The sequence below is a fragment of the Brevundimonas sp. VNH65 genome (genome assembly GCF_049445955.1).
In the GTDB taxonomy this organism is placed as follows: Bacteria; Pseudomonadota; Alphaproteobacteria; order Caulobacterales; family Caulobacteraceae; genus Brevundimonas.
Genome location: NZ_JBMSDX010000006.1, coordinates 1 through 54080 on the forward strand (window position 1 = coordinate 1; position 54080 = coordinate 54080).

Consider the following 54080-nt stretch of genomic DNA (forward strand, 5'->3'; position numbering starts at 1 on the left):
CTCTTGGGGAAGAAGGGTTCCAGCCGAGCCATCTGCTCGTCCGTCAGCCAATACAGGTCACTCATATCCAGACTCCTCAGGAGCCTGAATCAGATCGAGCCTCTTGGATCAATGGGTCCTGAGCCTAGAGCGTAATCAGCGGTGGTCATCACCCCACCTTCACCCGCGTCGCCGCCTCGGGGAGATCCTCCCCGAACGCGCGCTGGTAGAACTCCGCGATCGTAGGCCGTTCCAATTCGTCGCACTTGTTCAGGAAGGTCAGGCGGAAGGCCAACCCAAGGTCGCCGTTGAAGATCTGGGCGTTCTGGGCCCAGGTGATGACGGTGCGGGGCGACATGACGGTGGAGATGTCGCCGTTCATGAAGGCGTTACGGGTCATGTCGGCGACGCGGACCATGGCGGCGATCTTGCGGCGGCCCTCGGCGTCCTGCCACTCGGGAACCTTGGCGGCGACGATCTCGGCCTCCACGTCGTGGTCGAGGTAGTTCAGGGTGGTGACGATCGACCAGCGGTCCATCTGGCCCTGATTGATCTGCTGGGTGCCGTGATACAGGCCCGAGGTGTCGCCCAGGCCGATGGTGTTGGTCGTGGCGAACAGACGGAAATGCTTGTTCGGGCGAATGACGCGGTTCTGGTCCAGCAGGGTCAGGCGGCCTTGGGCCTCCAGCACGCGCTGGATGACGAACATGACGTCAGGACGGCCCGCGTCGTATTCGTCGAACACCAGGGCGATGGGGCGTTGCAGGGCCCAGGGCAGCATGCCCTCGCGGAACTCGGTGATCTGTTTGCCGTCCTTCAGGACGATGGCGTCCTTGCCGACCAGGTCGATGCGGCTGACGTGGCTGTCCAGGTTCACGCGCACCAGCGGCCAGTTCAGGCGAGCGGCGACCTGTTCGATATGGGTCGACTTGCCGGTGCCGTGATAGCCCTGGACCATGACGCGGCGGTCGTGGGCGAAGCCGGCGCAGATGGCCAGGGTCGTCTGGGGATCGAAGCGGTAGGCCGGGTCGATCTCGGGCACATGGCTGTCGCCCGGCTCGAAGACCGGAACCTGCATGTCGCTGTCGACGCCGAAAAGCTCTCGGACCGAGGCCTTGCGGTGCGGTTCGAACGTCAGCAGCGGATCGGGGGAGGCGTCGAGCGGGGAGGTCATGGGTGTGCGATTAGCCGACGTGAACCGGATGGTCGAGACCTACTCCGTGCATCCCGGCGAAGGCCGGGATCCAGATGCAGTGAAGGCGGTCGGCGCGTGGCGCAAAGTCGGTGCGCAGCCGCCGCGGAGGCGAGTTCTGGACCCCGGCCTTCGCCGGGGTGCACGGTCAAGGAGCGCGCGCTATTCCGCCTTCAGGGCCACGTCCACATTGCCGCGGGTGGCGTTGGAGTAGGGGCAGACCTGGTGGGCCTTCTGGATCAGGTCGTCGATGGTCGCCTGGTCCAGCCCGTGGTCGGTGATGGTCAGGGAGACGTCGAGGTTGAAGCCCTCGCCGCGGGTGTTCTTGCCGAAACCGACGCCGGCGGTGACCTTGGTGTCCGGCCCGACCGGCTTGCCCTCGTTGCGCGACACCAGCCGCAGGGCGCCGAGGTAGCAGGCGGCGTAGCCGGTGGCGAACAACTGTTCCGGATTGGTGCCGGGGCCGTCGTCGCCGCCCATGGCCTTGGGCACGGACAGGCTGACGTCGATCTTGCCGTCATCGGTGGCCGAGCGGCCGTCGCGGCCGCCGCCCGAGGCGGTGGCGTGGGCGGTGTAGAGGACTTCCATGGTCTGGCTCCTTGGAGAGATGGAGAGCCATAGATAGGCGCTCCTTCTCCCGACGCGAGAGGGAGGTCAGGCCGCCAGTCCGGCCTTCTTCAGCGTCTTGTAGGCCTTGATGACGCGCTGGAGCTTGGCCTCGGCGCCGCGATCGCCCTGATTGTGGTCGGGGTGAAACCGCTTCAGCAGCTCATGATAGCGGGCCTTGACCGCCTGGGGCTCGGTGCGGGCGTCCAGGTCGAGATCGGCCAGGGCGCCGCGTTCGATCTTGCCCAGCCGCGGCTCGTCCGGAGCTCCGGCTGCGGCGTTCTCGCGCACCCGACGTCCGAACAGGCCGAAACTGTCGCGCCAGGAACCGGCGCCGGTGTTGTTGGCCGTGCCGAACTTGGCCGCGAAGGCGGCCGCCTCCCGCGTGTTCTTGCCGGCCTTCATCTCCCAGGTCGGACGACCGCCGGTCATGGCCTCGTTTTCCTGGGCGGCGCGAATCTCGCCCTCGCTCATCCCGGCGTAGAAGTTCCAGCCCTTGTTGTATTCCCCGGCATGCCGCTGGCAGAACTCGTAGAAATCGTTCAGCCGCTCGCGCGACTTGGGCGCACGCGCCGTCGCGGCCTGACGGCAGTCGGGCCATTGGCAGGGCTTTTCGCCGGGCTTCAGGCGCAGGACGTCCTCGGCGGCGGCGTGCTCCTCGGACGGCGGCCGAATCCGCATATCGCGAAAGCGCGGCTTGTACTGGAATTCAGTGGGCATCGCCCCAAGTGTAAGGCCGATTTCGACCGCTTCAAGGAACCTGAGATGGCTGACGGCCCCGTGGCGAAGAGAATTCGGGAAAAACTGACGGCGGCCCTGTCTCCCAGCCGCATCGAACTGGAGGACGACAGCTGGCGACACGCCGGTCACCATCATGAGGGCGGCATGGACGCCCGGCCCGGCGGTGAAAGCCATTTCAACGTGCTGATCGTCGCCGACGCCTTCGCCGGACTAGGGCGGGTTCAGCGACAGCGAATGATCAACGCCGCCCTCGCGGAGGAGCTGGCGGGGCCGGTCCACGCCCTTTCCATCCGCGCCCTGACGGAATCAGAAGCCGCTGCGAGCCGGTGAGGTAGCGGCGTTCTGCCATTTTTTGGGACGTTCATTTCGTCTTAGAACCTTCAACCTACCGTCGCCCCGGGGCCAATAGAGACCGGAACAGCGGATGGTGGGATCCGACGGGTTGGGCAAGGGGTTGGACGGACTCGCCGCAAGCGAGGCCGCGCAAGCCTTGGCCACCATGCTGCAGACCCAGTATCTGCGCTATCTGATCATCGCCAGCTGGGCCGTGGGCCTGCTCGGCGCGATCGGCTGGCGGACGGCCCTGGTGTGGTTTGTCGCCACCCTGGCCGCCGGCGCGCTGCGCGGCCGCTTCGAAAAGAGCATGGCGGGCAAGGTCGGCGGCGGATGGGGCCTGGTCTTTCCGCTGGTGGCCACGGGCACCACGGCGGCCTGGGCGGCGGCGCCGCTGCTGGCCTGGTTCTGGGGCAACGGCTTCGGCCAGACGCTCGCCGTCGCCCTGCTGATCGCCGGCTATGTGCTGGTGTTCGCCCAACTGCGCGGATCGCCGCGCCAGGCCCTTGTGATTTCCTCTCCCTATGGCGTCGTCGCGGCGATCGTGGCCGGCAGCCTGTGGGGGACGCCAGAGTTCTGGGCCTTTCTCGCCGTCCTGCCGTTCACAGCGGCCGGCCTGTTCGTCATGGTGACGATGAACATGCTGCGCGAGCAGCGCATCCGCGCCTTCCAGGAGGATCAGGCGCGCCTCATCGCCGAGCTTGAAACGGCGCGCGACCGGGCCAACGCGGCCAGCGAGGCCAAGTCCAACTTCCTGGGCGTGGTGTCGCACGAACTGCGAACCCCGATGAACGGCGTGCTCGGCGCGGCCCAGCTTCTGGGCTCGACGCGTCTGGACAACACCCAGCGGGAGTATCTGTCGGTCATCCGCAACTCCGGCGACAGCCTGCTGTCGCTGCTGAACGACATTCTGGACATGACCAAGATCGAGGCGGGTCGCATGACCTTCGAGGTCATGGACGTTTCGATCCCTGACCTGCACCAGCGCGTCACCGGTCCGTTCCAGGCAATGGCCGAGGCCAAGGGCGTGAAGCTGAACTGCGCCTTCACCGGCGAGATTCCGTCCGTGGTGCGCGGCGACCCCCTGCGCGTCGGCCAGGTGCTTCAGAACCTGTTGTCCAACGCCGTGAAATTCACCGACGCCGGCCAGATCGACTATGAGATCAACGCCGTCCGCCTGTCGGAGCGACGCGTCCGTTTCCGCTTCATCGTCACCGACAGCGGGCCGGGGATTTCGGACGAGGACATGGCGCGACTGTTCCAGCCCTTCACCCAGCTGGACGCCTCCTCGACCCGGCGATTCGGCGGGACCGGTCTGGGCCTGACGATCGCGCGCCGCATGGCCAACATCATGCACGGCGACATCGACGTGCAGTCGACGCCGGGCAAGGGGTCGACCTTCAACTTCACCGTCGAGGCCGAAGTCGTCGAATGGACCAGTCTGGCCACGCCGGTCGAGGCGGAGACGCAGGACGTCTATTCCCGATCCCTCAACGTACTGATCGTCGAGGATCACCCGGTCAACCGCATGATCCTGGACGCCTGGCTGACGTCGGGCGGGCACACGACCGCCTCGGCGGAGAATGGCCAGATCGCCGTGGAGATGAGCGCGGACCGGGCCTTCGACCTGATCGTGATGGACGTCAACATGCCGGTGATGGACGGGCTGACGGCCACGCGGCTGATCCGCCAGGGCGGGGCCAATCGCGAGACGCCGATCACCGTGCTGTCGGCCTCCGCCCGCGCCGAGGACTGCCGCGCGGGGCTGGAGGCGGGCGCTGACGCCTATCTGACCAAGCCGATCAACTTCGCCGATCTGGCGGAGCTGATCGCCCTCGCTCCGGGCGGCCGGTCCGCCATGCGCACGGTGCTCGAGCCGGGCGAGGCAGCCGCCGCGGCCTGACGCCCCGAAGGCTTGTCCTCAAGCCGCAGACGGCGGAAACCTGAGGCGTCTCGACCGTTGAGCCTGCGCGGGTGCGTCGGCGCCCGGCTCTCGGGACCCGGACCTCTGGATGCGCGCCTTCGCCGAACTGATCGATCGTCTGGCCCTGACCCGGTCGCGCAACGCCAAGCTGGCGATCCTGCGCGACTATCTGCGCGTGACGCCGGATCCGGACCGGGGCTGGGCCCTGGCCGCCCTGACCGGCGACCTGACCTTCTCCGTCGCCAAGCCGGCGGTGATCCGGCGAGTGATCGAGGCGCGACTGGATCCGGTGTTGTTCCGCTGGTCCTATGACTATGTCGGCGACCTGGCGGAAACCGCCGCCCTGGCCTGGCCGGTAGATCCCGCCCGGCGCCCGAACCGCGAGCCGAGCCTGGGCGAGGTGGTGGACGCCCTGTCGGCGGCCAGGCGGGGCGAGGTGGAGCGGCTGATTGAGGGCTGGATGGACGCCCTGGATCCGCGCGGCCGCTGGGCGATGTTGAAGCTGGTGACGGGCGCCCTGCGCATCGGGCTGTCGGCCCGACTGGCGCGCGCCGCGACCGCCATGCTCCGTCCCGCCGAACATCCGGGACCGCCCGCACCGGAGGGAGAGGCCCCTCCGACGGCCTTGCCGCCGATCGATGTCGCGGACATCGAGGAGCTTTGGCATGGGCTGACGCCGCCCTATGTCGACCTGTTCGCCTGGCTTGAGGGCGCCGCTGAACGCCCGGACGCCCAGGGCGCAGGCCGGTTCCGCCCGGTCATGCTGGCCACCGCCCTGGACGAGGCCGAGCTCGACAGATTGAGCCCTGCCGACTTCCTCGCTGAATGGAAATGGGACGGGGTCAGGGTCCAGGCCGTGATCGAAGGCGACGTGCGGCGCCTCTACTCGCGGTCCGGGGACGACATATCGTCAGCCTTCCCCGATGTTCTGTCCGGCCTGGATTTCGAGGGCGTCGTGGACGGCGAACTGGTCATTCGCAGGGAGGACGTCGTGGCGCCTTTCGGCGACCTCCAGCAGCGCCTCAACCGAAAGACGGCCGACCCTCGTCTCCAGGCGTCACATCCGGCGGCGATCATCGCCTACGACCTGATGGCGCTCGGCGACATGGACTTGCGGCCGCGCCCTCTGACGGAGCGTCGGGCGGCGCTGGAGGCGATGCTGGCCGAACGGCCCCAGTCCCGGATGATCATCTCGCCGGTGCTGGAGTTCGACGGCTGGGAGAACCTGGCCGCCTTGCGCGCTGATCCGCCGATCGGGGCGGCGGCGGAGGGCGTCATGCTCAAACGCCGGGATTCCGCCTATGTGGCCGGCCGTCCCAAGGGGCCATGGTTCAAATGGAAGCGCGACCCGCACCTGATCGACGCGGTCCTGATGTATGCGCAACGCGGTCATGGGAAACGATCCAGCTTCTATTCCGACTTCACCTTCGGCGTCTGGGATGAGGTCGGCGCCCTGAGCCCGGTCGGGAAGGCCTATTTCGGCTTCACGGATGAGGAGCTGAAACAGCTGGACAAGTTCGTGCGCGACCACACCACCGAGCGGTTCGGCCCCGTGCGCGCAGTCACGGCCACGCGGGAGTTCGGCCTCGTGCTGGAGATCGCCTTCGAGGGGTTGAACCGCTCGACCCGGCACAAGTCAGGGGTGGCCATGCGCTTCCCCCGCATCGCGCGCATTCGCTGGGACAAGCCGGCGCGAGAGGCGGATACCTTGGCCACGGTGCAGGGGCTCCTGCAGACGCTGGAAGGCGAGGGCGGGCGGCTGGCGAGTCGATGACGCGGATTTCAGCGGTCACGGGGTTCCAAATCGGAAGCCAGGCGTTAGACCCGGCCCAATGACCGACTTGTCTCCGAACCAGATTTCAAAGGCCGTCGAAGCCGGACGGCAGGCCATCGCCGTCGATCAGGCGATGCTGGCCAAGCTGATCGACGTCGCCGGCGCTTTCGCGGTGAACCTCACGATCGCCCTGGCGATCCTGATCGCCACCCTGTTCGCGGCCAGATGGGGGGCGGGGGCCGCCCGTCGCGCCCTGGGACGGACGCGCGCCTTCCGCCATGACGCCACGGTGGTCGGGTTCGCCGCCCAGATCGTGCGCGTGGTCATCATCGTCATCGGCCTGATCGCCGTGCTGCAACGACTGGGCGTGCAGACGACCTCGATCATCGCGGTGCTGGGCGCGGCCTCGCTGGCGGTGGGCCTGGCGCTGCAGGGGACGCTGTCGAACGTCGCGGCGGGCGTGATGCTGTTGATCCTGCGGCCGTACCGCGTGGGCGACGTGGTCGACATCGGCGGCGCGACCGGCTCGGTCCAGAAGCTCGACCTGTTCACCACCCAGATGTCCAACGCCAACAACCACAAGATCGTCGTGCCGAATTCCAAGGTGCTGGGCGACGTCATCATTAATCTGTCCGGACAAAAGACCCGGCGGATCGAGATTCATTTCACCGTGGGCTACGGCGAAAACCTGCACGAGGTGCGGCGCATTCTGCTGGCCGTGGCGACGCTGCACGACAAGGTGCTGGAAGACCCGGCGCCCTGGTCCGGCGTGACCGGCCTGCTGGACAGCGCCGTGCAGGTCACGCTGCACGCCTGGGTGGTTCCGGCGGACTGGTGGCAGACCCAGGCCGACCTGATCCAGGCCGGCAAGGAGGCCCTGGACGAGGCCGATATCGAGATTCCGTTCCCGCACCAGGTCGCGGTGCCCTTTGGCGACGACGCCGTCCCGACCGTCGTGGCGGTGCAGACGCCGGCGCCGGAGCCGGAGCCGGGCGGCGCCGCCGATCAACCGTCGCGCGCCCGCAAGCCGAAGAAGAGCTGAGACGTGCGCTACGATTTCGCCTCCGACAACACCGCCGGCATGGCGCCGTCCGCCCTCGCGGCCCTGAACGACGCCAACGCCGACTTCGCCAGGGCCTATGGCGCCGACGACGTGACGGCGCGCGCGGCCGACCAGATCCGGGCCCGACTGGACGCGGACGCCGAGATACGTTTCGTGTTCTCCGGCACGGCCGCCAACGCGATCGCCCTGTCCATGCTGGCCTACCCGCACGAGGCTGTGATGGCGCATCAGGCGGCGCACATCTGCACCGACGAGACCGGCGCGCCGGGATTTTTCGGGCAGGGGGTCGGCCTGATCGGCCTGCCGGGCGAATCCGGCAAGATCGACCCGCGCGCCCTGAAGGCCATCCTGGCCGAGCCCGAGGTCGGTCACCGGCAGCCTCCGGCGGCCCTGTCCCTGACCCAGTCGACCGAATACGGCGCGGTCTATTCGTCCGAGGAACTGCGCCACCTGATCGAGCCGGTGAAGGCGTCGGGCTATGGCGTCCATATGGACGGCGCGCGTCTGGCCAATGCGGCGGCGGCGGGCTTCGACCTGAAGGACATTCCGCGCCTGGGCGTCGACGTCCTGGTGTTCGGGGGCGCCAAGGCGGGCCTGCCTTCGACCGAGGCCCTGGTCCTGTTCGACCGGTCGTTGGCGCGTCGCCTGGACAACCGCCTGAAACAGGCCGGGCAGACCGCGTCAAAGGGGCGTTTTCTGGCGGCTCCGTTCCTGGGACTGCTCGAGAGCGGCGACTGGGAGGCGGGGGCGGCGCACGCCAATCTGATGGCGCAGCGCCTGGCGGCGGGCATATCGCTGGGGTCGCGCTTCGTCCTGGCGCATCCTGTCGAGGCCAACGCCGTCTTCGTTCGCATGCCCGAACGCGCCCATCGTCGTCTGAACGAGCTCGGTTGGGCCTGCTACCGGTTCGATGACGGCTCGGTGCGGTTCGTCTGTTCCTGGGCGACGCGGATCGAGGCGGTCGATGAACTGGTCGCCGCCATCGCCGGGCTGGACTGAAGGCCGCTCGTCAGGTCACGTCACTGTGCCGGTGACGCTGCGGCAGGCACCTTTGCTGGATGATGCTGTCGTTCCTGATATCCGTGGTGATCGCGGCGACCTCGTCGGACCCGACGGCCGCCTTCATCGGTCGCTGGGCCGTCGGCCCGGCAGAGATTGAGGGCTACGACACGATCATTCCTGACCCTCCGCGCTGTGAAGGCCGATCCCTGGTCGTCATCGAGGCGGCGGGGCCAGGCAGGATCCGCCGCATCAGCCGGGGCCGGGAAGTCGAGATGTACGTCCGCGCCGACGGCCAGGATGCGATTTTCAGCCTGACGCCGAACACGGACGGCTATCGGGTCCGTCACATTCGGGATGGCGGCTTCCAGATGGCTTCTGCGGTCGGGGACGCGCCGGACTGGGGGCGGTCGCTGCAACATAATCCCTGTCCGGCCATCTGAGGCCTTCCCCCCACTTCGGCCAGCCTCCATATCGGGCGAATGGCGAGAGGCGAGCGCGGCGGCGGACGCAGGGGCGGATCGATGGAGACCCGCGCACAAGGCGGCCCGGAGGTCACGCCCGATTCGCCGGGCACGCTGACCGCCCTCGCCGAGCTGGCGCGTCTGGTGGGGCGGTCGCGGGCGCCTCAGCTGCGAATGAGGCTGATCACCGCTGTTCTCCTGACCCTCGCCGGGAAGGGGCTCGGCGTTCTGGCGCCCCTGGTGCTGGGGGCCGCCGTCAACCATCTGGCGCGGGATCAACCGACCGGCGTGGCGGTCGGGCTGGGGTTCGCGGGCTTCGCCGTCGGCTGGGCCCTGGTGCGCTTCCTGTCGTCGGCGGCGCCGCAGCTGTCGGATGTGGTCTTCGCCCCGGTGCGCGCCGCCGCGCAGCGCACGACGGCGGCGGAGACGTTCGCCCACGCCCTGAACCTCTCGCTCGACTTTCACCAGACCAAACGCTCCGGCGCCCTGTCGCGCACGGTGGATCGCGGCTCGCGCGCGGTGGACTTCCTGCTTCGGGTTCTGGCGTTCAACCTGGTGCCGACGGGACTGGAACTGGTTCTGGCCGCCGGGGTCCTGGGCGGTCGCTACGACTGGCGGTTCGCGGCCGTGGCCGTGGCGGTTGTGGCGATCTACACCCTCCTGACCTTCTCGATCTCCAACTGGCGGATCGAGCAGAGGCGGGCGATGAACGCGGCCGACACCGAGGCGGCGGGCCTGGCCGTCGACGCCCTGCTGAACTACGAAACGGTCAAGTCGTTCGGGGCCGAGACCCGTGCGGCGGCCGGCTATGATCAGGCCCTGGGCGTCTATAACGCCGCAGCATTGAAGGCGAACGGATCCCTGGCTCTGCTGAACGTCGTTCAGGCGGCCGTGATGAACCTCGGCCTCGGCGTCATGGCGGTGATGGCGGGATACGAGGCGGCGGCGGGCCGCATGGGGCCAGGCGATGTGACGGCGGCCGTCCTGATCCTGATCTCTCTCTATGGGCCCCTCAACATCCTCGGCTTCGCCTACCGCGAGATCCGCCAGTCCTTCATCGACATGGAGGAGATGCTGAAGGTCACGCGCACGTCGCCGCTGGTCGCCGATCGACCCGGCGCCGTCGACCTGACCCCGGCGGCGGACCGGCGCGGCGGCGAGATCGTCTTCGATCGCGTGGGCTTCCGTCACGACGCCCGCGCCATCGGTCTCGAGGACGTCAGCTTCGTCGCCGCACCCGGCCAGACCACGGCCATCGTTGGCCCGTCAGGGTCCGGCAAGTCGACCATCGTCAAGCTGGCCCTGCGGCTGCTGGACCCGGCGGCGGGCGAGGTGCGGATCGACGGCAAGGACATGCGGGACGTCACCCAGGCCTCGATCCGCCGTGCGGTCGCCCTGGTGCCTCAGGACGTGGCCCTGTTCAACGACACCCTGGCCACCAACATCGCCTTCGCACGGCCCGAGGCGGACGAAGCCGCGATCTGGGCCGCTGCGGACGCGGCTGAACTGGGCGATTTCATCCGGGGTCTGCCGGAAGGCCTGAATACGCGCGTGGGCGAGCGTGGCCTGAAGTTGTCGGGCGGCGAACGGCAGAGAGTCGGCCTGGCTCGGGCGCTGCTGGCCGATCCTTCGGTGCTGATCCTGGACGAGGCCACCAGCGCCCTCGACAGCCGGACCGAGGCGGCGATCCAGAAGACCCTGAGGCGGGCGCGGTCCGGCCGCACCACCCTGGTGGTGGCTCACCGGCTGTCGACCGTGGCCGACGCCGACCAGATCCTGGTGCTCAAGAACGGACGTGTGGTCGAGCGCGGCGCCCACCATGAGCTGGTGGCGCGGGTCGGCGGGGAATACGCGGCCCTGTGGCGCAAACAGACCCGGACGACCGGTCAGGCCGCCGGCTGAAGCTTCACCCGCAGCATCTCATCCAGGCCGTCCAGCACCTTGGCGCGGGCGGCCTCGCCCTCTTCGCCTTCCGGCAGGGCCAGCATCAACTGCAGGGCCTGGACGTGGACAGTGACGATGCGCCAGTCGAAGGTCTCGCCTTCCGGCGCGGCGTCCAGCAGATCGCAAAGCCCGGAAGCTGCCCGGCACAGGTCGTTCATCTCGAAGGGCCCGGCGGCATCGACGATCCCGGCGGAAAGACCATAGGCGCGCGACACCGCTCGATCATCGGGGCCGGACGGCGCCGGCATGGCGGCCAGTTCGGTGATCTGGGCCTTGATGATCTCGAGGCCGCGCGGGCGAATGACGTTCAGGTTCGCCAGCGCCTGAGCCTTGGCGACCGAAACGCTCAGACCGCCTGCGGCGTCGATCATGGTCGAAAGACGCGACTTCCTCTGCTGTCGGATGACGACCATGTTCAGCTCCCCCTCTTGCCGGCCACCTCGGCCTCCAGTTCCGCGACGGCGGCCTCCAGATCGGCCTCGTCCTCACTCAACCCCATCGCCGCCTCGTGCTGGGCGCGGGCGATCATGTCGGCGCGCCGCTCGCCTTCCTTCAGCGGTTTGGACTTGTTGCGGCGGCGATCCGGTCCCTTGTAGTCGCCCGCCTCGATGAAGGGGCGGTTGTCGCGCGCGACCCAGACCAGCCGTTCCAGCAGACTGGCCGCGCTGAACGGCTTGGTGATCAGATAGTTGGCGCCGCAGTCGCGCACGGCCCCCAGCTTGGAGCGACGAACGTGGCCGGCGGTCATGATGACCGGAACGTAGGCGTTGGGATCATGCCCCGAATGCCGAACCCAGCGCACCAGTTCACATCCATCCAGCCCCGGCATCTCGCAATCGACCAGCAGCAGGTCGATCGGATGATCGCGCAGGATCTGGATGGCGTCTTCGGCGCTGGAGCAGGCGTAGCGGATCTGAACCCCGAAACCTCGCAGCGCCTCGACCGTGAGCTCCCGGCTGAACGCCGAATCGTCGACGACCATCGTGATCGCGCCGGCGAAATTCACCACGGCGCTGTCGCGGAGCTTTTCTCCTGTTCCGTTCATGCGCCCATCATCACACCACCCACGGGCGGCAAGCTGTCACGCCGCCGTGGACAAGGCGTTAACGCTATGACCGGGCCGAGGCTCAGCCTGCGCGGCCGATGGCGTAAAAGCGATCCGCCCGCTGCTTGCGCAGGGTGTCCGCCGACAGCGGACGCAGGCTCGCCAACTCCTCTGCGATCGCGTCGCCGACCGACGTCACCGCGGCCGTCCGGTCCGCATGGGCGCCGCCAAGCGGTTCCTCGATCACGCGATCGACGATCTTCAGACCCAGAAGGTCCGGAGCGGTGATCTTCATGGCCAGGGCGGCGTCCTTCGCCCGCGCGCCGTCGCGCCACAGGATGCCGGCCGCGCCTTCCGGTGAGATGACCGAATAGATCGAATGCTCCAGCATCAGCACCCGATTGGCCGCCGCCAGGGCGATGGCGCCGCCGGACCCGCCTTCGCCGGTGATGGTGGTGATGAAGGGCGTGCCCAGCATCAGTCCGCGCTCGGTCGATCGGGCGATGGCTTCGGCCTGGCCTCGCTCCTCGGCGCCGAGCCCCGGATAGGCGCCGGCGGTGTCGACGAAGCTGAGCACCGGCAGGTTGAACCGCTCGGCCAGATCCATCAGGCGCACGGCCTTGCGGTAGCCTTCGGGCAGGGCCATGCCGAAATTGTGCGTCAGGCGGCTGGCGGTGTCATTGCCCTTCTCGTGGCCCATGACGACCACGGATTGCCCCCGGAACCGGGCCAGACCGCCCATGATGGCCTGGTCATCCCCGAACTGACGGTCGCCCTTCAGCTCGACGAAATCGGTGAACAGCCCGTCGACATAGTCGATGAAATGAGGCCGTTCGGGATGGCGCGCCACCTGGGTGCGCATCCAGGGATCGAGATTGGCGTAGGTCTTCTTGCGCAGCTGCGACGCCTTCTTGCGCAGGGCGGCGATCTCGGTCTCGAACGAACCCGAGGTCGCGGACAGACCGTTCAGCTCGTCGATCTTCTGTTCGAGCTCGGCGATCGGCTTTTCGAATTCGAGATAGTGCGTGGCCATCGGGCGTCCGGAATGACAGGCGAGGGGAGCCGCCCGGCGAGGCGGCGGAAACTAGAGCCGCATGGGCAGAGGAGCAAGCGGCCTTGGCGACGGGGAGATTCAATCCTCCGTGCGCGACGGCGGCGCGGCCAAGGGATGATGTCGCTGCACCACCTGGCTCAGCCGGTCCGTGGCGACGTGGGTGTAGATCTGGGTGGTGGCGATGTCGGCGTGGCCGAGCAGGGTCTGCACGACCCGCAGATCGGCGCCGCCTTCCAGCAGATGGGTGGCGAAGGCGTGCCGCAGGACATGGGGGCTGACGCGCGCGGGATCGATGCCGGCGTCGATCGCCGCCTGATCGAGAATCTGGGCGAACCGTCGCGGCGTCAGCCGGCCGCCGGCGCCACGCGAGGGAAACAGCCATGGACTGTCCGGAGCCGGACCGCCGGAGGGCAGGGCTTTGCGCGCCGCATCCCGGACGTCCAGCCAGGCGCGGACCGCCGCCCGCGCGGGGTCATTCAGGGGCGCCAGCCGTTCCTTTCCGCCCTTGCCCCGGATCGTCAGCCAGGCGGGGTCGCGTCGCACGGCCTCGACCCGGAGATTCAGCAGCTCGGAGACCCGCAGACCCGAGGCATAGGCCAGTTCGATCAGCGCCAGAGCGCGAACGGCCGCCGCTGCGTCGCGTTTCGCCACCGCCGCCAGAAGCGCGTCGATGTCCTCGCGGCTCAGGATCTTCGGCAGGTTGCGTCCCTGCTTCGGCGCATCCAGCCTCCGGGACGGGTCGTCCGGGCGCCACCCCTCGCCGAGGACGAAGCGGTAGAACTGCCGCACGGATGACCGTCGCCGCGCCGCCGTGGCCGCGGAAAGCCCGCGTTGCGCCAGATCCGCATACCAAGCCTCGACACCCGCTTCGTCGGCGGCCATCAGGCCGCCCGGCCCGACCCCCTGCTCGGCGTCGGCAAGGTCCCGGGCGTAGGCTGAAAGGGTGTGGGGCGAGGCGTCGCGCTCCACCGCCATCATCTCCAGGAAGGCTTCGATCTGTGGCGATGCGGCGTCGACGCTCATTCAGGGCCGCCTTCGCCGTGGCCCCGGCGCGTCGATGGTGTAGAGGACGGTTTGATCATGACTGTCTTCCCCTCCTGCGCCCAATGACCCGTTCAGCCGCCAGACGCGAATCGTCGGCCCTGACGGGTCGCACCATAGCCCTGGTGGGGTTGATGGGGGCCGGCAAATCGACTGTCGGCCGCCGCCTGGCCGCACGGCTCGGCCTCGCTTTCGCCGACGGAGACGACGAAATCGAAAAGGCGGCCGGCATGACCGTCTCGGACATCTTCGCCAGCCTCGGCGAGGCCGCGTTTCGCGAAGGCGAGGCGCGGGTGATGCGCCGGCTGCTGGAGGGGCCGCCGATCGTTCTGGCCACCGGCGGCGGCGCGATGATGAACGCCGACACGCGCGCTCTGCTCAAGGAACGGGCGCACACAGTCTGGCTGCGGGCGGATATCCGCGTCATCGCCCAGCGGGTGGCGCGGCGGGACACGCGGCCGCTGCTGCGCGGCAAAGATCCCTTCCAGACATTGAGCGCCATGGCCGAGGTCCGCTATCCCCACTACGCCCAGGCGGATGTCGCGGTCGACGTGGGCGGCGGCGCCCATTCCCAGGCGGTGGAGGCGGTCATCACGGCGCTGAAGTCGCATCTGGATTCGCGTTCGGAGACCCGGCCATGACCGTCATTTCCGTGTCCGGCGGGGCCTTCGCCGCCTATGACGTCGTCGTGGGGCGGGATCTGCTGGCCCAGGCCGGACAGCGCATCGACGCCCTGGCGCGCGGCCGTACGGTGATCGTCAGCGACGAGACGGTGGCCCGCCTGCATGCTCCGACCCTGGTCGCGTCCCTGACGGCGGCCGGCGTCACGACCCAGGTGGTGACGATCCCGCCCGGCGAGGCGTCCAAGTCTTTCTCAGAGCTGGAGCGGGTGCTGGATCGACTGCTGGAGATCGGCCTGGACCGCAAGGATGTGGTGGTGGCCCTGGGCGGCGGCGTCGTCGGCGACCTCGTCGGCCTGGCGGCGGCCCTCTATATGCGCGGCATCGACTTCGTGCAGATCCCCACGACCCTTCTGGCCCAGGTGGACTCTTCGGTCGGCGGCAAGACGGCGATCGACACGCGGCGCGGCAAGAACCTGATCGGGGCCTTCCACCAGCCGCGTCTGGTCCTGGCCGACATCGACGTCCTGGCGACCCTGCCGCCGGTGCAGCTTCGCTCGGGCTGGGCCGAGGTGCTGAAGCACGGTCTGATCTGCGACGCCCCGTTCTTCGGCTGGCTGGCGGGCGAGGGGGCGGCCGGCGCGACCGGCGATCCGGCGGCGCTGGAGCGGGCGGTGATCCGCTCGGTCGAGATCAAGAGCGCCATCGTCGGCGAAGATGAGAAGGAGGCCGGCCGCCGCGCCCTGCTCAACCTCGGTCACACCTTCGGCCATGCGGTCGAGGCCGAACTGGGCTTTGAGGAGGCCGCCCTGGCCCATGGCGAAGCCGTGGCCCTGGGCTGCGTCCTGGCCTTCCGCTACTCGCAACACCTGGGCCTGTGCGCCGCTGCCGAAGCCGACCGGGTCGAAGCCGTCATCGCCGCGGCTGGACTGCTCACGCGGCTTGAACAGGCCGGGACGTTCTCCGCCGACGCCCTGATGGCGCGCATGGCCGGGGACAAGAAGGCCGAGGGCGGTCGCCTGACCCTGATCCTGGCCCACGCCATCGGCCGCGCCTTCGTCGAAAAATCCGTCGATGCGGCCGACCTGCGGGCCTTCCTGGTGGATCAGGGGGCGGCCGGTTGAAGACCTGAGCGCTGGCGGCGGGATCGGACTTTGGTGACGTCGGCGACACAGCGCCCTCTGTGGGTGACCCGACCCTTGCGAAGCTGAAAATCACGGTTGGACCCCGGGCCGAAGATCGTGTTACGAATTCCGTGTCTTAACCACGATGGGGACGTGGGAAATGGAACGGTTGACGCCCATGCAGCTGGAATGCCTCCGGCGTGCGGCCAGCCGCGACAAGGTGATCGCGGCGGAACTGGGCATCGCTCCGTCGACGGTCAGCCTTCACATCCGCGCCGCCATGCAGAAGTTGGGCGCCGTCGATCGCTATGACGCGATGGGGCGTCTAGCGGTTCATCCGCTATATGAAGACATCGCTATTGTCGGGGTGCGGATCGAGCCGCCCCATTCGCCTGCGCCGACCGGTTCTCCGATGGGCGCGTCGCAGGAGAGGCCGGTGTTGTTCGGGCTTTCCCTGCCGCCTCTGCCGGGCGTCGTCGGACGTCTGGCCTGGGTGGTCGGCGCGTTCGTCGGTCTCGCGGCGGCCCTGCTGATGGGGATGTCGCTGGTGAACGCCATCATCGACCTCGCCGGACGGCAGGCGCCGGGATCGATCTGAGCGCGACCCCTTCGCTGAGGAGCGCACGACATGCCCAACAAACACCAGGCCGGCGTCCAGGTCGCCCGCCAACTCCGCACCGTTGAACACGCCGTCGATGAGGCGATGGCCGAGACCCTCAGGCTGGGGGCCATCATGCTGGACGCCCGCCGCGCTGCCGGCTTCGGCGCCGCCCTAGGGCAGGACGCGCTGGACCATGTGCTGGGCGGGGTCAGCGCCATGAACGCGGCCCGCGCCTCGGTGGTCACCGCGCATGACCGCCTTGCCGAAATCGCCGACGAACAGGCGGTTCGTTGGCGGCTGGACGGGCCGACCGAGACCAAGCCGACCGGCGTCGCCCCGTTGCAGATTGTCGCATGACCGCCGGATCCGGCGCCCGGCGATGAGCGCCATCGCCCTGTCTCCGTTCGTGATCTTCTCGGTCGCGGTGACGACTCTGCTGGCCTGGGCCGGCGGCCGGATCGAACGGTGGGCGGCGGTCGCCTTCTTTGCGGTGATGATCGTGACGCCCTTCATCCAGCATCAGGGGCGCTGGGCGGTGCCGTTGTCGTCCCTGATGCTGGCGTCCCTGCTGCTGTGGTGGGCCCTGACCCGGGACCGGTGGTGGCTGATCTTCGCGGCCGGATGCCAATTGCTCGCGCTGGCCACCCATGTGGTGACCCTGATCCGGCTGGAAAACCTGGTCTGGGCCGCCATCACCGTGCGCTGGCTGAGCTGGTTCGCCCTGATGTGCGTGGCCCTGTTCGGAGCCTGGGAGGGCTGGGCGCTGAAGCGAATCCAGCGCGCCGGCCCTCCCGTCCGCGTCACCCGATCTTCAGCCTGACGAAGACCATGCCGCCGTCCGGGTCGCCGCCATAGACGGCGGCGAGGCCCTCCGGCACGCGGTTGACGGCGTACAGGCCGCCCAGCCCGAAGATGGCCGAGGACGACACCCACCAGTCGCGGATCACGCCCACCGCCGCCTTGGAGACCGTGAACAGGTCGCCGTGGCCCCCGTGGGCGCCCGGCAGGAGTTCATCCGTTTCGATACGTTCGGCCCGGGCGAAGACGGTCCAGTCGGCGTTCGGCTTCACGGCGGTTTCCAGCAGCCAGGCGTCCTTCGACTCGTCGTGGTCATTGGTCTTGCGACCGAAGGCGAGGGTCGTCGACCACCAGCCGTCCGCGCCGAACCGCCGGGTGTGGATGGCGCTGGCCGAGAGCTTGGTTTCGTCCTCGTCCGGCTCCAGCTGCTCGGGCGCCTGTGCGTCGGCGTAGGAGGCCTGCAGCGACCATTCGGCCGTAGGGTTCCAGGACGCGCGCACGGACCAGCTGTCCAGCCGGGGCGTGTCGATGTCCCAGCGGTGCTGGTCCGGCTCCTGGCCCTTGAAGGCCGAGGCCTCGATCTTGAACCGGTCGCGGGCCCAGCCGACCGTCGTGACGCCGAACACGATATGGGTCGAATCCAGCCAGTGGTGGGTGATGGGCGCCTCGGGGCTGTCCATCGCGCTCATGCGGTGCATGAAGGCCGGGGGGCCGAAGGCGGGCTCGCCGGGCAGGCCCGCATAGACATAGAGGCTGTCACGATCGCTCAGCCGCCAGGAATAGCTGGCGGACAGCTCCATCAGGAAGTCGTGCGGATGCTGGCGGTCCAACAGGGGGCGCACGCCATCGGCGGTCTCCCCGGCCGCCAGCAGCAGCGGATAGCCGCGTTTGCCCATCAGCGGATCAGGGCTGACCATGGCCCGCAGGTTCAGGGTGGTGCCGTCGTCGAACTCACGCCGGGCTGCGCCCATCAGCATGCCGGCGACGAAGGTCTGATCGTCGCCCCGGGGACCGGACTGGGCCGAATGCACCAGGTTGAGCACGGCGTGACCCATCAAGGACCAGTCGCCGGATTGTCCATGCAGGCCGCCGTGCGTGGACATGTCCGGCTGCCACGCCGTGCCCGAGGCGTCGCGGGTCAGCGGCCAGGGTCCGAGCGGGCTGTTGCTCGGCATGTCATGGCCGGCATGAGGATCGGTCGGGGCGTGGTGAGAATGGTCCTGGGCGCTCGCCGCAGGGACGAACAGGAAAGGGACGAACACGAACAGGGATGCGCCGGCCAGTAGGCCCAGCGTCTTGGGAAGCGCCGTCATGGCGTTCTCCTTCAAATCTGAGGTTTCCGGAGGCGCAGGCGTGTGCGCCGGTGATCGCGGATCAGATCTTCGGAGGGTCGGGTTCAGGCGTGACGGTTCGGCCGAGAACAGCCGCCTGGAGACGCGGCGCCACCGAGGGGCGAGCCAGGGCTTCAGGCCGGGCGGTCGGGGCGGGCAGGGGGGCGACGACGCAGGCGATGCAGCAGGCCATCATCTTCATCGCCTTGGCGGGCGTGTCGGCCGGCGCGGATCCGTCCTGCCCGTGATGCGACGGCGTCGCGCCCTGGTCGGCGTGGCAGGGCGCCGGCTCCACCGGCGAAGCCCAGGCGTCGGCGACGCCCAGACCGGGCAGGGTCAGGGCGGCGAGGAGGCTGAACAGGGCCAACAGAACGCGCACGCCGCCACCCTAGGCCGTGCCAGCGCTCGGCGCCAGATCAGCCGGTCAGGGGCATGCCGTCCGTGTCCGGCGGCGTGGTGTCGCCGCCGGCCAGGGCGCGCTGCATGATCACGACGTCGCGCCACGCGTCGAACTTCCATCCGACCGACCCCATCGTCCCGACCATGTCGAAGCCGCAGGCGCGATGCAGTTCGATCGAGCCCTGGTTCGCCGAATCCCCGATGACGCCCAGCATCTGGCGCACGCCCAGGGTTTCGCAGCGGGCGATGAGCTCCTCCAGCAGGGCGCGCCCGAGGCCCTTTCCGCGCCACGCCGTGTCCAGATAGATCGAGTCCTCGACGGTGTAGCGATAGGCCGGGCGCAGGCGGAACGGGCCGACGTAGGCGTAGCCGACCACCTGGCCGCCGGCTTCGGCCACGATCCAGGGCATGCCGAGGGCGGCGATGTTGGCGTGGCGCCGGATCATCTCGCCCAGGTCGGGGGGATCCAGCTCGAAGGTGCCCGTGCCCTCTGTCACGTCCTGGGCGTAGATGGCCGTCACCGCCGCCATGTCGGCGGCGACGGCGTCGCGCAGGATCCAGTCGATCGGATCGCTCAAGCGGCCTCCCAGCCCTTTTCGACGGCCCAGACCGCGAAGGCGTAGTCGTGGGCGACCTCCTTCAGATAGTCGAACCGGCCGGAGGAGGCGAAGTGTCCGGCCTCCATGTTGATCTTCAGCAGCACCGGCTTGCCCGAGGTGGTGGCGGGCCGCAGCTTGGCGATCCACTTCTCGGGCTCCCAGTAGGTCACGCGCGGGTCCGACAGGCCCCCGGTGGCCAGGACGGCCGGATAGGGTTTGGCCTCGATCTGGTCGTAGGGGCTGTAGGAGTACATGTAGTCATAGGCCGCCGCGTCCTCGATCGGATTGCCCCATTCGGGCCATTCCGGCGGGGTCAGGGGCAGGCTGGTGTCCGACATGGTGTTGATCACATCGACGAAGGGCACGCCCCCGATGACCCCGGCCCACAGGTCCGGCCGCATGTTGGTCACGGCGCCCATCAGCATGCCACCCGCCGAACGGCCCTCGGCCACGATGTTTCCCGCCGTGGCGTATTTGCCGGCGATCAGGTGTTCGGCGCAGGCGATGAAATCGGTGAAGGTGTTCTTCTTGGTCATGCGGCGGGCGGACAGGAACCAGTTCCAGCCCTTGTCCGATCCGCCGCGGATATGGGCGATGGCGTAGATCCAGCCGCGATCGACCAGCGACAGCCGGTTTGTCGAGAATGTCGCCCCGATCGGAATGCCGTAGGAGCCGTAGCCGTAGAGCAGGGTCGGCGCCGAGCCGTCCACCGGCGTGGTCTTGCGGCGCAGGACGGTGATCGGCACCTCGGCCCCGTCCGGGGCGGCGGCGGTCAGCCGCTCGACCACATAGTCGGCCGGATCATGGCCCGACGGCACCTGCTGCACCTTCTTCAGGTCGCGCGCCCGAGTCTTGAGATCGTAGTCATAGGTGGACGTCGGGGTGGACGGCGAGTTGTAGGTGTAGCGCATCACCGTGGTCTCGAACTCGGCCGAGCCCTGCAGCGACAGGGCGTAGGCCGGCTCGTCGGCGGCGATCTGATGCTCGGCGCCCGCGCGGTCGCGGATGACGATGCGGGTGTTGGCGTCTGCGCGCTCCTGGCGGGCCAGATAGTCCTTCACCAGGCTGACGCCCTCGATGAACCGGCCGGGCGTATGAGCGACCAGATCCTTCCAGTGGGCCTTGGACGGGGTGGCGGTCGGCGCCTCGACGATCTTGAAGTCCATGGCGTCGTCGGCGTTGGTGCGGATGACCCAGCGATCGCCCCAGTGATCCAGATCATACAGACGGCCTTCATGCCGGGCCTCGACCAGGGTCGGGCTCGCGGTCAGGTTGGTCGCGGGAATGATGCGGCTTTCGCCCGTCTCCTGGTTCGCGATCGAGATGACCATGAAGGCGTCGTCGGCGGTCCGGCCCACGCCGATGAACATGCCGTCGTCTGCCTCTTCATAGACCAGGGTGGTCTCCCCGCCGCGCGCGGGGCGCCGGAAGATCTTGTCGGGGCGGCCGTTGTCGTCGCGGTTGGTCCAGAAGATCCAGGCGCTGTCGGGCGACCAGGCGAAGTTGGCCGTGGCGTTTTCGATCACCGACGGCAGGACCTCGCCGGTGGCCAGGTCCTTGACGTAGATCTTGTAGACTTCCGACCCCTGTGCGTCCTCGGCATAGGCGAACAGGCCGTGGTCCGGGCTGTTGTCGGCGGCCGAGACCTCGGAATAGGCCTTGCCTTTGGCCAGTGCGTTGCAGTCCAGCAGGATCTGTTCGCCGTCGGTGCGACCGGTCGGGCGGCGGCAGTACAGCGGGTGCTGATCGCCGACGTTGAAGCGGGTGTAGTATTCCCACGGTCCGTCGGCCTGGGGGACGGAGCTGTCGTCCTCCTTGATGCGCCCCTTCATCTCCTCGAACATGGCGTTCTGCAGCGGCAGGGTCGAAACCATCATCGCCTCGCGATAGGCGTTCTCTTCCGTCAGGTGCTCCTTGACGTCGGCCTTGATCAGGCTGGGGTCCTTCAGAACCGCCTGCCAGTTGTCGTCCTTCATCCACTGATAGTCGTCGGTCCGGACGCGGCCCAGTTGTTCGATGCGCACCGGAACCTTGCGGGCGACGGGCGGGACGGGGCGGGACTGGGGCATGGGCGATCCGGTGGCGGCAGAGGCGAGGGTGGGAGAGGCGGCGACCACGGTCGTGGCGGCGGCCGAGGCGAGCAGTTCGCGGCGGTTCATGGCAGGGGTTCCTGGTCCCGGAAAGGGCCTTTGCGGAAAGCTTGAGCGCGTCCGGGCGTCGCCGTCAAATGACGGCTGGGTAAGATCGGGCGACCGACGTCATCCGGCGATCAGCGCCAGCCATTCGTCCTCGGTCAGAACCGCCACGCCATGCTTCTGGGCGTCGGCCAGCTTGGATCCCGCGCCCGGCCCGGCGACGACATAGTCGGTCTTCTTCGACACCGATCCCGACACCTTGGCGCCGAGGCTTTCGGCCCGAGCCTTGGCCTCGTCGCGGGTGAAGCGCTCCAGACTTCCGGTGAAGACGACGGTCTTGCCCGAAACGGGGCTGTCGGCCTGCGGGCGTTCGGCGTCGATGATCGCTTCCAGTTCGGCGACCAGGGCTTCAACCACGGTCTTGTTGTGGTCCTCATGGAAGAATTCGGCGACGGCGCGGGCGGCGACGGGACCGACCCCGGCGATCCCGGCGATCCGGCCGAGGGTTTCGGACGGCCCTTCATTGCGGGCGATCTCGGCAAGACGACGCAGGCCGGGCCAGTCCGGGGCGAGATCGGCCAGGGCGCGTCGGGCCGGCGCCGCCAGACCGGGGAAGGCCAGGGCGATCTTCTGATCCAGCGGGGCCTCGGGCCAGGGATCGGCCTCGGCGACGTTCGCGGCGGCGAGGGTCGCCAGCACACGTGGAGAGACCGCATGGGCCTCGGCCAGTCGCGTCCAGTCGGTCGAGGGGATGCCCTGCGCCGCGTCCAGCCCCGCGGCGTGAAAGGCGGTCCAGCTCCCGAACTCGCGGGCCAGAAGCAGCGAGGTCTGGTCGCCGATGTCGCGGATCCCCAGGCCGAAGATCAGCCGTTCCAGGGCGATGGTGCGTCGCGCGTCGATGCCGGCGATCAGGTTGCGAACGCTGGTCTCGCCATAGCCGTCCTCGGCGCGCAGGGCGTCCAGCTTTTCGGCATCGCGGGCCAGGCGGAAGATGTCGGCGGGTTCGTGGATCCAGCCGCGCTCATGAAAGGCGATCAGCTGTTTCTCGCCCAGGCCCTCGATGTCGAAGGCGCGACGCGAGACGAAATGTTTCAGCCGCTCGACCAACTGGGCGTTGCAGATCAGGCCCCCGGTGCAGCGGCGACGAACCTCGCCCTCGGGCCGCACCGCCTCGGAGCCGCAGACCGGGCAGTAGGTCGGGAAGACATAGGGCAGGGCGTCGGCGGGGCGTTTGTCGCCCACCACAGACACGATCTGCGGGATGACGTCGCCGGCGCGCTGCAGCACGACCGTGTCGCCGATGCGCACGTCCTTGCGGGCGATCTCGTCCTCGTTGTGCAGGGTGGCGTTGCGGACCACGACACCCCCGACGGTGACGGGCGCCAGCCGCGCGACGGGCGTCAGCGACCCCGTGCGACCCACCTGGATGTCGATGCCCTCCAGCACGGTCGTGGCCTGCTGCGCCGGAAACTTGTGGGCGATGGCCCAGCGAGGGCTGCGGGCGATGAAGCCGAGGCGTTGCTGCCAGTCCAGGCGATCGACCTTGTACACCACCCCGTCGATGTCATAGCCGAGGCCCGCCCGGTCCGTCTCCAGCCCGCGATAGACCTCGATCAGGCCCTCGGCGTCCTCGACCCGCTCGGAGCGGGGATTGGTCGAGAATCCCCATTCGGCCAGTTTCTCCAGCGCCCCGTGCTGGGTGTCGCTGAACCCCTCGACGGGCTCCCCCCACGCATAGGCGAAGAAGCGAAGGGGGCGACCGGCCGTGATCCTGGGGTCCTTCTGGCGCAGGGAGCCGGCGGCGAAGTTGCGGGGATTGGCGTAGGTGCGGCGGCCCTCCGCCTCGGCGGCGGCGTTGAAGGCGGCGAAATCGTCGTTGGGCGCATAGACCTCGCCCCGTACCTCGACGCGCGCCGGCCAGCCCGAGCCGTGCAGCCGCAGGGGTATCTGGCTTTCGCCCAGGGTCTTGAGGTTCTCGGTGACGTCTTCACCCGTGCGGCCGTCGCCGCGCGTGGCCCCGACCTTCAGCACGCCGTCCACATAGAGGAGCGAGGCCGACAGGCCGTCGATCTTGGGCTCGGCGACAAAGGCGACGGACTCGTCGGCGGGCAGGTTCAGGAACCGGCGGATGCGGGCGACGAAATCCTGTACGTCGCCGTCGTCGAAGGCGTTGTCGAGCGACAGCATGGGCACGCCGTGCCGCACCTCGGCGAACTGGGTCGAAACCGGGGCCCCGATCTTTCGCGACGGCGAATCCTCGCGGACCAGCTCGGGAAAGCGCGCCTCGACGGCGGCGTTGCGCGCCTTCAGGGCGTCATAGTCGGCGTCGCTGATCTCCGGCTCGGCCTCGGCGTAATACAGGCTGTCGTGCCGCGCCATTTCCCCGGCCAGCCAGGCCAGCTCGGTCGCCGCCGTCTCAGGCGACAGGGTTTCCAGGGCGGGGAATTCAGGAATCGCAGCGATCATGGCCCGCCAACCTAACACCCCGCCGGATCGGGAACATCCTCGTGTGCGTGCGGCGGAGCCGCTGCGTCCGGCGCTGACGTGGGCTTGGGTTATGGGAACAATGGCCGCCGACACCCGGCGTCATTCACGGCGAACCGACTCTCCCGACTCTCTCGACTCCAAAATTCGCTCCATGACCGATCGTTATGCTGACGCGCCGTCCGGCCTCGCCTAGGCTCCCCGCGCCGTTGTCCGGAGTTCCCATGGTCCGTCGCCCTGCAATCCTCTCCCTGCTGCTCGTCAGCGCTGTGGCCGTCGCCGGCTGCGAGAGCCTGAACCTGCCGTGGCGGACGGCCGCCGAGCCTGCCGCCGCTCCGGCCGCGCCGGCTCCCGCCTCCGTCGTCGTGCCGCCGCAACTGATCGAGGACGTCCGCATCCTGTCGGCCGACGACATGGAGGGCCGTGACACCGGCGCGCCCGGCGGCGAGCGCGCCCGCGCCTATATCGTGTCGCGTCTGGAGGCGATCGGCGTCGAGGCGCCGCCGATGGGCCGCCTTCAACCGTTCCAGGCCCAGGGCCGCACGCGCGAAGGGCCGAAGACGTTCAACGGAACCAACATCCTCGGCCTGATCCCCGGCACGCGGGTCCCCGACAAATACATCGTGGTCACCGCCCACTATGATCATGTCGGCATCAGCGAAGGCCACATCTACAACGGCGCGGACGACAACGCCTCGGGCGTGGCGACCATGCTGGAGCTGGCGACCCGCCTGAAGGCGACGCCGCCCGAACACAGCGTGATCTTCGTGGCCTTGGACGGCGAGGAGAGGGGGCTGATCGGAGCCAGGCACTTCGTCGAGGCGCCGCCGGTGCCGCTGTCGTCGATCGTGCTGAATGTGAACTACGACATGACCGCCCGGGCCGAGACCGACAAGCGGCTGTGGGTCACGGGCACGTACCAGCATCCGAACCTGCGCCCCCTGATCGAGGGCGTCGGCCCGATCGGCGACGTCGCCCTGGCCTTCGGCAAGGACACCCCGGCCGACACCGGCGCGGACAACTGGGTCAGCGCCTCGGACCACGGCGCCTTCCACCGCGTGGGCCTGCCGTTCCTCTATTTCGGCGTCGACTACCATCCCGACTATCACCGCCCGTCGGACGATTTCGAGAAGATCACCCCGGCGATCTTCGCCTCGGCCACCGAACTGGCCATCTCCGCCTTCCGCCGGCTGGATGAGGGGCTCGACCGGTGAACGCCCGGCCTGTCCTGATCGCCGCGTCAGTGCTGCTGGCCTTGCTCGCCGGCTGCGAGCGGTTCATGCCGCGTGACAAGGCCGAGGAAGCGCCTGCGTCGAACGCCGAGCCGCCGCCCGCCGCCTTCGCTTCCAGCCTCTCGGGTGACGTCTCCGGCTACTATCTGCCGACCCAGGACATCCGGGTGGGCGAATGGAAGGTGCGCAACCTCTTCGTCGGCCAGGTCAGCGACTTCGCCGACTGGGAAGGCGGCCGCCGCATGGGGACCTTCGCGCCGGTCATGATCGAACTGGAGGACGAGACCAGTCCGATGACGGCGACGGAGCTCGGCGAGGTTCGCTCCGGCCAGATCCGCGTCCTGCCCACCCGCTATCAGGTCACCGACGACCGCATTGCCTTCAAGGGGCGCGCCGACGGCGTCGGCGAGGTGCGTTTCGACGGGCGGCTGGATCAGGAGGCCCTGGCGACCTCGCGCCGCAATCTGGGAGACGAAGGCGCGGTCCTGACCGGAACCCTGCAGGTCGGCGGTCGCAGCTTCAGCGGCGTGCGCCTGCGTTGGTGGGCCGGCGACTGAGGCCCGATATGAAGAAGGCGGGCCTCGCGACCCGCCTTCCGCAACTCAGTTGACCGTCGTCTTGACGATCTTGCCCGGCGCGCGGGGCGGCTCGCCCTTGGGCAGGGCGTCCACGTGTTCCATGCCTTCGATGACCTGGCCCCAGACCGTGTACTGACGATCCAGGAAGGTGGCGTCGTCGAAGACGATGAAGAACTGGCTGTTGGCGCTGTTCGGGTCCGAGGTGCGCGCCATCGAGCAGACGCCGCGCACGTGCGGCTCTGACGAGAATTCCTGCTTCAGGTTCGGCTTGGACGAGCCCGAGGTGCCGGTGCCGGTCGGGTCGCCGCCCTGGGCCATGAAGCCGGCGATCACGCGGTGGAAGACCACGCCGTCGTAGAAGCCTTCCGAGGCCAGTTCGGTGATCCGGGCGACGTGGCCGGGGGCCAGATCGTTGCGCAGCTTGATCACCACGTCCTTTTCAACGCCGTCGCCGGTGTCGAGGGTGAAGGTCAGGGTCTCGGCCATGGGGCGTTCCTTGTTCGAAGTTGGGCGTCCAATACAGCGCCGGGTGGCTGCGAGGAACCCCTCAATGCAGCGACCAGCGCCCCAGCGGATTATAGATCGATCGACCCACTTCGCTGTGAATCAACATGAACTCCGTCGGCCGCCACGCGATAGGACGTATCGGCCGCTCAGGCAGGCGGCGGTCGGCGTAGGATAAGGTGACATGCGGCGTGAAGTTCTGCCGGGACAGCGGTTTGACGCCTTCCCGCACGACGGCCTTCATGAGCTCATTCCTGAACGCCTTCAGCGAGGCGATCGCTCGCTCCCCCAGCAGAACGTGGGGATGTCTGTCAGGCGCGCCTGAGAAACTCGATACCCGGTCCAGCGCCACGTCAAAGCCCGATGGAGCCATACTGTCTCCAGCTCTGCGAAGCGCGTCTACGACCGACTGCGGCGGCATGCCCGCGTAGTCGCCTACATGGATCAGCGTGATATGCAGCCGATCTTCCCGGATCGCATGACCGCGCAGCCCGAACTCGTCCCTAGATGCGCGCAGCACAGACACTGCCTCTCGCGCCGCGTCTCTCGGCAGCATCAGGCCGAAAAAAAGGCGTTCAATTTGCTGCGGCAAGGCATCGCGCGCAAAATCCCGACCGAACAGATCGCCGGACATCACCCCGGTCGCCCGCAATGGTAGGGCGGACACGACGTCCGTATGGGCAAAATCTTCACCGACAAAAAGCAGAGGGTAGTCTCGCGAACGCGCACTCTCATAGGCGAAGCAATCCCCATAGTTCAGGGCGGCGCGATGTCGGCCCTTGCCATAGATTTCATAGGCGCGACCGATGGCGTTCGCTGAGGACTCTGTGACAGGCGCGATCTCGGCACCGAGGCCCTCGATGAGTTGGGCCATTCTTTCTCTCAATCCCCGCCGTCCGGCCACGATCAACGCTTCGGCCAGGGTTCCCGCCGAGATGATGATTTCCTCGGCGCTATCGAGAGCCTCAATGCAAGCCGGGGCGTCCTCTTCATTGAGGAGGATGGCCATCAGGGCTGACGTATCGACGACGATCAAGACGGCAGGCCGTCGTCGTCGTACAGAAAATCCTGGCTGCGGGCGGCGGTCGGCGTGTCATGGATCTGGGGCGGCGCTTGCCTGCGTATCGCTTCAAGCAGAGCTTTTCGCTGGCCTCGTCGGCTCGGTTGGAGGGGCTGAAGTCGCACTACGGGCTTCCCGTGACGGGTCAGAATGATTTCCTCGCCGTCCTCGGCGCGGCGGACCAGTTCCGTGAGTTGTCCTTTGGCTTCGCTGACAGACATATCCATCGGAGACTCCTAAATCGCGGCTCATTATGGACCAGTCTTGGTCTACTCGCAATCGAGGCTGACTGAGCCATAGGCGTGTGATGATCGAAGACGATCCCAAACCCGAACGCCGCCGCATGGTGCGCCCCCCGTCCGGCGGAACCGCCGCCGGTAGGGGGCTGGGCACTCAGATCAAAACGGCCGACAAAAAGTCCATGTCCAGCCAGCAGTGGATCAAGCGCCAGTTGGCGGACCCCTGGTCGGAACGGGCGCGGGCCGAGGGCTGGCGCAGTCGGGCGGCGTTCAAGTTTCTGGAAATCGACGACCGCTTCAACCTGGTGAAGAAGGGCTCCCGTGTCATCGATCTCGGCGCCGCGCCGGGCGGCTGGGTTCAGGTTTGCGTCAATCGCGGCGCGGGCGCGGTCGTGGGCGTCGATCTTCTGCCGATCGAACCGATCCGCGGCGCCGAACTGGTCCAGGCCGACTTCACCGATCCGGGCGTGGATGACCAGCTGATCGAATTGCTGGGCGGCGCGCCGGACCTGGTGCTGTCCGACATGGCCCACAACACTGTCGGCCATCGTCAGACCGACCACCTGAAGATCATCGCCCTGATCGAGATCGCCGCCGCCTTCGCCATCCGCACCCTGAAGCCCGGCGGCGCCTTTGTGACCAAGAACTTCCAGGGTGGCGATGCAGGCGGCGTCCTGGCCGACCTCCGCGCCAACTTTGAGGAGGTCAAATACGTAAAGCCGAACGCCAGCCGGAAAGGCAGCTCGGAAGTCTATCTGGTGGCGCTGAACCGGCTGTAGCCGTCAGGTTTCAAGAGGCGGCGCTGAGGATGCAACTGCGCGACCATTGGGATCGGAGGTCATCATGGACCGGATTTGGGTTGCAGTTTTGGCGGCGTGGATGTGCGGCGAGGCTGCGGTTGCCCAGAACGCGCCGCCGCCCCCTCAGGTCAGCGAGATCCGGGTATCGACAGATGAAGCCCTGTGGTTCGTCGGGGGAAACGGATCGCAGTCCAACTTCGTCACGGCGCCCGAGCGTCTCGGATCGGGACGGACGGAAATCTGGCTTTGGGGCTTCTACCGACCCGGGCATCTCAGAAACCATGACACCCAGGCCAACCTTCTGCACGTCGATTGCCAGACGCGACAGTATCAGGCCATCCGCAGCGACCTGTTCGTGGGCGCGCGATTTCTGGGCGGAGTCTGGACCAATCGGCCGGATGCGACTCCCGCCCCGAGATCAGGTCTCGGCCTCGCGGTCCGCGCAGCCTGTGGGGGACTGACGACACCTCCCATTGCTCAGAATCCGGATGAAGCACGCCGGCAGGCCGACGTCTTGCAGGCCGCAGCCGCTCGGGCGCAATGAAGGACGCTCAGACCGCCGCTTCGCGCGCCGCCCGCCGCGCCTCGATCCGCGCCCAGACCCGGTCGTGGATCGTGAAGAAGACGGTCTGCACCAGAGGCTCCAGCGTGCCGATGGCCAGCGCCGTGGCGAGGTTGCCGGTCAAGGCGTAAGCGACGGCCACCGCGACCGTGAAGTGCATCACCCCATAGGTGACCGTCTTCAGGGCGATCTGCCTGAAGGAACGGGGCAGGGCGTGGCTGTGGCCGTGCTGATGCAGCGGACCCTGACCGTGGGCGCGCGACTGCTCCTCGGGCGACATCACGTCCAGGCGGGCCGTGAAGGCCTCGGTGGCTTCCTCGACGCCGGACCTCATCTTGCGATGTTCGATCCGATGCCAGATGCGGTCGTGGAAGGAATAGGCGATGGTCTGGACGAAGGGTTCGACGATCCCCACCGCTAGGGCCAGCCGCCAATCGCGCGTCACGGCAAAGGCCACCACGACCGCGACCACGAGGTGCATGATCCCGTAGCTTGCGATCTTCAGCGCCAGCTTGCGCACGGCGTTCAGCGCGACTTCAACCATGGCAGGAGAATGGTGGCGCGCTCTGGCGGTTGCAAATCAATAAAATATGGCGGGTCCACAAGTCCGCCCTTGCCGGAGGCCGGTCCGGACGCTTATACGCGCCCCGCAAAACGGAGACTCCCCATGGAGATTCGCGAAGGCCTCACCTTCGACGATGTTTTGCTCGAACCCGGTCCGTCAGACGTCATGCCCGCCGATGTGGACGTGTCGACCCAACTGACGCGTGACATTCGCCTGAACATCCCCCTGCTGTCGTCCGCCATGGACACGGTCACCGAAAGCCGCCTGGCGATCGCCATGGCCCAGGCCGGCGGCCTGGGCGTGCTTCACCGCAACATGACGATCGAGGAACAGGCCGAGGAGGTTCGCTCCGTCAAACGCTACGAAAGCGGCATGGTGGTGAACCCGGTCACGGTCACCCCGGACACGACCCTGGGCGAGGTGCGCGAGATCGTCGCGCGGAAGAAGATCAGCGGCTTCCCGGTAATCGATCCCAAGTCAGGCAAGCTGGTCGGCATGCTGACCAACCGCGACATGCGGTTTGAGAGCGATCCGTCGATCCGGGCCTCTGCCCTGATGACCACCGGCGAACTGGTCACGGTGCGCGAAGGCGCCGGCCGCGACGTGGCGCGCGACCTGCTGCGCACCCGCAAGATCGAACGGGTCATCGTCGTGGACGAGGACTATCGTGCGGTCGGCCTCATCACCATGAAGGACATCGAGAAGGCCCAGGCCTTCCCGAACGCCGCCAAGGACGAGCAGGGCCGCCTGCTGGTCGGGGCCGCCTCCACCGTCGGGGACGCCGGCTATGAGCGAGCCATGGCGCTGGCAGAGGCCGGCGCCGACGTGGTGGTGATCGACACCGCCCACGGCCATTCCTCGTCCGTGGCCGCTGTCGTCGAGCGCATCAAGCGCGAGTCTAACCGCATCCAGATCATCGCCGGCAACGTCGCCACCTATGACGCCACCCGCGCCCTGATCGACGCGGGCGCCGATGCGGTGAAGGTCGGCATCGGGCCAGGCTCCATCTGCACCACCCGCATCGTCGCCGGCGTCGGCGTGCCCCAGCTGACCGCCGTCATGGAGGCCGCGCGGGCGGCTCGCGAGAGCGGCGCCCCGGTCATCGCCGACGGCGGCATCAAATATTCAGGCGACCTGGCCAAGGCCATCGCGGCCGGCGCCAATGTCGCCATGATGGGCTCGATGTTCGCCGGCACCGACGAAAGTCCCGGCGAGGTCTTCCTGTATCAGGGCCGCAGCTACAAGTCGTATCGCGGCATGGGCTCGGTCGGAGCGATGGCCCGGGGATCGGCCGATCGCTATTTCCAGAAGGAAGTGTCGTCCGAAAAACTGGTGCCTGAGGGCATCGAGGGCCAGACTCCCTACAAGGGCCCGATCGCGCCGGTTCTGCACCAGATGGTCGGGGGCTTGCGCGCCTCCATGGGCTATGTCGGGGCGCCGTCCGTGGCTGAGTTCCAGCGTCGGGCGCGCTTCGTGCGGATCACCGGCGCCGGTTTGCGTGAAAGCCATGTCCACGATGTGATGATCACGCGTGAGGCGCCCAACTATCGTCAGGGCTGAACAGGGAGGGGCAAGCCATGGACATGACGCCGGAATTCATACTGCTGGCCTTCACCCTGATCCTGGCGATCGTCCAGATCTTCGCCGCCTCCACGGCGCGGACCCTGGAGTTGGGCGCCAAGTGGAACGCCGGGCCGCGCGACGGCGCCGAGCCGACGCCGGGCAAATATTCCGGCCGCCTGCTGCGCGCCCAGGCCAATCTGTTCGAAACCCTGCCGATCTTCGCGGCAGCGGTCATCATGGCCCATGTGGCGGGCAAGGACGGGCAGCTGACCTTTCTCGGGACGCACCTCTACTTCTTCGCCCGGGTCGCCTATGTGCCGCTCTACGCTCTCGGCGTGACCTATGTCCGGTCGCTCGCCTTCCTCGCCTCTCTGGTCGGACTGGTCATGGTGATCGCCGCCCTGTTCGTCGCTTGATCCTGAAAGCTCCGCCTTGACCCCCTCCGCCCGCCTCGCCGCCGCCGCCTCGGTCCTGGACTCCATCGCCCAGGGCCGCAATCCGGCGGAAGTGGTCTTGAAGGCCTGGGGGCAGCAGAACCGCTTCGCCGGCTCCAAGGATCGGCGCGCCATCGCCGATCGCGTCTACAAGGTGCTGCGCGCCCGTGGTTGCCTGTCCTGGATCATGGGTGGCCGTGAAGACGGCCGGGCCTTGGTGATCGGGTCGCTAGCAGCGCTGGACGGCTTGAGCCTGGAGGAGATCGAGGCCCTGCATTCCGGCGACGGCTACGGACCGCGCCCTCTGTCCAAACAGGAACGCAGCCGCATCGCCGTCGCCTCGGAAGGCGACCTGCCCGGATGGGTCGCGGCGGGCCTGCCCGAGTTCGTGGTCGAGGATTTCAAAGCGACCTACGGCGACCGTTGGATCGATGAAGCTCGCGAGTTGATGCAGCCGCGCGCGCCGATCGACCTTCGCGTCAATCCGGCCCGAGGCGAAGTCGGCGCCGTCGAGGCCGAACTGCGGGACGCCGACCTGTCGCCCGAACGCACTCCCTGGTCGCCCCTGGGGCTGCGGCTGGCGTCCGAGCCGCCGCCCAACGTCCAGGCCCTCGACGCCTTCAAGTCCGGTCGCATCGAGATCCAGGACGAGGGCAGCCAGGTCGTCTGCGCCCTGGCCGGCGCGGCGCCCGGCATGACCGTCATCGACTATTGCGCCGGCGGCGGCGGCAAGACCCTGGGGCTGGCTCAGGCGATGCAAGGACAGGGACGGTTGATCGCTTCTGACGTCGTGCAGAAGCGGCTCGACAACATCCGTCCGCGCCTCCAGCGCGCGGGCGTCGAGGCCGACCTGCGTCTTCTGGGCCAGAACGGCGGCGGCATGGAAGATCTGAACGGCCAGGCCGAGCTCGTGTTCGTCGATGCGCCCTGCAGCGGCTCCGGAACCTGGCGACGCCGTCCGGAGGACGCCTGGCGTCTGACGCCGGAAGAGGTGCAGAAGCTGCATGCCCTGCAGGTCCGTATTCTCGGTCAGGCCGCCAAACTGGTGAAGCCCGGCGGTCGTCTGGCCTATGTCACCTGCTCCATGCTGACCGCCGAGAACGAAGTTTCGGTCGATGCGTTCGAGGCGGCGCATCCCGGCTACCAATCGGTCTCTGTTTCCGCGCCTTGGGGCGGGCAGGGCGCTCGCCTGCGCCTGTCGCCCGCCTCGACCGGAACCGACGGCTTCTTCTTCGCCCTGTATGAGCGCACGGCATGAGGCTGCAGCGATACGGTGGCGTCTCGGTCCTGCCGGTGATGGCCGCGCCGCTGGAGTGGGGCGAACATCTGCGCGCCCGGATCGATCCCTTGATGACCGGCATCGGTCCGGTCGAGGCCGCAGTGGCCCTTTCCGCCGCACTGGCTCGGCTGGAGGCCGCAGGCGATCTGCCTGATCTGATCGTCTCGCTCGGTTCCTGCGGATCGCCGTCCCTGGAGCACGCCGCCGTGTATCAGGCGTCGTCGGTCTCCTATCGCGACATGGACGCCAGCGCGCTCGGCTTTGAGAAGGGCGTCACTCCGCTGCTGAATCTGTCGGCGGCCTTGCCGTTGCCGTGCCCGATCCCTGACGTTCCGACCGCGCGGCTGTCCACGGGAGCCGACGTCGTATCGGGCATCGCCTATTCAACGATCGACGCTGACATGGTGGACATGGAGACCTGGTCCTTGCTGCGCGCGGCCCAGGCCTTCGGCATCCCCTTGGTCGCGCTGCGAGGCGTATCGGACGGCAAGGTGGAACTGACCGGTCTGGACGACTGGCGCTCGCCTCTGGTCGAAGTCGATCAGACCCTGGCTGTCGCGCTCGACAAGCTGATCGCCGTGCTTGAGGCCCAGGGTCTCGCCGCCCTTGAACATCCGGTCCGACATGACCGGGACCCCGCCGTCCTCTCCCCGGAACCTGCTGCATGACCCAAGCCCAGACCCACGAGAAGGTCCTCATCGTCGATTTCGGCAGCCAGGTGACGCAGCTGATCGCCCGCCGCCTGCGCGAAGCCAGCGTCTATTGCGAGATCCACCCCTACGCCAAGGCCGAAGCCGCCCTGGCGACAATGACGCCGGCGGCCATCATCCTGTCGGGTGGTCCCGAGAGCGTGCACGAAGAGGGCAGCCCCCGCGCGCCGCAGTCCGTGTTCGACGCCGGCGTTCCGGTCCTCGGCATCTGCTACGGCGAGATGACCATGTGCGAACAACTGGGCGGCAAGGTCGAGGGCGGCCACACCCGCGAGTTCGGCCGCGCCGAGATCACCGTGCAAAAGAATTCGCCGCTTCTGGAAGGCCTGGCTCCCGTCGGCGAGGAAGAAACCGTCTGGATGAGCCACGGCGACAAGATCGTCGCCATCCCACAGGGCTTCGACGTCGTCGCCTCCTCGGCGGGTTCGCTCTATGCGGTGATCGCCGATGAAACCCGCCGCTTCTACGGCGTCCAGTTCCACCCGGAGGTGATGCACACCCCGCGCGGCCACCAGATGCTGAAAAACTTCACCCACGGCATCGCGGGCTTGAAGGGCGACTGGACCATGGCCGCCTATCGCGACGAAAAGATCGCCCAGATCCGCGAGCAGGTCGGTTCGGCCAAGGTCATCTGCGGCCTGTCTGGCGGTGTCGATTCTTCGGTCGCGGCCGTGCTGATCCACGAGGCCATAGGCGACCAGTTGACCTGCGTCTTCGTCGACACCGGACTGCTGCGCAAGGACGAGGCCAAACAGGTCACCACCCTGTTCCGCGAGCACTACAATATCCCGCTGATCCACGTTGATGCGTCTAAGGAATTTCTGGGCGAGCTGGCCGGACAGTCGGACCCCGAGACCAAGCGCAAGACCATCGGCCGCGTCTTCATCGAGGTCTTTGACCGCGAGGCGAACAAGATCGAGGGGGCGGAGTTCCTGGCCCAGGGCACCCTCTATCCGGACGTGATCGAGAGCGTGTCGTCGTCCAGCGGCAAGGCCCATGTCATCAAGAGCCACCACAACGTCGGCGGCCTGCCGGACTATATGAAGCTCAAGCTGGTCGAACCGCTGCGCGAACTGTTCAAGGACGAGGTTCGCGCCTTGGGCCGCGAACTGGGCCTCACCGACGCCTTTGTCGGCCGTCATCCATTCCCCGGACCCGGTCTGGCCATCCGCATTCCCGGAGAGATCACGCCCGAGGCGGTCGAAACCCTGCAACAGGCGGACGCCATCTATCTGGACGAGATCCGCAAGGCAGGCCTGTACGACCAGATATGGCAGGCGTTCGCGGTTTTGCTGCCGGTCAAGACCGTCGGCGTCATGGGCGACGCCCGCACCTATGAGAAAGTCCTGGCGCTGCGCGCCGTCAGCTCCACCGACGGCATGACGGCCGACTTCTACCAATTCCCCTGGGACGTCCTGGGCCGAACCGCGACCCGGATCATCAACGAGGTGCGCGGCGTGAACCGCGTCGTCTACGACGTCACGTCCAAGCCGCCTGGCACGATCGAGTGGGAGTGATTCAGGGCTTTCGAAGTCTTTCGGCGGCGCTTTGAAATATAGCGCTAAATCACTGACTTGCAAGATAAATGCTTTCGCAGCCTCTCGATACCTTTCGAGGGGCTGCTTTCGTTTTTGTCGGTCGCTCCGACGGTCCCGCCGCCATTGCTCGCGGAGACTCCGCTCCATACCGTCATAGGGCCGAGGGCGTCCTGACGGTCTTTTTTCTGAGCCAAGCTGCGGATTTGGCTGAGGAAAAAGATCCCGAAAGGTCCCGAAAACGCCTGACGGTCTTTTGGAGTGAAAACGGCATGCTCACCGACGCTGAATTGCGAAATACACGTGGAAAAACGAAGCCTTACAAAAAGACCGACAGGGACGGTTTGTACGTCCTCGTAACACCGACAGGCGGCATCGCTTTCAAGTACGACTACCGCTTCAACGGGCGGCGCGAGACGGTCACGTTCGGCGCCTACGGCCCGACCGGGCTCTCGCTCGCCAGGGCGCGGGAGAAGCTGGTCGAGGCGAAGCGCCAGATCGCCGAAGGCGTTTCGCCGGCGCTGGACAAGCAGCGGGTCAAGCGCCGGCTGAAGGAGGCCCAGAGGTTCGAGCAGGTGGCGATCCGATGGATGGATCATGCTCCGATGGCGGACAGCACCCGCAACATGCGGCGGTCCATCTTCAACCGGGAAATCCTGCCTCAATGGCGCACCCGCCTGCTGAACGAGATCACCCCCAACGATCTTCGCGCCCACTGCAAGACGATCGTCGAGCGGGGCGCGCCGGCGACGGCCGTGCACGTGCGCGACATCGTCAAACAGATATACGCCTACGCCATCCTGCACGGGGAGAAGATCGACAATCCCGCCGACGGGGTGGGGCCGGCCTCGATCGCCACCTTCCGGCCACGTGACCGGTCGCTGTCGCCAACGGAGATCCGGATCGCGCTGAGCCTGCTGGGGGAGGTGGCGACCCTGCCGACGATCCGCCTCGGCATGAAGTTCATCCTGCTGAGCATGGTTCGCAAGAGTGAGCTGCAGGATGGCGTCTGGGACGAGGTCGACTTCGCCAATGCGGTCTGGTCGATTCCGAAGGAGCGGATGAAGCGGTCGCGGCCGCACAACGTCTATCTCTCGACCCAGATGCTCGACATCCTGATCGCGCTGAAGACCTGCGCCGGAAACTCCCGTTACATCCTGCCCTCGCGCTATGACGCCGACGCGCCGATGTCGCGGGCGACCTTCAACCGGGTGACCTCGGCGATCGCCGAGCGGGCGCGCGAGCGAGACCTGCCGCTGGAGCCCTTCACGGTCCACGACCTGCGGCGCACCGCCTCGACGCTGTTGCACGAGATGGGCTTCAACTCGGACTGGATCGAGAAATGTCTGGCCCACGAGGAGCGGTCGTCCCGCGGCGTCTACAACAAGGCCGAGTTCGAGGCCCAGCGCCGTCACATGGCCCAGGAGTGGTCGAACGCCGTGGACGCCTGGGAGGCCGGGCGGGCGTTCACGCCCGTGCTCGTCATCCCGGAAACGGCCGGTCCTCGCTTCGATCCGCGGCTCTGACCGGTCGGCTGACCCGCTTGCGCACGTCGGGCGGCGGAGCCCTGCGGATCGGCTTGGCCCGGCGAAGCGCGAGCCAGGCCTCGACCTCGGCGAGATCCCAGACCACGCAGCGCGGCGTCAGCAGGAACCGTCTCGGAAACTGGCCGCGCTGCTCCATCTCCCAGATGGTGCTGTCGGCCAGGGGCACCATCTGGCGCAACTGGGGCTTCTTGATCGTACGCTTCAGCGGGGGGTCGGCCTGGGCCATCGAATATCTCCACAGTGTCGTGGGAATCGAAGTCGAAAGACCGCGTCAGGCCTAGCCGCCAACCTCTCGACCGTAGGCTTACTGCGTTGTGCGCGGAGAGGGCTTGCACATATCCATATTTCGACTAATTCGGAACTATGGAAACCGAACCCGCGATCCTGGCGCTCGCCGCCCTGGCGCAATCGACGCGGCTGGAGGCGTTCCGCCTGCTCGTGCGTCACGAACCCGGCGGCTTGCCGGCCGGTGAAATCGCAAACCATCTGGCGATCCCGGCCAACACCCTGTCGTCCCATCTGGGCGTCCTGACCCGCGCGGGGCTGATCCGCTCCGAGCGTCGCAGCCGGTCGATCATCTACCGGGTCGATCTGGACCGGCTTCGCGACCTGGTCCTCTTCCTGCTCAAGGACTGCTGCGGGGGCCGGGCGGACCTGTGTGAGCCTCTGCTGGCTGAACTCGCGCCCTGCTGCCCCTGAGGATCCCGTGGACATCGTCATCTATCACAACCCGGCCTGCGGGACGTCGCGCAACGCGCTTGAACTCGTTCGCCACCTCGGCATCGAGCCGCACGTCGTCGAGTATCTGAAGACCCCGCCGTCGCGCGCCATGGTCGCCTGGCTGGCCGAACGCACCGGCGCGCCGCTGCGAGACCTGTTGCGCGAGAAGGACACGCCCTTCGCCGAACTGGCGCTCGGGAATCCCGACCTGACGGACGATCAGCTTCTGGACGCGATCGAGGCCCATCCGATCCTGCTCAACCGGCCGATCGTCGTCAGTCCCTTGGGCGTCAGGCTCTGCCGGCCGTCCGAAGCCGTGCTTGACCTTCTGCCCGCTGAGGGCCTCAAACCCTTCACCAAGGAGGACGGCGAGGTGGTCATCGACGTCGACGGCCGGCGGGTGGGACGATGATCGATACGCCCGTGTCGGAGGCCGCGCCGCCGCGCCGCCTGTCCTTCCTCGACCGCTGGCTGACGGCGTGGATCTTCGCCGCCATGGGTCTGGGCGTCGCCTTGGGAACCCTGGTTCCCGGCCTTCCCGCCTGGGTCGACAGCCTTTCGGTCGGCGCGACCAACATCCCGATCGCCATCGGTCTGATCCTGATGATGTACCCGCCGCTGGCCAGGGTCCGCTATGAGGCGCTGCCGCGCGTGTTCGCCGACAGGCGCGTGCTGGCCCTGTCCCTGTTCCAGAACTGGGTGCTGGGTCCGGTGCTGATGTTCGTCCTTGCGGTCATCTTCCTGCGCGATCAGCCCGAATACATGACCGGCGTCATCCTGATCGGCCTGGCGCGGTGCATCGCCATGGTGCTGGTCTGGAACCAGCTGGCGCGGGGCGACAACCAGTATGTGGCCGGGCTCGTCGCCTTCAACTCGATCTTCCAGATCCTGTTCTTCAGCCTCTACGCCTGGATCTTCCTGACGGTCCTGCCGCCGCTGTTCGGCCTGCAGGGCAGCGTGGTCGACGTCAGCGTCTGGACCATCGCCGGCGCCGTTCTGATCTACCTCGGCCTGCCGTTCCTGGCCGGCTTCCTGACCCGCCGCAGTCTGATCGCCCGCCGGGGCGCCGACTGGTACGAGCGCCGCTTCCTGCCGCGCATCGGGCCGATCACCCTGGTCGCCCTGCTGTTCACCATCGTGGTCATGTTCAGCCTCAAGGGCGGCGAGGTGGTGGCTCTTCCGCTCGACGCCCTGCGCATCGCCATTCCGCTGACCATCTACTTCCTCGTCATGTTCGTGGTCAGCTTCCTCCTGGGCAGGCTGATCGAGGCCGACTATCCGCGCACCACAGCCCTGGCCTTCACAGCGGCCTCGAACAATTTCGAACTGGCCATCGCGGTGGCCATCGCCGCGTTCGGGCTGACCTCGCCGGTGGCCTTCGCGGCGGTCATCGGGCCGCTGGTCGAGGTGCCGGTGCTGATCCTGCTGGTGTCGGTCGCGCTGTGGATGGGCCGGCGCTGGTTCCCGGACACCGCCCCGCCGGCGGACGTCGTCTGATGATCGGGCTTCACCGCGTCGATGCAAACGATTCCGGTCTGATCGCCGCGCTCAGAACCGAGGGCCTGCCGGACCCCGGCGCCGGCCGCTACTTCCGCGCCGACGACGACAGCGCCCTGGCCGGATACGTCGGCTTGGAAGGGCAGGGGCGGGACCTGCTGCTGCGCTCCCTGGTCGTATCCGCCCACAGGAAGGCGCAAGGCCTCGGAAGCCGCATCCTGACCGCCGCCGAAGCCGTGGCGAGCGACATGGGCGGGGAACGTCTTCACCTGCTCACCACGACGGCCGAGCCCTTCTTCATCCGGCGCGGCTTCGTCGCCGCCGATCGGGAGACCGCGCCCGAAGCGATCCGGCGAACCGGCGAGTTCACGGACATCTGCCCGGCCTCGGCCGCCTATCTCACCAAGGATCTCGGATGACCTTCGCGCGTCTGCGGCCGCTGCCGGATCCGGATCATCTGCCGGCCCTGGACGCGGCTTTTCTGTCGAGCGATCCGGCGGGCGGCCTGGGTCCGCACGACCACCCGCCACGCATTCTTCTCCTGTACGGGTCGCTGCGCGAACGCTCCTACTCGCGGCTCTGCGTCGAGGAAGCGGCCCGCCTGCTGCAGCGCATGGGATGCGAGACCCGCATCTTCGACCCGTCCGACCTGCCCCTGCCGGGCGCGCCCGGCGACGACGACCATCCGGCGGTGCGCGAGTTGCGCGAGCACGCCCTGTGGTCGGAAGGCATGGTCTGGTGCAGCCCGGAGCGGCACGGCCAGGTGTCCGGCCTGATGAAGCTGCAGGTCGACCATCTGCCGTTGAGCCTGGGCGGCATGCGCCCGACCCAAGGCCGGACGCTCGCGGTCATGCAGGTGTCGGGCGGCTCCCAGAGCTTCAACGCCGTCAACACCCTGCGCCTGCTGGGCCGCTGGATGCGGATGATCACCATCCCCAACCAGTCCAGCGTGGCCAAGGCCTTCCAGGAGTTCGACGAGGCGGGGCGGATGAAGCCCTCGGCCTACTATGCGCGCATCGTCGATGTGATGGAGGAACTGGTGCGCTTCACCATCCTTGTCCGGCCCCACGCGTCCCAGCTCGTGGACCGCTATTCCGAGCGCAAGGCGGCCGGAATTCCGGTCGACGCCGCCGCCGATCTCCCGGCTATCGCCATCGCGCGTCAGGCTTGAGGCCGCGTCGGCGGCGGCTTGGGGCGTCGCGCGCTTGGCAAAGGTCGTAAGTCGCCACTTCTGGGGAAATAAGCTGGCGTCTTGGCGTAACTCGCCAGAAGTGGCGAATTGCGATTCACCCTGTTGAGACCCGCTTCTTGAGCGGAGCCGCCCCGCCCAGAGTCCCGCCGGCGCCGTAGGAGGCCGCCTATCCTCGATCGACCAGGGAGTAGCTCGTGCTGCGCCCGCCGCCTTCATCCTTCACGAGGATGCCCCGATCCACCAGATCGTTGATGTCGCGCAAGGCCGTGTCGGGCGAGGACTTCGTCAGCGCCGCCCATTTGGTCGAGGTGAGCTTGCCTTCGAAGCCGTCGAGCAGCCGGTTGATGACCGTGCTCTGGCGCCCGCTCAACGTCTGACCGGCGAGCGCCTCCCAGAAGCGCGCCTTGCGCATCACATGGGTCAGGGTGGCTTCCGCGCCGTCGAACGCGCGATCGAGGCAGCCAAGGAACCAGTCCAGCCAGAGGGTCACGTCAAGCGCGCCTTTCTGGGTCGTCTCCAGGGTGGCGTAGTAGTCCTTGCGCTCCAGCCGGATCTGGGCGGACATGCTGTAGAAGCGCTGGGCGCTTTTCTCGGAGCGGGCGAGCGCCATGTCGGCGATCGCGCGTGCGATCCGGCCATTCCCGTCGTCGAACGGGTGGATGGTCACGAACCACAGGTGAGCGATCGCGGCCTTGAGGACCGGATCCGTCCGCGGCTCGTCATTGAACCAGTCGAGGAACACCCGCATCTCGTCCTGCACACGGGCGGCGGGCGGCGCTTCGTAGTGCACGCGCTCTCGTCCGAAAGGGCCCGAGACGACCTGCATCGGGCCGGAGTTCTCGTTGCGCCAGGCGCCGACGACGATCTTCGTCATGCCGCTGCGCCCGGTCGGAAACAGGGCGGCGTGCCAGGCGAACAGGCGGTCCTCGGTGAGCGGAGACGCAAAGTTCTGGGTCGCGTCGAGCATCATCTCGACCACGCCGTCGACGTTGCGGTCCGCAGGGGCGAGGGCTCCGATATCCATGCCGAGGCGGCGGGCGATCGAGGATCGCACCTGATCCTTGTCGAGCAGTTCGCCTTCGATTTCGCTGGACTTGAGGACGTCTTCGGTGAGGGTCTCGAGAACCGCTTCAGCGCGCAGGTCGAAGCCGAGCGTATGCATCCGGCCAAGTAGAAGGCCCTGGCGGTGACGGACCGCCGCGAGGCGATCGGCGAGCGCGTCAGCGCGCCAGTCCAGACGCGGCCAGCCTTCGATCTCGTGGATGTACTCCGCCATTCACCGCACTCCTTGCGGAGAATATGGGCGTTATTCGCCGTAAGAGCAAGGCTATTCTCCGCGCATGGTGCGGAGAATAGGGAGCTTAATCTCCGCACACCAAGGCTGGGCTCTCACAGCCATCGGCTGCAGCCCCGCATCTTTGGTATCCGCGGATCGTTCGGGTATCGGCGCCCTCGTGCCCAAGCGGCGCCGATATCCTTGCCGACGGGCCGCAGTCTGAGGGCCGCAGACGGAGACGGCCGCTCAAGAGGCCGGCCGCGCGCCCTTCGGCGTCCCATGCCGAGAGAAGCCGACCACGAGGATGGCGATCGTCAACAGCTGAACGGCGACGCCTTCGACGGTCGGATAGAGGCCGAGGATCTCGATGCGGGGGATCCAGGCCAGGGGGTGGACATCGAGCCAGCCCGCCTCCTGCAGCGCCGCCACCCCCTTGCCGACCAGGACGACCGAGAGGACAGCCATGAGGATCGAGCTCAGGGAGAAGAACCGGCCGATCGGCAGGCGCTTGCTGTAGGCCAGCAGGGCCCAGGCCACCACGGCCAGGATCGCCACCGCCGTCAGGGCGCCGGCCAGCATGCCGACATGGCCGCCCTGGCTCCATATCGCCGCATAAAACAGGATGGTCTCGAACACTTCCCGGTAGACCACCACGAAGGCCAGCAGGAACAGGAACCAGGCCGACCGTTTGGACAGGGCGTGGGAGAGCTTGTCGCGGATATAGGTCTGCCAGGCGTCGGCGTGCGACTTGCCGTGCATCCAGATGCCGACCGAGACGAGCACGACGGCGGCCAGAAGCGAGCCGAAGCCCTCGGTGAGCTCCCGGCTGGCGCCGCTGATGGAGATGAAGAAGGTCGCGGCCGCCCAGGTGGCGCCGCCGGCGACCAGCGCGGCCACCCAGCCGCCGTGGACGTAGCGCAGCACCTCGGGGCGTTCGGCCTTCCTGAGGAAGGCGATCATCGCCACCACGATGAGCAGGGCCTCCAGGCCTTCGCGCAGCAGGATGGTGAAGGCGCCGAGGAAGCTGGCGAGATTGTCCGCCTCCTGGGGCGCGAGGGCCCGCTCGGCCGTGTCCAGCAGGGCGTTCGCACGCGCGACCCGGTCCGCGACCTCCCGGGCGGGCGCGCCCCGGCTGATCGAGACGCGCAGCTCGGTCATAGCGGTCTCGACCCGGCGCATCAGGGCGCTGTCCCGGGCGCCGAGGGCCGGCTCGATCGGCTCGACGCCGTCGAGGTAGGCGGACAGCGCCAGGTCCGTCGCCGCCTTGCGGTTGCCCCGGCGATAGGCCGCCTCGCTCTCCGCCAGGCGCGTCCGCGCCAGGGTCAGCGTCGATCCGGCCGGGCGCGCCGCCGCCTCGGGATGACGCCGCAGATAGGCGGTCAGGGCTCGCGCCCGGGGTTCGCCGAGGCGGGTGGCCAGGTCGGCCGGCGTGGTCTGGGTGAGGGCGGCCAGGTCGGGGAAGGCCGCACGGACCGCGGGATCGCCGTCCCACAGGCGCTTGCCCTCGGCGGCTTCGGCGTCGGTGAAGGCGAAGCGGCCGACATAGAAGGCCAGCGCCCAGCGGTCCTCGGCCGGAAGGTGCGAGAAGCTGGCCATCGCCGTGCCCTCCAGCCCCTGGTCGATCACCTGGTAGAGGCCGAAGACGCTGCGCTGGCGGGCGCGCTCCAGGTCGGCGAAGGCGATCGCCGGCGGGTCGAGCCCCTCGGCGCCCGGGCCGTCGGCGCGACCGGTCGCGCCGTGGCAGACAGCGCACTGCTCGGCATAGAGGGCGGCGCCGCGAGCCAGGTCGGGCGGGAACGAAGGCGCCAGCGGGCTCGGATAGGCCGTCAGCACCGCGCCGGCCAGGGCCTTCGCCCGGGCGCCGACGACGGCCGGATCGGCCTTGTCCCGGATGGCCGCCTGCAGGCCCGCGGCGTCGCGCGCCAGAGCGGCCTTGGCCGGGTTGGCCGGCAGGGCGTCCAAACGCGTCCGGATCTGGGTGCTGAACTCGATCATCTCGCCGTATTCGGCCGGGTTGACGATCTCGCCATCGGCCACAGCGCCGGCGTAGTCGACCGCCACATAGTCGAGCAGCCGCCAGGCCACCTGGGCCTCCGAGGCGGACGGGGCCTGGGCGAGGGCGGGGCCAGCCAGCGCCATGGCGAACAGCAGGGCGAGCAGGTGGAACAGAGGACGCATGGGAAACCTAGTTGTGAGCGGCTCGCATTAGCATTCGCGCCGCGAGACTGTCGCGCTCAAAGCGACGCCGGGTGATCGTGCAGGGCTTCGATCACCTTGCAGGCCGAGACCCGGCCACCGGCGCATTCCGCCGTCATCCGCGAGAGCTCGCCTTGCAGCGCCCTGAGCTGGGCGATCTTCTGCTTCACCTCGGCCAGGTGGCGTTCGGCGATGACGTTCGCCTCGGCGCAGGGCCGGTCCGGGTGATCGGACAGGTCCAGCAGGGAGCGGATCGAGTCCAGGTCGAAGCCCAGCTGGCGTGCATGCCGGATGAAGGACAGGCGGCGCTCCGCCGCGTCGTCATACATGCGCCGGTCGCTGGCGGTGCGCGGCGGCGCGGGAAGCAGGCCGATCTCTTCATAGAAGCGGATTGTCGGAACCTTGACGCCGGTGGCGGCGGCGAGCTTGCCGATCGGGCGCAGGCCCGATGAAGCGGGGGAGGGCTGGGTCATTGTGTCGTCTCGGGTTTGACGGATGGCCGGAGGGCGACCCGGCGCGGGATCATCGGCCGAGCCCCATGAGGACGAGGGCGACGCCGAAGGCGGCGATGGTGGAGGTGCCGGTGAGGGCCATGCCGAACGCTCGGGCGGCCGCGCCCCTGGCGTAACCCAGGGCGAAGAATACCCGGCCGGCCAGATAGAGGGCGACCAGCACCGGCAGCAGGATCATCTCCTCGCCCCGCAGCACGGTGGCGAGGACCAGATGGGCGCCCACCGCCAGGACCGTCTGTTCGAGGGAGTTCTGAAGTACGGCGGCCGGCACGGCCAGCCGGGCGCTGGGCGACCCGTAGGCTGCGCCCGGCCGGTCGGCGTCCGATCGGAACCGGATGCTGGCCACAGCCCTCAGACAGCCGCCGAGCCACAGAAAGACCGGCAGGTCCGCCTTCAGCGCGTAGGCCAGCCGATCGGCCGTCGCCATATCCGGCGTGGCGCCGAGCAGCGCGGGCGGCAGCCATAGCCAGGCGGCGGCGACCGCCGCGGCGCTCAGCGCGATCGCCGCCGCCGAGCGGGCGGCGATCTCTCTCTGTTCGGCGTTCATCGGCCTCATGGTGGGTTCGCTCCGGCTCGGTCCGCATCCTAACTCCTCCAGTCGCTGGAGGATCAAGACCCGTCGGCGAGTCCGGAGGTTCGGCCGCGGGCGCGAATTTCCGCTTGATCCTCCAGCGACTGGAGGATGCATCCTCATGATGACAGGTGGAGAGCCATGACCGAACGTCCCTTATCCTCTGAACCGGCGGCCTCCGGCTGCGGCTGCGGCGCGACCGTGAAGTTCGACGGCGCCACGCCGGCCTATCGGCGCATCCTCATGGCGGTGATCGCCATCAACGGGGCCGCCTTCCTGGCCATCGCCGGCGGCGCGGCCCTGCAGGGCTCGGCCGCCTTGGGGGCCAACGCCCTCGACTTCCTGGCCGACGCCGCCACCTACGGCATCAGCCTGGCCGTGATCGGGCGCACGGTCGCCGTGCGGTCCGGAGCGGCCCTGGTCAAGGGCGCCAGTCTCGCGGCGCTGGCGCTGTTCATCCTCGGCTACGCGATCTGGCGCGCCACCTCCGGGGCGCCGCCGGAAGGGTTCGTCATCACCGGCCTGGGCGCCCTGGGCTTCTTCGCCAACGCCCTGGCCGCGCTCCTGCTGGTCCGCCACCGCGAGGGCGACGCCAATGTCCGCTCGGTCTGGCTGTGCACGCGCAACGACCTGATCCAGAGCGTGGTGGTCGCCGGCACCGGTCTGGCGGTGTGGCTGACCGCCTCCCGCTGGCCGGACCTGATCGCGGGGGCGATCCTGGCGGTGGTCTTCCTGCAGTCGGCCTGGTCAATCCTGAAACAATCGCGCGCCGAGCTGAAGGCCGCGGCGTGACCGCGAGCTTCACCCCCGCGCTCGGCCACGCCGCCCTGAGCGGCCTCTACGATCCCGCCATCGCCCTGTTGACCCGGGAGCGGGCCTGGCGCGCCCGACTGCTCGACCAGGTGGACCCGGAGGCCGGCGAGACGATCATCGACCTCGGCTGCGGGACCGGATCGTTCGCCGTGTCCCTGGCGCGCCGCGCGCCGGACGCGCGCATCATCGGCCTCGATCCCGACGGCGACATCCTCAGCCGGGCGGCGGTGAAGGCGGAAGCCGCCCGCCGGCCGATCCGTTTCGTCCAGGGCTTCGCGCGCGACGTGGCCTCGCTCGTTGGCGAGGGCGTCGCCGACAAGGTGGCGTCCAGCCTCGTCTTCCATCAACTGCCCATGGAGGAGAAGCGTCTCGGCCTGGCGGCGAGTTGGCGGGCGCTGAAGTCCGGCGGGACGCTGCACATCGCCGACTACGGGCGACAGACGGGCGCGATGCGCACCCTGTTCCGCATCGTCCAGTCGCTCGACGGCTACGAGAACACCCAGCCGAACGCCGACGGCGTCCTGCCCGCCCTGATCGCCGGGGCCGGCTTCGTCGGCGTTCGCGAACTTCATGTGCTGCCGACCCTGACGGGCTCGATCACCTTCTATCGCGCGGCGCGGCCATGACGCGGTTACGAACACGGCGGCGCGTGCTACAGGGCCCCATGCGCAAGGGCCTGGCGAGACGAGGACTGATGGCGACGCTTCTGGCGTCGTTCCTGTCGTTCCTCGTCCTGGCGACAGCGGTCGACGCCGCCGCCTGCATCGCCGAGGAGGCGGGCGCGTCCTTTGTCGAAGTGACGGCGACCCAGGTCGCCGCCCCCGCCGGAGACAGGGACAACGCCGACCGGGGCGCCGCCGATCCGCGCGGCTGCACGCACTGCCAGTGCCACCATGGCGGCCTCACGGCGCCGCCGCCCGCGCCCGAGGTCAGCCGCGCCGTCAGCGCGGACGCGACTCACCCCGTTCTTTTCGTGGATCACCGGCCCTCCCGCACGCCCGCGGGACCAGAACGACCGCCCAGAGCCTGACGTTCGCCCGCGCCCCGGCGCGTTCGCCTTCGTCGAAACTCTGGAACCCCGATCATGTCTCTGTCACCTCCCTGTCGGCCGCCGCGCGCGGTCGGCTGCGCCTTCGCCGTCCTGGCTCTGGCGGCCGGCTTTCCGGCTTGGGCCGACCCCGCGCCGGCCTTTGAACAACTGCTGACCCAGGCATTGACCGCGCCCGCCGCGGCCGAAGCCGACGCCGATCTGGCCGCCGCCGAAGGCCGCCTGGCGCAGGCTGGCGTGCGGCCCAATCCCGAACTGGGGCTCGAGGTCGAGAACATCCTCGGTCGGGGTCCCTTCCAGGGGGTGGATGGAGCCGAGACCACCCTGACGGTCTCGCAGGATCTGGAGCTTTGGGGACGTCGCGGCGCCCGTGTCGGTGTGGCTCAATCGGAACGTGAAGCCGCTCGCTGGCGCCGCGACGCCAGCCGGCTGCAAGTCGCCGCCGCGCTCGCGGTCGCCTACGCCGAGGCGGAGGCCGCGCAGCGGCGATACGCCCTGGCTGAAGAGGCGCTCGAACTCGCGGTCGCCGACGCGCGCGCGGCCTTGATCCTCGTCGAGGAGGGCCGGGAGCCGCTGCTGCGCGGCATCCAGGGCGAGAGCGAAGCGGCGGCGGCGCGCGCCGCGCTCGACGAGGCGCGGGCCGAGCGCGACGCGGCCTTCGCCGAGCTGACCGCCCTGGCCGGCGGACAGACGCCGCTCACCTCCGTGGAGAGCTCCCTGCTCGATCGATCGCCCACGGCCTCAGTAGGTCAGGCGGCCGATGCGCCGGCCGTTCTGGCCCTCGTCGCCGAGCGCGGCGCGGCCCAGGGCCGGGTGCGCGTCGAAACGGCGCGCGGCCGACCGGACGTTCGCGCCAGCGTCGGGGTCCGGCGGTTCGAGGCCGAGGACGCCACCGCGCTGACCGCCGGCGTCAGCCTGCAACTGCCGCTGTTCGACCGGAACCGGGGCGGGGTCTTGGCCGCGGAGGCCGAGGTGCGCGCCGCCGAGGCGAGGCTTAGGGGCGCGCGCCTCGACGCCGACGCCGACTGGCGCGCCGCCGCCGCCCGGCGGGACGCGGCCGCCAGCCGCGTCGTCGCCGCCGACGCCGCCGTGACGGCGGCGACCGAGGCCTACCGCCTGACGCGGATCGGCTTCGAGGCCGGCCGTCTCTCCCAACTGGAACTGCGCAGCACCCGCAGCGGTCTCGTGCAGGCCCGGGACGTCGCCATCGCGGCTCGCCTGATGCGGGCCCGGGCCGAAGCCGAACTCGCGCGCCTCGAAGGCCGCGCCCCCTTTGGAGCTCAACTATGAACACCCGCACCAGGACCGCCGCGGCGGTCGCCGCCCTGATCGTGGCCGTCGGCGCCGGTTACGGCGCCGCCCGGCTGACCGCCGCGCCCGCGGCCGGAACGGCGGCCGAGGGAGAGGAAGGCCATGCCGAAGAGGGCGAAAGCGGCGAACCCGGCGTCGTCACCCTGTCGCCGGCCGAGGCCCAGGCCGCCGGCATCCGCATCGTCTCGGTGCAGTCCGGCGGCGGCGGCGAAACCCACCTCGCCGGACGGGTCGAGGCCGCGCCGGACGCCCAGGCGTCCGTCGGCGCCGCCCTCGGCGGCCGCATTGAACGGCTGCTGGTCGCGCCGGGTTCGGTCGTCCGCGCCGGCCAGCCGATCGCGGTCGTGATCAGCGGGGATGGCGCGACCCTTCGGGCGGAGGCCGACGCCGCGACCGCCGAAGCCCGCGCCGCCTCCGCCGCGCGGACGCGCGACGCCAATCTGTTCGACCAGGGCGTGGTCGCGCGCCAGGACGTCGAAGCGTCGCAGGCGCGCGCCGCCGCCGCCGAGGCCCAGGCCCGCGCCAGCCGGGCCCGGGTCGCCGCCGCTGGAGGCCCCAACGCCAGCGGGCGGGCGACGATCGTCGCCCCGATCGCCGGGGTCGTCACGGCCCTGAGAGTCGGACTAGGCGGCGTCGTCCAGCAGGGCGATCCGGTCGCGACCATCGCCAATCCCAACCGCGTCGAACTGGTCTTCAACGCCCCCGCCGCCCTGGCGGCGACGGTCAGGCCCGGTGCGCGCATCACGGTCCAGGGCGCGGACGGAGCCGAGTATGCGGCCGTGGTCACCGCCGTGGCCCCGGGCGCCGACGCGCAATCCGGATCGACCCTGATCCGCGCCCGGGCCGACGGCGTCGCGCCGCCGCCGGGTTCGGCGGTGAGCGGCTCGATCATCACCGGCGGCGAAAGCGGCATCGCCGTCCCGGCCGAGGCGGTGCAGACCGTCGACGGCGCCAGTGTCGTGTTCGTCGTCACCCCGACGGGCTTCCGGGCCCAGCCGGTGGTTCCGGGCCGGCGGGCCGTCGACCGCATCGAGATCGTTCGCGGCCTGACCGGCTCCGAGCGCATCGCCGGCGCGAACGCCTTCCTGCTGAAGGCCGAGCTCGGCAAGGGCGCCGTGGAGGACCACGACTGATGCTCGACCGGATCATCTCGGGCGCCGTGCGCTATCGCTGGCTCGTCGTGTTGGCCGCGATCGTCCTCGCCGGCTTCGGCGTGCGCGAACTGGTGCGGCTGCCCATCGACGCCGTCCCGGACATCACCAACCGCCAGGTCCAGGTGACCACCGTCGCGCCCGCGCTCGGGCCGGAGGAGGTCGAGCGTCAGGTGACCTTCCCGATGGAGACGGCGCTGGCCGGCCTACCGGGCCTGGTCGAGACCCGGTCGCTGTCGCGGCACGGCTTCTCGCAGATCACCGCCGTCTTCACCGATCGGACCGACATCTATTTCGCGCGCAGCTTGGTGAACGAGCGCATGCAGGCGGCTCGGGACGACCTTCCGGAAGGCGTCCAACCCTCCATGGGGCCGGTGGTCACCGGCCTCGGCGAAGTCTTCATCTTCACCGTCGAGCTGACCGGTCCGGCCGCCCGCACAGGCGCCGTCTACCTCACGCCCGAGGGCGAGCGTCTGACCACCGACGAGGAGAAGGCCACCTATCTGCGCACGGTCCAGGACTGGATCATCGCGCCCCAGCTCAAGACCGTCGAAGGCGTCGCCGGCATCGACGTCCAGGGCGGCTATGTGAAGGAGTACGCGGTCCATCCCGATCCCGCGCGTCTCGCCGCCTATGGCGTGGACCTTGTGCAACTGGTCGAGGCGCTCGAACACGCCAACCGCATCGCCGGGGCCGGCTATGTCAACCGGGCCGGCGAAGCCTACATCGTCCGGGCCGACGCGCGGATCCGCAGCCTCGAGGAGCTGGCCCAGACCCCGATCCTCAATCGCGGCGGCCAGGTGATCCGGGTCTCCGACGTGGCCATGGTCGAGATCGGCCGCGCGCCGCGCCTCGGCTCGGCCAGCAGCAACGGCCGCGAGACCGTGGTGGGCACGGCCCTGATGCTCCAGGGCGAGAACTCGCGCGCCGTGGCGCATCGCGTCGGCGAGCGGCTGAAGGAGATCGGCGCGAGCCTGCCCCCTGGCGTCGTGGTCAAGCCGGCGCTGGATCGCACCCAACTGGTCGAGGCCACGATCCGCACCGTCGAGCACAACCTCGCCCTCGGCGCCCTGCTGGTTATCGCCGTGCTGTTCTTCGCGCTCGGCAATGTGCGGGCTGCGATCATCACCGCTCTGGTCATCCCGCTCAGCTTCCTGTTCGCCGCTACGGCCATGAACCGCTTCGGGATCAGCGCCAATCTGCTCAGCCTGGGCGCGCTCGACTTCGGCCTGATCGTCGACGGCGCCGTGGTCGTCATCGAAAACACCCTGCGGCGGCTCGCCATGCGGCGCGAGAGCGTCGGCCGCGCCCTGAGCCTGCCCGAACGGCTGGCCGTGGCGGTCGACGCGGCTAAAGAAATGGCGCGGCCGGCCGCCTTCGGCCAGGCCATCATCCTTCTGGTCTATGCGCCGCTGCTGATGTTCGAAGGCGTCGAGGGCAAGATGTTCGGCCCCATGGCCGGCACCGTGATGTTCGCCCTGCTCGGCGCCTTCATCCTGTCCTTCACCTTCGTGCCGGCCATGGCCGCCATCTGGGTGCGGGAGCCCAAGGGGCACGACGACGAGACCCGGCTGAGCCGGGCGGCCAAGGCCCGCTACGAGCCGCTCCTGCGGCGGGTGGTCGACCGCCCGCGTGCCGTCGTCGTCGGGGCGGGACTCGCGCTTCTCGTCGGATTGCTCGCCTTCCTCAGTCTCGGTCGCGAGTTCGTGCCGACGCTCGACGAGGGCGACGTTCTGGTCCAGGCGCTGCGGGTGCCGTCCACCTCGCTCGAACAGAGCCAGGCCATGCAGTTCCAGGTCGAACGAACCCTGCAGGCGATGCCGGAGGTGGAGCAGGTCTTCACCCGGACCGGCACCGCCGAAGTGGCCTCCGATCCCATGCCGCCCTCGATCTCCGACACCTTCGTCATGCTCAAGCCGCGCGACGAGTGGCCGAACCCCTCCCTGGCCAAGGCCGAGCTGGTCGAGCGCATGGAGGAGAACCTGGGTCACCTGCTCGGCAACAACTACGAATTCACCCAGCCGATCCAGATGCGCTTCAACGAGCTGATCGCCGGGGTTCGCTCCGACGTGGCCGTCTCCGTCTATGGCGACGACTTCGCCGCCATGCAGGCCAGCGCGGATCAGGTCGCCGCCGTCCTCCGACGCATCCCCGGCGCGGCCGATGTCCGCGTCGAACAGGTCTCGGGCCAGCCGTCGATCACCGCCGCCGTCGACCGGACCATCGCGGCGGCGCAAGGCGTGCACGCCAGCGACGCGGCCGATGCGTTGGCCATCGCCCTGGGCGGGCGGTCGGCCGGCCACATCCTGGAAGGCGACCGCCGCTTCGATGTCGTCGTCCGCCTGGCCGACGATCTGCGCAACGATCCGGCGGTGATGGCCCAGTTGCCGGTGATGCCGGAAGCGGCCGAACCGGGCGCGTTGACAGTGCCCCTTTCGGCGGTCGCCCGGTTCGAGGTCACCGAGGGCCCCAACCAGATCAGCCGCGAGAACGGCAAGCGGCGCATCGTCGTCCAGGCCAACGTCCGGGGCCGCGATCTCGGCGGCTTCGTCAACGAGGCGCGCGCAGCCGTCGGTCGCGAGGTGCGCCCGCCTGTGTCCGGCTGGTTCGACTGGGGCGGGCAGTTCGAGAACCTCGAACGCGCCAGCGCCCGCCTGGCGATGATCGTGCCTCTGGTCTTCCTGACCATCGGCCTGTTGTTGTTCCTGGCGTTGCGCTCGCTCAAGGACGCGGCCCTGGTCTTCGCCGGCGTGCCCCTGGCCCTGGTCGGCGGGGCGGTGGCGCTCCTGCTGCGCGGCATGCCGTTCTCGATCTCGGCCGCGGTCGGCTTCATCGCCGTCTCGGGGGTCGCGACGCTGAACGGGCTTGTGCTGATGCAGGCCATTCGCCAGCGTTACGAGGAAGGGGCCGCGCCCCTGACGGCGGCCGTCGAGGGGGCCGTCAGTCGCCTCAGGGCCGTTCTGACCACGGCCCTGGTCGCGATGCTGGGCTTCATCCCGATGGCCTTCGCCTTCGGGGCCGGCGCCGAGGTCCAGAAACCGCTGGCCACCGTGGTCATCGGCGGCCTGCTGACCGCCACGCTGCTGACGCTTCTGGTGCTGCCGACCCTGGCCGCGCGCATTCTGGAGAAGAGGGAGGAACCCCTGTGACCGTCAATGGCCGGCATGAGCGCCAGCGGAGGACCCTGCTGGTCGTCCTGATCCTCAACGGCCTGCTGTTCGCCGGGCTCGGTCTCGGCGGCCTGCTGGCGGACTCCAGCGCCTTGCTGGCCAACGCGCTGGACAACGCCTCCGACAGCGTCGTCTATCTGATCAGCTTCCTCGCGGTCGGCCGGGCCCTGACCTGGAAGCGGCGCGCGGCGACGACGTCGGGCGTCCTGCTGCTCATCTTCGCCGTCGGCGTCCTGGTCGACGCCGGCCGGCGGTGGTGGCTGGGGGCCGAGCCGATCGGCGGGACCATGATTGTCTTGGCTGTCGTCGCGGCGGTGGTGAACCTGATCTGTCTGCAACTGCTGCGGCGGCTGGACGGCGACGACGTCAATCTGCGCGCCGCCGAGACCTTCAGTCTCAACGACTTCGCCTCCAACGGCGGCATCATCGTCGCGGGCGGACTGGTGCTGTGGCTGGACCAGTCCTGGCCGGACCTGGTGGTCGGCGTCATCGTCGCCGGGATCGCCGCCAGGGGCGGCCTGGAGATTCTGGAGGACGCCCGCAAGGCACAGGCGGAGGCCGCCGACTAGCGGTCGAGGGGCGTATCGATCCGACGGCATGGCGGCGTGCGGGCGTCGCCGTCAGCCCGTTCGCCGGACGGCGACGCTCTCAGGCCCGCTCCACCGCCACCCAGCGGCCGGCGCGCTTCTCGACCACGAAGCGGGCGCAAGCCTCGTCGAAGGGCGGCACGTCGCCGTCCCGGAACCAGATCCACGGGCGGGACCGGCTGCCGGGCCGCACGAAATAGGAGCGGCGGTCGCCGGCGGTCTGCCATTCGACAATGACGGTCTTGCGGTAGGGCATGGCAAGAACAAAAGCGGAACAGGAGGCAGGGTCAAGGTGGACTCCGCCTGGCTGGACGTCTCGTCCACAGGCGCACGCCGCCACGCCGCTCGGAAGCGCTAAGTCCGTATGTCCTTTCCCTCGTCCGGCGTGATGCCGGATGCTGCAGCCTTCAGCAGCGTCGAGGAGGAAGGAATGGACAGGCTCTTTGTGGGGCTCGATGTTCACAAGCTGAGCATCAGCGTCACCACTGCAGAGGACGGTCGCGACGGCGCCGTCAGGTTCTGCGGCGAGGTCGCCAACACGCCGGAACAGGTTCGCAAGCTGGCGGATCGGCTGTCGCGGTCTGATAGTCGGCTGGAGTTCTGTTACGAGGCCGGCGGCTGTGGCTACGGGATCTACCGCCAGCTGACGGAGATGGGCCATGGCTGCCTGGTCGCGGCGCCGACGCTGATCGCTCGCAAGCCAGGCGACCGCATCAAGACCGACAGGCGGGATTCCCAGATGCTCGCGCTCCAGCATCGCGCGGGCGGTCTGACGGCGGTCTGGGTTCCGGACGAGGTGCACGAGGCCATGCGCGATCTGGTGCGGGCCCGGGGCGACGCGATGATGGCGCTGATGCGGGCGCGCCAGCAGCTTCTGGCGTTCCTGCTGCGTCATGGTCGTACCTACCCGGTCGGCAAGCCGTGGACCTTGAGGCACCGCCGCTGGCTGGCGGGTCAGGCGTTCGAGCAGGATGCGCACCGCGTCGTCTTTCAGGATTATGTGGAGGCCGTCTGGGCGTCCCAGGACCGCCGCGATCAGCTCGAAGCGCGGATCTCCGCCATGCTGGCAGGCTGGTCGCTGGCGCCGTTGGTCGAGGCGTTGCGAGCTTTGCGTGGCCTCGACACGATCTCGGCCGTCAGCTTCGTGGCGGCCGTCGGCGATCTCGGCCGGTTCGAGA

General features: G+C 68.7%; 57 protein-coding genes (1 of these 57 running past the window's edge). 35 read left to right on the top strand and 22 right to left on the bottom strand.

Annotation, left to right across the window (positions count from 1 at the left end; translation table 11 throughout):
- Nucleotides 1–148: 148 nt before the first annotated feature.
- The 3 genes from cobS to ACO2Q1_RS10615 form a co-directional block, all read right to left on the bottom strand.
- Entirely contained in the window at nucleotides 149–1153 is a 1005-nt protein-coding gene (gene cobS, locus ACO2Q1_RS10605; protein WP_423329482.1) for a cobaltochelatase subunit CobS, read from the bottom strand.
- Between the two features lie 180 nt (nucleotides 1154–1333).
- Complete coding sequence (locus ACO2Q1_RS10610) at nucleotides 1334–1759, bottom strand: organic hydroperoxide resistance protein (protein WP_423329483.1); 426 nt, start codon at nucleotides 1757–1759, stop codon at nucleotides 1334–1336.
- A gap of 66 nt (nucleotides 1760–1825) precedes the next feature.
- Nucleotides 1826–2497, bottom strand: coding sequence for a J domain-containing protein (locus ACO2Q1_RS10615; protein ID WP_423329484.1), 672 nt, complete (start codon nucleotides 2495–2497; stop codon nucleotides 1826–1828).
- A gap of 45 nt (nucleotides 2498–2542) precedes the next feature.
- Here ACO2Q1_RS10615 and ACO2Q1_RS10620 point away from each other — a divergent pair, with 45 nt between their 5' ends.
- From ACO2Q1_RS10620 to ACO2Q1_RS10650, 7 genes are all read left to right on the top strand, one after another.
- Nucleotides 2543–2848, top strand: coding sequence for a BolA family protein (locus ACO2Q1_RS10620; RefSeq protein ID WP_423329485.1), 306 nt, complete (start codon nucleotides 2543–2545; stop codon nucleotides 2846–2848).
- A gap of 94 nt (nucleotides 2849–2942) precedes the next feature.
- Nucleotides 2943–4754, top strand: a complete 1812-nt coding sequence (locus ACO2Q1_RS10625; protein ID WP_423329486.1) for an ATP-binding protein — start codon at nucleotides 2943–2945, stop codon at nucleotides 4752–4754.
- A 109-nt stretch (nucleotides 4755–4863) separates the two neighbouring features.
- The gene (locus ACO2Q1_RS10630; RefSeq protein WP_423329487.1) at nucleotides 4864–6549 is read left to right on the top strand and encodes a cisplatin damage response ATP-dependent DNA ligase; all 1686 of its coding nucleotides are present in this window, start codon (nucleotides 4864–4866) and stop codon (nucleotides 6547–6549) included.
- Nucleotides 6550–6607: 58 nt separating this feature from the next.
- Entirely contained in the window at nucleotides 6608–7591 is a 984-nt protein-coding gene (locus ACO2Q1_RS10635) for a mechanosensitive ion channel family protein (RefSeq protein ID WP_423329488.1), read from the top strand.
- A gap of 3 nt (nucleotides 7592–7594) precedes the next feature.
- The gene (locus ACO2Q1_RS10640; RefSeq protein ID WP_423329489.1) at nucleotides 7595–8611 is read left to right on the top strand and encodes a beta-eliminating lyase-related protein; all 1017 of its coding nucleotides are present in this window, start codon (nucleotides 7595–7597) and stop codon (nucleotides 8609–8611) included.
- Between the two features lie 59 nt (nucleotides 8612–8670).
- Nucleotides 8671–9054 carry a hypothetical protein gene (locus ACO2Q1_RS10645; protein ID WP_423329490.1) on the top strand — a complete coding sequence of 128 codons (384 nt, stop codon included), beginning with the start codon at nucleotides 8671–8673 and terminating at the stop codon, nucleotides 9052–9054.
- Nucleotides 9055–9135: 81 nt separating this feature from the next.
- Nucleotides 9136–10977 carry an ABCB family ABC transporter ATP-binding protein/permease gene (locus tag ACO2Q1_RS10650; RefSeq protein WP_423329491.1) on the top strand — a complete coding sequence of 614 codons (1842 nt, stop codon included), beginning with the start codon at nucleotides 9136–9138 and terminating at the stop codon, nucleotides 10975–10977.
- Here the strand turns inward: ACO2Q1_RS10650 and ACO2Q1_RS10655 are convergent.
- From ACO2Q1_RS10655 to ACO2Q1_RS10670, 4 genes are all read right to left on the bottom strand, one after another.
- Nucleotides 10962–11432: a chemotaxis protein CheE gene (locus tag ACO2Q1_RS10655; RefSeq protein WP_423329492.1), complete on the bottom strand. Its 471-nt coding sequence runs from the start codon at nucleotides 11430–11432 to the stop codon at nucleotides 10962–10964. The two genes, ACO2Q1_RS10650 and ACO2Q1_RS10655, sit on opposite strands and share 16 nt — an antisense overlap.
- Before the next feature lie 2 nt (nucleotides 11433–11434).
- Nucleotides 11435–12064 carry a response regulator gene (locus ACO2Q1_RS10660; protein WP_423329493.1) on the bottom strand — a complete coding sequence of 210 codons (630 nt, stop codon included), beginning with the start codon at nucleotides 12062–12064 and terminating at the stop codon, nucleotides 11435–11437.
- Between the two features lie 82 nt (nucleotides 12065–12146).
- Entirely contained in the window at nucleotides 12147–13097 is a 951-nt protein-coding gene (locus ACO2Q1_RS10665) for an acetyl-CoA carboxylase carboxyltransferase subunit alpha (RefSeq protein WP_423329494.1), read from the bottom strand.
- 99 nt (nucleotides 13098–13196) lie between these two features.
- Entirely contained in the window at nucleotides 13197–14141 is a 945-nt protein-coding gene (locus ACO2Q1_RS10670) for a site-specific tyrosine recombinase XerD (RefSeq protein ID WP_423329495.1), read from the bottom strand.
- A gap of 83 nt (nucleotides 14142–14224) precedes the next feature.
- Here ACO2Q1_RS10670 and ACO2Q1_RS10675 point away from each other — a divergent pair, with 83 nt between their 5' ends.
- The 5 genes from ACO2Q1_RS10675 (at nucleotide 14225) to ACO2Q1_RS10695 (ending at nucleotide 17324) form a co-directional block, all read left to right on the top strand.
- A complete protein-coding gene (locus ACO2Q1_RS10675; RefSeq protein WP_423329496.1) occupies nucleotides 14225–14800 on the top strand; it encodes a shikimate kinase in 576 nt (191 codons plus the stop codon).
- Nucleotides 14797–15903: a 3-dehydroquinate synthase gene (gene aroB / locus ACO2Q1_RS10680; protein ID WP_423329497.1), complete on the top strand. Its 1107-nt coding sequence runs from the start codon at nucleotides 14797–14799 to the stop codon at nucleotides 15901–15903. Before ACO2Q1_RS10675 ends, aroB begins: the two co-directional genes overlap by 4 nt.
- Nucleotides 15904–16063: 160 nt before the next feature.
- Entirely contained in the window at nucleotides 16064–16501 is a 438-nt protein-coding gene (locus ACO2Q1_RS10685; protein WP_423329498.1) for a helix-turn-helix domain-containing protein, read from the top strand.
- A 30-nt stretch (nucleotides 16502–16531) separates the two neighbouring features.
- Nucleotides 16532–16861, top strand: coding sequence for a hypothetical protein (locus ACO2Q1_RS10690; protein ID WP_423329499.1), 330 nt, complete (start codon nucleotides 16532–16534; stop codon nucleotides 16859–16861).
- A gap of 22 nt (nucleotides 16862–16883) precedes the next feature.
- Complete coding sequence (locus ACO2Q1_RS10695; RefSeq protein ID WP_423329500.1) at nucleotides 16884–17324, top strand: hypothetical protein; 441 nt, start codon at nucleotides 16884–16886, stop codon at nucleotides 17322–17324.
- Here ACO2Q1_RS10695 and ACO2Q1_RS10700 read toward each other — a convergent pair.
- The 5 genes from ACO2Q1_RS10700 to ligA form a co-directional block, all read right to left on the bottom strand.
- Nucleotides 17305–18615, bottom strand: coding sequence for a hypothetical protein (locus ACO2Q1_RS10700; RefSeq protein WP_423329501.1), 1311 nt, complete (start codon nucleotides 18613–18615; stop codon nucleotides 17305–17307). The two genes, ACO2Q1_RS10695 and ACO2Q1_RS10700, sit on opposite strands and share 20 nt — an antisense overlap.
- A gap of 61 nt (nucleotides 18616–18676) precedes the next feature.
- On the bottom strand, nucleotides 18677–19012 hold the full coding sequence (locus tag ACO2Q1_RS10705; protein ID WP_423329502.1) for a hypothetical protein: 336 nt from the start codon (nucleotides 19010–19012) through the stop codon (nucleotides 18677–18679).
- A 37-nt stretch (nucleotides 19013–19049) separates the two neighbouring features.
- Nucleotides 19050–19610, bottom strand: a complete 561-nt coding sequence (locus ACO2Q1_RS10710) for a GNAT family N-acetyltransferase (RefSeq protein WP_423329503.1) — start codon at nucleotides 19608–19610, stop codon at nucleotides 19050–19052.
- On the bottom strand, nucleotides 19607–21790 hold the full coding sequence (locus ACO2Q1_RS10715) for a S9 family peptidase (RefSeq protein ID WP_423329504.1): 2184 nt from the start codon (nucleotides 21788–21790) through the stop codon (nucleotides 19607–19609). Before ACO2Q1_RS10715 ends, ACO2Q1_RS10710 begins: the two co-directional genes overlap by 4 nt.
- 99 nt (nucleotides 21791–21889) lie before the next feature.
- On the bottom strand, nucleotides 21890–24232 hold the full coding sequence (ligA, locus tag ACO2Q1_RS10720) for an NAD-dependent DNA ligase LigA (protein WP_423329505.1): 2343 nt from the start codon (nucleotides 24230–24232) through the stop codon (nucleotides 21890–21892).
- Between the two features lie 242 nt (nucleotides 24233–24474).
- On the opposite strand from ligA, the gene ACO2Q1_RS10725 reads away from it, so the two are divergent.
- Both ACO2Q1_RS10725 and ACO2Q1_RS10730 read left to right on the top strand, forming a co-directional pair.
- Nucleotides 24475–25464: a M28 family peptidase gene (locus ACO2Q1_RS10725; protein ID WP_423329506.1), complete on the top strand. Its 990-nt coding sequence runs from the start codon at nucleotides 24475–24477 to the stop codon at nucleotides 25462–25464.
- Nucleotides 25461–26039, top strand: a complete 579-nt coding sequence (locus ACO2Q1_RS10730; protein ID WP_423329507.1) for a hypothetical protein — start codon at nucleotides 25461–25463, stop codon at nucleotides 26037–26039. The genes ACO2Q1_RS10725 and ACO2Q1_RS10730 overlap by 4 nt, the downstream gene beginning before the upstream one ends.
- A 45-nt stretch (nucleotides 26040–26084) precedes the next feature.
- On the opposite strand, the gene ACO2Q1_RS10735 is transcribed toward ACO2Q1_RS10730, so the two are convergent.
- The 3 genes from ACO2Q1_RS10735 to ACO2Q1_RS10745 all read right to left on the bottom strand — a co-directional run bounded on the left by ACO2Q1_RS10735 (nucleotide 26085) and on the right by ACO2Q1_RS10745 (nucleotide 27851).
- Complete coding sequence (locus tag ACO2Q1_RS10735; RefSeq protein WP_423329508.1) at nucleotides 26085–26546, bottom strand: peptidylprolyl isomerase; 462 nt, start codon at nucleotides 26544–26546, stop codon at nucleotides 26085–26087.
- A 61-nt stretch (nucleotides 26547–26607) separates the two neighbouring features.
- Nucleotides 26608–27600, bottom strand: coding sequence for a 2'-5' RNA ligase family protein (locus ACO2Q1_RS10740; protein ID WP_423329509.1), 993 nt, complete (start codon nucleotides 27598–27600; stop codon nucleotides 26608–26610).
- Complete coding sequence (locus tag ACO2Q1_RS10745; RefSeq protein WP_423329510.1) at nucleotides 27597–27851, bottom strand: type II toxin-antitoxin system Phd/YefM family antitoxin; 255 nt, start codon at nucleotides 27849–27851, stop codon at nucleotides 27597–27599. Before ACO2Q1_RS10745 ends, ACO2Q1_RS10740 begins: the two co-directional genes overlap by 4 nt.
- Nucleotides 27852–27931: 80 nt before the next feature.
- Here ACO2Q1_RS10745 and ACO2Q1_RS10750 point away from each other — a divergent pair, with 80 nt between their 5' ends.
- The gene (locus tag ACO2Q1_RS10750) at nucleotides 27932–28642 is read left to right on the top strand and encodes an RlmE family RNA methyltransferase (RefSeq protein WP_423329511.1); all 711 of its coding nucleotides are present in this window, start codon (nucleotides 27932–27934) and stop codon (nucleotides 28640–28642) included.
- Between the two features lie 64 nt (nucleotides 28643–28706).
- The gene (locus ACO2Q1_RS10755; RefSeq protein ID WP_423329512.1) at nucleotides 28707–29207 is read left to right on the top strand and encodes a hypothetical protein; all 501 of its coding nucleotides are present in this window, start codon (nucleotides 28707–28709) and stop codon (nucleotides 29205–29207) included.
- Between the two features lie 7 nt (nucleotides 29208–29214).
- Here the strand turns inward: ACO2Q1_RS10755 and ACO2Q1_RS10760 are convergent, their stop codons facing one another.
- Nucleotides 29215–29769, bottom strand: a complete 555-nt coding sequence (locus ACO2Q1_RS10760; RefSeq protein WP_423329513.1) for a DUF2061 domain-containing protein — start codon at nucleotides 29767–29769, stop codon at nucleotides 29215–29217.
- A 123-nt stretch (nucleotides 29770–29892) separates the two neighbouring features.
- On the opposite strand from ACO2Q1_RS10760, the gene guaB reads away from it, so the two are divergent.
- The 6 genes from guaB (at nucleotide 29893) to ACO2Q1_RS10790 (ending at nucleotide 36837) form a co-directional block, all read left to right on the top strand.
- Nucleotides 29893–31350: an IMP dehydrogenase gene (gene guaB, locus ACO2Q1_RS10765; protein ID WP_423329514.1), complete on the top strand. Its 1458-nt coding sequence runs from the start codon at nucleotides 29893–29895 to the stop codon at nucleotides 31348–31350.
- Between the two features lie 17 nt (nucleotides 31351–31367).
- Nucleotides 31368–31769, top strand: a complete 402-nt coding sequence (locus tag ACO2Q1_RS10770) for an MAPEG family protein (protein WP_423329515.1) — start codon at nucleotides 31368–31370, stop codon at nucleotides 31767–31769.
- Nucleotides 31770–31785: 16 nt separating this feature from the next.
- Nucleotides 31786–33045 carry an RsmB/NOP family class I SAM-dependent RNA methyltransferase gene (locus tag ACO2Q1_RS10775; protein WP_423329516.1) on the top strand — a complete coding sequence of 420 codons (1260 nt, stop codon included), beginning with the start codon at nucleotides 31786–31788 and terminating at the stop codon, nucleotides 33043–33045.
- On the top strand, nucleotides 33042–33734 hold the full coding sequence (locus tag ACO2Q1_RS10780; protein WP_423329517.1) for a 5'-methylthioadenosine/S-adenosylhomocysteine nucleosidase: 693 nt from the start codon (nucleotides 33042–33044) through the stop codon (nucleotides 33732–33734). The genes ACO2Q1_RS10775 and ACO2Q1_RS10780 overlap by 4 nt, the downstream gene beginning before the upstream one ends.
- Complete coding sequence (guaA, locus tag ACO2Q1_RS10785) at nucleotides 33731–35293, top strand: glutamine-hydrolyzing GMP synthase (RefSeq protein WP_423329518.1); 1563 nt, start codon at nucleotides 33731–33733, stop codon at nucleotides 35291–35293. The genes ACO2Q1_RS10780 and guaA overlap by 4 nt, the downstream gene beginning before the upstream one ends.
- Before the next feature lie 290 nt (nucleotides 35294–35583).
- Nucleotides 35584–36837, top strand: coding sequence for a tyrosine-type recombinase/integrase (locus ACO2Q1_RS10790; protein ID WP_191558081.1), 1254 nt, complete (start codon nucleotides 35584–35586; stop codon nucleotides 36835–36837).
- Here the strand turns inward: ACO2Q1_RS10790 and ACO2Q1_RS10795 are convergent.
- Entirely contained in the window at nucleotides 36794–37084 is a 291-nt protein-coding gene (locus ACO2Q1_RS10795) for a helix-turn-helix transcriptional regulator (protein ID WP_191558082.1), read from the bottom strand. The two genes, ACO2Q1_RS10790 and ACO2Q1_RS10795, sit on opposite strands and share 44 nt — an antisense overlap.
- 137 nt (nucleotides 37085–37221) lie before the next feature.
- Between ACO2Q1_RS10795 and ACO2Q1_RS10800 the strand changes: the two genes are divergently transcribed.
- From ACO2Q1_RS10800 to arsH, 5 genes are read left to right on the top strand one after another with little or no spacing between them, the layout of a single operon-like run.
- Nucleotides 37222–37557 carry an ArsR/SmtB family transcription factor gene (locus ACO2Q1_RS10800; protein WP_184272722.1) on the top strand — a complete coding sequence of 112 codons (336 nt, stop codon included), beginning with the start codon at nucleotides 37222–37224 and terminating at the stop codon, nucleotides 37555–37557.
- Between the two features lie 7 nt (nucleotides 37558–37564).
- Nucleotides 37565–37990 (top strand): arsenate reductase (glutaredoxin), encoded by a 426-nt coding sequence (arsC, locus tag ACO2Q1_RS10805; protein WP_184272725.1) that lies wholly within the window; start codon nucleotides 37565–37567, stop codon nucleotides 37988–37990.
- Complete coding sequence (arsB, locus tag ACO2Q1_RS10810) at nucleotides 37987–39075, top strand: ACR3 family arsenite efflux transporter (protein WP_184272728.1); 1089 nt, start codon at nucleotides 37987–37989, stop codon at nucleotides 39073–39075. Before arsC ends, arsB begins: the two co-directional genes overlap by 4 nt.
- Entirely contained in the window at nucleotides 39075–39494 is a 420-nt protein-coding gene (locus ACO2Q1_RS10815; RefSeq protein WP_184272733.1) for a GNAT family N-acetyltransferase, read from the top strand. The genes arsB and ACO2Q1_RS10815 overlap by 1 nt, the downstream gene beginning before the upstream one ends.
- A complete protein-coding gene (gene arsH / locus ACO2Q1_RS10820; RefSeq protein ID WP_184272753.1) occupies nucleotides 39491–40246 on the top strand; it encodes an arsenical resistance protein ArsH in 756 nt (251 codons plus the stop codon). The genes ACO2Q1_RS10815 and arsH overlap by 4 nt, the downstream gene beginning before the upstream one ends.
- A 187-nt stretch (nucleotides 40247–40433) precedes the next feature.
- On the opposite strand, the gene ACO2Q1_RS10825 is transcribed toward arsH, so the two are convergent.
- The 4 genes from ACO2Q1_RS10825 to ACO2Q1_RS10840 all read right to left on the bottom strand — a co-directional run bounded on the left by ACO2Q1_RS10825 (nucleotide 40434) and on the right by ACO2Q1_RS10840 (nucleotide 44807).
- Nucleotides 40434–41543 carry a Fic family protein gene (locus ACO2Q1_RS10825; RefSeq protein WP_191558083.1) on the bottom strand — a complete coding sequence of 370 codons (1110 nt, stop codon included), beginning with the start codon at nucleotides 41541–41543 and terminating at the stop codon, nucleotides 40434–40436.
- A 246-nt stretch (nucleotides 41544–41789) separates the two neighbouring features.
- Entirely contained in the window at nucleotides 41790–43721 is a 1932-nt protein-coding gene (locus ACO2Q1_RS10830) for a cytochrome c/FTR1 family iron permease (RefSeq protein ID WP_293824786.1), read from the bottom strand.
- A gap of 56 nt (nucleotides 43722–43777) precedes the next feature.
- The gene (locus ACO2Q1_RS10835; protein WP_185224826.1) at nucleotides 43778–44182 is read right to left on the bottom strand and encodes a MerR family transcriptional regulator; all 405 of its coding nucleotides are present in this window, start codon (nucleotides 44180–44182) and stop codon (nucleotides 43778–43780) included.
- Nucleotides 44183–44261: 79 nt separating this feature from the next.
- Nucleotides 44262–44807 carry an MAPEG family protein gene (locus ACO2Q1_RS10840; protein ID WP_184272767.1) on the bottom strand — a complete coding sequence of 182 codons (546 nt, stop codon included), beginning with the start codon at nucleotides 44805–44807 and terminating at the stop codon, nucleotides 44262–44264.
- A 156-nt stretch (nucleotides 44808–44963) separates the two neighbouring features.
- Here ACO2Q1_RS10840 and ACO2Q1_RS10845 point away from each other — a divergent pair, with 156 nt between their 5' ends.
- The 7 genes from ACO2Q1_RS10845 to ACO2Q1_RS10875 all read left to right on the top strand — a co-directional run bounded on the left by ACO2Q1_RS10845 (nucleotide 44964) and on the right by ACO2Q1_RS10875 (nucleotide 52884).
- Nucleotides 44964–45614: a cation transporter gene (locus ACO2Q1_RS10845; RefSeq protein ID WP_184272770.1), complete on the top strand. Its 651-nt coding sequence runs from the start codon at nucleotides 44964–44966 to the stop codon at nucleotides 45612–45614.
- Nucleotides 45611–46261: a class I SAM-dependent methyltransferase gene (locus ACO2Q1_RS10850; protein WP_184272773.1), complete on the top strand. Its 651-nt coding sequence runs from the start codon at nucleotides 45611–45613 to the stop codon at nucleotides 46259–46261. The genes ACO2Q1_RS10845 and ACO2Q1_RS10850 overlap by 4 nt, the downstream gene beginning before the upstream one ends.
- A gap of 68 nt (nucleotides 46262–46329) precedes the next feature.
- Entirely contained in the window at nucleotides 46330–46665 is a 336-nt protein-coding gene (locus tag ACO2Q1_RS10855; RefSeq protein WP_184272777.1) for a hypothetical protein, read from the top strand.
- Between the two features lie 54 nt (nucleotides 46666–46719).
- Nucleotides 46720–47973, top strand: a complete 1254-nt coding sequence (locus tag ACO2Q1_RS10860) for a TolC family protein (RefSeq protein WP_293824790.1) — start codon at nucleotides 46720–46722, stop codon at nucleotides 47971–47973.
- Nucleotides 47970–49127 carry an efflux RND transporter periplasmic adaptor subunit gene (locus tag ACO2Q1_RS10865; RefSeq protein ID WP_423329519.1) on the top strand — a complete coding sequence of 386 codons (1158 nt, stop codon included), beginning with the start codon at nucleotides 47970–47972 and terminating at the stop codon, nucleotides 49125–49127. The genes ACO2Q1_RS10860 and ACO2Q1_RS10865 overlap by 4 nt, the downstream gene beginning before the upstream one ends.
- Nucleotides 49127–52294 (top strand): efflux RND transporter permease subunit, encoded by a 3168-nt coding sequence (locus tag ACO2Q1_RS10870; protein WP_423329520.1) that lies wholly within the window; start codon nucleotides 49127–49129, stop codon nucleotides 52292–52294. Before ACO2Q1_RS10865 ends, ACO2Q1_RS10870 begins: the two co-directional genes overlap by 1 nt.
- Nucleotides 52291–52884: a cation transporter gene (locus tag ACO2Q1_RS10875; RefSeq protein ID WP_224762133.1), complete on the top strand. Its 594-nt coding sequence runs from the start codon at nucleotides 52291–52293 to the stop codon at nucleotides 52882–52884. The genes ACO2Q1_RS10870 and ACO2Q1_RS10875 overlap by 4 nt, the downstream gene beginning before the upstream one ends.
- A 79-nt stretch (nucleotides 52885–52963) precedes the next feature.
- Here the strand turns inward: ACO2Q1_RS10875 and ACO2Q1_RS10880 are convergent, their stop codons facing one another.
- Nucleotides 52964–53158, bottom strand: coding sequence for a hypothetical protein (locus ACO2Q1_RS10880; RefSeq protein WP_184272789.1), 195 nt, complete (start codon nucleotides 53156–53158; stop codon nucleotides 52964–52966).
- 174 nt (nucleotides 53159–53332) lie between these two features.
- Between ACO2Q1_RS10880 and ACO2Q1_RS10885 the strand changes: the two genes are divergently transcribed.
- On the top strand, nucleotides 53333–54080 hold the 5' portion of the coding sequence (locus ACO2Q1_RS10885) for an IS110 family transposase (protein ID WP_292118595.1). The gene runs 359 nt beyond the window's last position; 748 of the gene's 1107 nt are visible here — the first part of the coding sequence; its start codon is at nucleotides 53333–53335; its stop codon lies beyond the right edge, outside the window.

What these genes read in the sequence shown, in the direction of transcription:
- ACO2Q1_RS10745 (WP_423329510.1), bottom strand. Translation starts at nt 27,851, where the DNA reads ATGGATATGTCTGTCAGCGAAGCCAAAGGACAACTCACGGAACTGGTC.
- ACO2Q1_RS10800 (WP_184272722.1), top strand. Translation starts at nt 37,222, where the DNA reads ATGGAAACCGAACCCGCGATCCTGGCGCTCGCCGCCCTGGCGCAATCG.
- arsH (WP_184272753.1), top strand. Translation starts at nt 39,491, where the DNA reads ATGACCTTCGCGCGTCTGCGGCCGCTGCCGGATCCGGATCATCTGCCG.
- ACO2Q1_RS10845 (WP_184272770.1), top strand. Translation starts at nt 44,964, where the DNA reads ATGACCGAACGTCCCTTATCCTCTGAACCGGCGGCCTCCGGCTGCGGC.
- ACO2Q1_RS10750 (WP_423329511.1), top strand. Translation starts at nt 27,932, where the DNA reads ATGATCGAAGACGATCCCAAACCCGAACGCCGCCGCATGGTGCGCCCC.
- ACO2Q1_RS10815 (WP_184272733.1), top strand. Translation starts at nt 39,075, where the DNA reads ATGATCGGGCTTCACCGCGTCGATGCAAACGATTCCGGTCTGATCGCC.
- ACO2Q1_RS10795 (WP_191558082.1), bottom strand. Translation starts at nt 37,084, where the DNA reads ATGGCCCAGGCCGACCCCCCGCTGAAGCGTACGATCAAGAAGCCCCAG.
- guaA (WP_423329518.1), top strand. Translation starts at nt 33,731, where the DNA reads ATGACCCAAGCCCAGACCCACGAGAAGGTCCTCATCGTCGATTTCGGC.
- ACO2Q1_RS10700 (WP_423329501.1), bottom strand. Translation starts at nt 18,615, where the DNA reads ATGACGGCGCTTCCCAAGACGCTGGGCCTACTGGCCGGCGCATCCCTG.
- ACO2Q1_RS10860 (WP_293824790.1), top strand. Translation starts at nt 46,720, where the DNA reads ATGTCTCTGTCACCTCCCTGTCGGCCGCCGCGCGCGGTCGGCTGCGCC.
- ACO2Q1_RS10830 (WP_293824786.1), bottom strand. Translation starts at nt 43,721, where the DNA reads ATGCGTCCTCTGTTCCACCTGCTCGCCCTGCTGTTCGCCATGGCGCTG.
- ACO2Q1_RS10760 (WP_423329513.1), bottom strand. Translation starts at nt 29,769, where the DNA reads ATGGTTGAAGTCGCGCTGAACGCCGTGCGCAAGCTGGCGCTGAAGATC.
- aroB (WP_423329497.1), top strand. Translation starts at nt 14,797, where the DNA reads ATGACCGTCATTTCCGTGTCCGGCGGGGCCTTCGCCGCCTATGACGTC.
- ACO2Q1_RS10675 (WP_423329496.1), top strand. Translation starts at nt 14,225, where the DNA reads ATGACCCGTTCAGCCGCCAGACGCGAATCGTCGGCCCTGACGGGTCGC.
- ACO2Q1_RS10650 (WP_423329491.1), top strand. Translation starts at nt 9,136, where the DNA reads ATGGAGACCCGCGCACAAGGCGGCCCGGAGGTCACGCCCGATTCGCCG.
- ACO2Q1_RS10790 (WP_191558081.1), top strand. Translation starts at nt 35,584, where the DNA reads ATGCTCACCGACGCTGAATTGCGAAATACACGTGGAAAAACGAAGCCT.
- ACO2Q1_RS10630 (WP_423329487.1), top strand. Translation starts at nt 4,864, where the DNA reads ATGCGCGCCTTCGCCGAACTGATCGATCGTCTGGCCCTGACCCGGTCG.
- ACO2Q1_RS10690 (WP_423329499.1), top strand. Translation starts at nt 16,532, where the DNA reads ATGCCCAACAAACACCAGGCCGGCGTCCAGGTCGCCCGCCAACTCCGC.
- ACO2Q1_RS10825 (WP_191558083.1), bottom strand. Translation starts at nt 41,543, where the DNA reads ATGGCGGAGTACATCCACGAGATCGAAGGCTGGCCGCGTCTGGACTGG.
- ACO2Q1_RS10685 (WP_423329498.1), top strand. Translation starts at nt 16,064, where the DNA reads ATGGAACGGTTGACGCCCATGCAGCTGGAATGCCTCCGGCGTGCGGCC.
- ACO2Q1_RS10665 (WP_423329494.1), bottom strand. Translation starts at nt 13,097, where the DNA reads ATGGCCACGCACTATCTCGAATTCGAAAAGCCGATCGCCGAGCTCGAA.
- cobS (WP_423329482.1), bottom strand. Translation starts at nt 1,153, where the DNA reads ATGACCTCCCCGCTCGACGCCTCCCCCGATCCGCTGCTGACGTTCGAA.
- ACO2Q1_RS10635 (WP_423329488.1), top strand. Translation starts at nt 6,608, where the DNA reads ATGACCGACTTGTCTCCGAACCAGATTTCAAAGGCCGTCGAAGCCGGA.
- ACO2Q1_RS10755 (WP_423329512.1), top strand. Translation starts at nt 28,707, where the DNA reads ATGGACCGGATTTGGGTTGCAGTTTTGGCGGCGTGGATGTGCGGCGAG.
- guaB (WP_423329514.1), top strand. Translation starts at nt 29,893, where the DNA reads ATGGAGATTCGCGAAGGCCTCACCTTCGACGATGTTTTGCTCGAACCC.
- ACO2Q1_RS10870 (WP_423329520.1), top strand. Translation starts at nt 49,127, where the DNA reads ATGCTCGACCGGATCATCTCGGGCGCCGTGCGCTATCGCTGGCTCGTC.
- ACO2Q1_RS10715 (WP_423329504.1), bottom strand. Translation starts at nt 21,790, where the DNA reads ATGAACCGCCGCGAACTGCTCGCCTCGGCCGCCGCCACGACCGTGGTC.
- ACO2Q1_RS10780 (WP_423329517.1), top strand. Translation starts at nt 33,042, where the DNA reads ATGAGGCTGCAGCGATACGGTGGCGTCTCGGTCCTGCCGGTGATGGCC.
- ACO2Q1_RS10865 (WP_423329519.1), top strand. Translation starts at nt 47,970, where the DNA reads ATGAACACCCGCACCAGGACCGCCGCGGCGGTCGCCGCCCTGATCGTG.
- ACO2Q1_RS10840 (WP_184272767.1), bottom strand. Translation starts at nt 44,807, where the DNA reads ATGAGGCCGATGAACGCCGAACAGAGAGAGATCGCCGCCCGCTCGGCG.
- ACO2Q1_RS10610 (WP_423329483.1), bottom strand. Translation starts at nt 1,759, where the DNA reads ATGGAAGTCCTCTACACCGCCCACGCCACCGCCTCGGGCGGCGGCCGC.
- ACO2Q1_RS10655 (WP_423329492.1), bottom strand. Translation starts at nt 11,432, where the DNA reads ATGGTCGTCATCCGACAGCAGAGGAAGTCGCGTCTTTCGACCATGATC.
- ligA (WP_423329505.1), bottom strand. Translation starts at nt 24,232, where the DNA reads ATGATCGCTGCGATTCCTGAATTCCCCGCCCTGGAAACCCTGTCGCCT.
- ACO2Q1_RS10615 (WP_423329484.1), bottom strand. Translation starts at nt 2,497, where the DNA reads ATGCCCACTGAATTCCAGTACAAGCCGCGCTTTCGCGATATGCGGATT.
- ACO2Q1_RS10625 (WP_423329486.1), top strand. Translation starts at nt 2,943, where the DNA reads ATGGTGGGATCCGACGGGTTGGGCAAGGGGTTGGACGGACTCGCCGCA.
- ACO2Q1_RS10770 (WP_423329515.1), top strand. Translation starts at nt 31,368, where the DNA reads ATGGACATGACGCCGGAATTCATACTGCTGGCCTTCACCCTGATCCTG.
- ACO2Q1_RS10645 (WP_423329490.1), top strand. Translation starts at nt 8,671, where the DNA reads ATGATGCTGTCGTTCCTGATATCCGTGGTGATCGCGGCGACCTCGTCG.
- ACO2Q1_RS10660 (WP_423329493.1), bottom strand. Translation starts at nt 12,064, where the DNA reads ATGAACGGAACAGGAGAAAAGCTCCGCGACAGCGCCGTGGTGAATTTC.
- ACO2Q1_RS10620 (WP_423329485.1), top strand. Translation starts at nt 2,543, where the DNA reads ATGGCTGACGGCCCCGTGGCGAAGAGAATTCGGGAAAAACTGACGGCG.
- ACO2Q1_RS10725 (WP_423329506.1), top strand. Translation starts at nt 24,475, where the DNA reads ATGGTCCGTCGCCCTGCAATCCTCTCCCTGCTGCTCGTCAGCGCTGTG.
- ACO2Q1_RS10695 (WP_423329500.1), top strand. Translation starts at nt 16,884, where the DNA reads ATGAGCGCCATCGCCCTGTCTCCGTTCGTGATCTTCTCGGTCGCGGTG.
- ACO2Q1_RS10735 (WP_423329508.1), bottom strand. Translation starts at nt 26,546, where the DNA reads ATGGCCGAGACCCTGACCTTCACCCTCGACACCGGCGACGGCGTTGAA.
- ACO2Q1_RS10670 (WP_423329495.1), bottom strand. Translation starts at nt 14,141, where the DNA reads ATGAGCGTCGACGCCGCATCGCCACAGATCGAAGCCTTCCTGGAGATG.
- ACO2Q1_RS10880 (WP_184272789.1), bottom strand. Translation starts at nt 53,158, where the DNA reads ATGCCCTACCGCAAGACCGTCATTGTCGAATGGCAGACCGCCGGCGAC.
- ACO2Q1_RS10855 (WP_184272777.1), top strand. Translation starts at nt 46,330, where the DNA reads ATGGCGACGCTTCTGGCGTCGTTCCTGTCGTTCCTCGTCCTGGCGACA.
- arsB (WP_184272728.1), top strand. Translation starts at nt 37,987, where the DNA reads ATGATCGATACGCCCGTGTCGGAGGCCGCGCCGCCGCGCCGCCTGTCC.